The 43,749-nt window shown below is 38.5% G+C and carries 49 protein-coding genes and 2 tRNA genes; 22 read left to right on the forward strand and 29 right to left on the reverse strand.

Translation table 11 applies throughout. The annotated features are described in order from the left end of the window. Positions 1–660: NAD(P)/FAD-dependent oxidoreductase (locus CYO90_RS06650; RefSeq protein ID WP_141090545.1), on the reverse strand; the 660-nt coding region annotated here is incomplete at its 3' end. Beyond that, entirely contained in the window at positions 657–1,958 is a 1,302-nt protein-coding gene (locus CYO90_RS06655; RefSeq protein WP_103578927.1) for an MFS transporter, read from the reverse strand. The genes CYO90_RS06655 and CYO90_RS06650, both read right to left, overlap by 4 nt. Positions 1,959–2,070: 112 nt before the next feature. On the opposite strand from CYO90_RS06655, the gene CYO90_RS06660 reads away from it, so the two are divergent. The 3 genes from CYO90_RS06660 to CYO90_RS06670 are packed head-to-tail and all read left to right on the forward strand — an operon-like array spanning position 2,071 to position 3,381. Then, positions 2,071–2,712 carry a non-canonical purine NTP pyrophosphatase gene (locus CYO90_RS06660; RefSeq protein ID WP_103578928.1) on the forward strand — a complete coding sequence of 214 codons (642 nt, stop codon included), beginning with the start codon at positions 2,071–2,073 and terminating at the stop codon, positions 2,710–2,712. Between the two features lie 9 nt (positions 2,713–2,721). Beyond that, positions 2,722–2,916 (forward strand): hypothetical protein, encoded by a 195-nt coding sequence (locus CYO90_RS06665; protein ID WP_103578929.1) that lies wholly within the window; start codon positions 2,722–2,724, stop codon positions 2,914–2,916. A gap of 36 nt (positions 2,917–2,952) precedes the next feature. Beyond that, on the forward strand, positions 2,953–3,381 hold the full coding sequence (locus CYO90_RS06670) for a hypothetical protein (RefSeq protein WP_141090546.1): 429 nt from the start codon (positions 2,953–2,955) through the stop codon (positions 3,379–3,381). Between the two features lie 10 nt (positions 3,382–3,391). On the opposite strand, the gene CYO90_RS06675 is transcribed toward CYO90_RS06670, so the two are convergent. Next, complete coding sequence (locus CYO90_RS06675) at positions 3,392–4,114, reverse strand: tetratricopeptide repeat protein (RefSeq protein ID WP_103578931.1); 723 nt, start codon at positions 4,112–4,114, stop codon at positions 3,392–3,394. 93 nt (positions 4,115–4,207) lie between these two features. Between CYO90_RS06675 and CYO90_RS06680 the strand changes: the two genes are divergently transcribed. The 4 genes from CYO90_RS06680 to CYO90_RS06700 all read left to right on the forward strand — a co-directional run bounded on the left by CYO90_RS06680 (position 4,208) and on the right by CYO90_RS06700 (position 11,136). Next, positions 4,208–5,419: a saccharopine dehydrogenase family protein gene (locus CYO90_RS06680; RefSeq protein WP_103578932.1), complete on the forward strand. Its 1,212-nt coding sequence runs from the start codon at positions 4,208–4,210 to the stop codon at positions 5,417–5,419. A 641-nt stretch (positions 5,420–6,060) separates the two neighbouring features. Then, positions 6,061–7,227 (forward strand): multidrug effflux MFS transporter, encoded by a 1,167-nt coding sequence (locus CYO90_RS06685; protein WP_103578933.1) that lies wholly within the window; start codon positions 6,061–6,063, stop codon positions 7,225–7,227. A gap of 80 nt (positions 7,228–7,307) precedes the next feature. Further along, a complete protein-coding gene (rmuC, locus tag CYO90_RS06690) occupies positions 7,308–8,852 on the forward strand; it encodes a DNA recombination protein RmuC (RefSeq protein WP_103578934.1) in 1,545 nt (514 codons plus the stop codon). Positions 8,853–9,300: 448 nt separating this feature from the next. Beyond that, the gene (locus CYO90_RS06700) at positions 9,301–11,136 is read left to right on the forward strand and encodes an aryl-sulfate sulfotransferase (RefSeq protein WP_103578935.1); all 1,836 of its coding nucleotides are present in this window, start codon (positions 9,301–9,303) and stop codon (positions 11,134–11,136) included. Positions 11,137–11,196: 60 nt separating this feature from the next. Here CYO90_RS06700 and CYO90_RS06705 read toward each other — a convergent pair whose 3' ends face one another. From CYO90_RS06705 to gatC, 10 genes are all read right to left on the reverse strand, one after another. Next, positions 11,197–11,574 (reverse strand): hypothetical protein, encoded by a 378-nt coding sequence (locus CYO90_RS06705; protein WP_103578936.1) that lies wholly within the window; start codon positions 11,572–11,574, stop codon positions 11,197–11,199. A 127-nt stretch (positions 11,575–11,701) separates the two neighbouring features. Continuing rightward, on the reverse strand, positions 11,702–12,490 hold the full coding sequence (locus tag CYO90_RS06710; protein ID WP_103578937.1) for a shikimate dehydrogenase: 789 nt from the start codon (positions 12,488–12,490) through the stop codon (positions 11,702–11,704). Then, a complete protein-coding gene (locus tag CYO90_RS06715) occupies positions 12,487–13,380 on the reverse strand; it encodes an SPOR domain-containing protein (protein ID WP_103578938.1) in 894 nt (297 codons plus the stop codon). The genes CYO90_RS06710 and CYO90_RS06715 overlap by 4 nt, the downstream gene beginning before the upstream one ends. Positions 13,381–13,389: 9 nt before the next feature. Further along, positions 13,390–13,932, reverse strand: coding sequence for a DUF1882 domain-containing protein (locus CYO90_RS06720; protein WP_103578965.1), 543 nt, complete (start codon positions 13,930–13,932; stop codon positions 13,390–13,392). Continuing rightward, complete coding sequence (locus tag CYO90_RS06725; protein WP_103578939.1) at positions 13,932–15,176, reverse strand: serine hydroxymethyltransferase; 1,245 nt, start codon at positions 15,174–15,176, stop codon at positions 13,932–13,934. The genes CYO90_RS06720 and CYO90_RS06725 overlap by 1 nt, the downstream gene beginning before the upstream one ends. After that, positions 15,173–16,681 (reverse strand): lysine--tRNA ligase, encoded by a 1,509-nt coding sequence (gene lysS, locus CYO90_RS06730; RefSeq protein WP_258030687.1) that lies wholly within the window; start codon positions 16,679–16,681, stop codon positions 15,173–15,175. Before lysS ends, CYO90_RS06725 begins: the two co-directional genes overlap by 4 nt. Before the next feature lie 4 nt (positions 16,682–16,685). Beyond that, entirely contained in the window at positions 16,686–17,153 is a 468-nt protein-coding gene (locus CYO90_RS06735; protein WP_002941362.1) for a Fur family transcriptional regulator, read from the reverse strand. Beyond that, the gene (locus CYO90_RS06740) at positions 17,150–17,767 is read right to left on the reverse strand and encodes a CvpA family protein (protein WP_103578966.1); all 618 of its coding nucleotides are present in this window, start codon (positions 17,765–17,767) and stop codon (positions 17,150–17,152) included. Before CYO90_RS06740 ends, CYO90_RS06735 begins: the two co-directional genes overlap by 4 nt. Further along, on the reverse strand, positions 17,767–18,900 hold the full coding sequence (locus CYO90_RS06745) for a type IV pilus twitching motility protein PilT (RefSeq protein ID WP_103578941.1): 1,134 nt from the start codon (positions 18,898–18,900) through the stop codon (positions 17,767–17,769). Before CYO90_RS06745 ends, CYO90_RS06740 begins: the two co-directional genes overlap by 1 nt. Before the next feature lie 3 nt (positions 18,901–18,903). Further along, positions 18,904–19,191, reverse strand: coding sequence for an Asp-tRNA(Asn)/Glu-tRNA(Gln) amidotransferase subunit GatC (gene gatC / locus CYO90_RS06750; protein WP_021085025.1), 288 nt, complete (start codon positions 19,189–19,191; stop codon positions 18,904–18,906). A gap of 124 nt (positions 19,192–19,315) precedes the next feature. Here gatC and CYO90_RS06755 point away from each other — a divergent pair, with 124 nt between their 5' ends. From CYO90_RS06755 to hisG, 5 genes are read left to right on the forward strand one after another with little or no spacing between them, the layout of a single operon-like run. After that, positions 19,316–19,879 carry a hypothetical protein gene (locus tag CYO90_RS06755; protein WP_021085040.1) on the forward strand — a complete coding sequence of 188 codons (564 nt, stop codon included), beginning with the start codon at positions 19,316–19,318 and terminating at the stop codon, positions 19,877–19,879. Continuing rightward, a complete protein-coding gene (locus tag CYO90_RS06760; protein WP_103578942.1) occupies positions 19,879–20,886 on the forward strand; it encodes an L-seryl-tRNA selenium transferase in 1,008 nt (335 codons plus the stop codon). The genes CYO90_RS06755 and CYO90_RS06760 overlap by 1 nt, the downstream gene beginning before the upstream one ends. Continuing rightward, complete coding sequence (locus tag CYO90_RS06765; protein ID WP_103578943.1) at positions 20,883–21,215, forward strand: hypothetical protein; 333 nt, start codon at positions 20,883–20,885, stop codon at positions 21,213–21,215. The genes CYO90_RS06760 and CYO90_RS06765 overlap by 4 nt, the downstream gene beginning before the upstream one ends. Further along, on the forward strand, positions 21,202–21,831 hold the full coding sequence (locus CYO90_RS06770; RefSeq protein ID WP_103578944.1) for a type III pantothenate kinase: 630 nt from the start codon (positions 21,202–21,204) through the stop codon (positions 21,829–21,831). Before CYO90_RS06765 ends, CYO90_RS06770 begins: the two co-directional genes overlap by 14 nt. Further along, positions 21,828–22,442 carry an ATP phosphoribosyltransferase gene (gene hisG, locus CYO90_RS06775; RefSeq protein ID WP_002941288.1) on the forward strand — a complete coding sequence of 205 codons (615 nt, stop codon included), beginning with the start codon at positions 21,828–21,830 and terminating at the stop codon, positions 22,440–22,442. The genes CYO90_RS06770 and hisG overlap by 4 nt, the downstream gene beginning before the upstream one ends. A 634-nt stretch (positions 22,443–23,076) precedes the next feature. Here the strand turns inward: hisG and CYO90_RS06785 are convergent. The 10 genes from CYO90_RS06785 to tupB form a co-directional block, all read right to left on the reverse strand. Continuing rightward, the gene (locus CYO90_RS06785) at positions 23,077–24,402 is read right to left on the reverse strand and encodes an aminotransferase class V-fold PLP-dependent enzyme (RefSeq protein ID WP_103578946.1); all 1,326 of its coding nucleotides are present in this window, start codon (positions 24,400–24,402) and stop codon (positions 23,077–23,079) included. Positions 24,403–24,489: 87 nt separating this feature from the next. Then, positions 24,490–24,678, reverse strand: coding sequence for a hypothetical protein (locus CYO90_RS06790; RefSeq protein WP_002941192.1), 189 nt, complete (start codon positions 24,676–24,678; stop codon positions 24,490–24,492). Between the two features lie 46 nt (positions 24,679–24,724). Then, the gene (locus CYO90_RS06795; RefSeq protein WP_103578947.1) at positions 24,725–25,447 is read right to left on the reverse strand and encodes a winged helix-turn-helix domain-containing protein; all 723 of its coding nucleotides are present in this window, start codon (positions 25,445–25,447) and stop codon (positions 24,725–24,727) included. Continuing rightward, the gene (gene fdhD, locus CYO90_RS06800) at positions 25,440–26,222 is read right to left on the reverse strand and encodes a formate dehydrogenase accessory sulfurtransferase FdhD (protein WP_103578948.1); all 783 of its coding nucleotides are present in this window, start codon (positions 26,220–26,222) and stop codon (positions 25,440–25,442) included. The genes CYO90_RS06795 and fdhD overlap by 8 nt, the downstream gene beginning before the upstream one ends. A 218-nt stretch (positions 26,223–26,440) precedes the next feature. Then, a complete protein-coding gene (gene fdh3B / locus CYO90_RS06805) occupies positions 26,441–27,082 on the reverse strand; it encodes a formate dehydrogenase FDH3 subunit beta (RefSeq protein ID WP_103578949.1) in 642 nt (213 codons plus the stop codon). A gap of 1 nt (position 27,083) precedes the next feature. Next, complete coding sequence (locus CYO90_RS06810; RefSeq protein ID WP_103578950.1) at positions 27,084–29,909, reverse strand: formate dehydrogenase subunit alpha; 2,826 nt, start codon at positions 29,907–29,909, stop codon at positions 27,084–27,086. 30 nt (positions 29,910–29,939) lie between these two features. Next, the gene (locus CYO90_RS06815; protein ID WP_103578951.1) at positions 29,940–30,113 is read right to left on the reverse strand and encodes a twin-arginine translocation signal domain-containing protein; all 174 of its coding nucleotides are present in this window, start codon (positions 30,111–30,113) and stop codon (positions 29,940–29,942) included. Next, positions 30,103–30,798, reverse strand: a complete 696-nt coding sequence (locus tag CYO90_RS06820) for a TorD/DmsD family molecular chaperone (protein ID WP_103578952.1) — start codon at positions 30,796–30,798, stop codon at positions 30,103–30,105. Before CYO90_RS06820 ends, CYO90_RS06815 begins: the two co-directional genes overlap by 11 nt. 245 nt (positions 30,799–31,043) lie before the next feature. Next, the gene (gene tupC, locus CYO90_RS06825) at positions 31,044–31,997 is read right to left on the reverse strand and encodes a tungstate ABC transporter ATP-binding protein TupC (protein WP_103578953.1); all 954 of its coding nucleotides are present in this window, start codon (positions 31,995–31,997) and stop codon (positions 31,044–31,046) included. A 9-nt stretch (positions 31,998–32,006) separates the two neighbouring features. Next, positions 32,007–32,699: a tungstate ABC transporter permease TupB gene (gene tupB / locus CYO90_RS06830; protein ID WP_103578954.1), complete on the reverse strand. Its 693-nt coding sequence runs from the start codon at positions 32,697–32,699 to the stop codon at positions 32,007–32,009. A gap of 75 nt (positions 32,700–32,774) precedes the next feature. Here tupB and tupA point away from each other — a divergent pair, with 75 nt between their 5' ends. Continuing rightward, positions 32,775–33,593, forward strand: coding sequence for a tungstate ABC transporter substrate-binding protein TupA (gene tupA, locus CYO90_RS06835; RefSeq protein ID WP_002941321.1), 819 nt, complete (start codon positions 32,775–32,777; stop codon positions 33,591–33,593). 189 nt (positions 33,594–33,782) lie between these two features. Here tupA and CYO90_RS06840 read toward each other — a convergent pair whose 3' ends face one another. From CYO90_RS06840 to CYO90_RS06855, 4 genes are read right to left on the reverse strand one after another with little or no spacing between them, the layout of a single operon-like run. Then, positions 33,783–34,235 carry a hypothetical protein gene (locus CYO90_RS06840; RefSeq protein WP_103578955.1) on the reverse strand — a complete coding sequence of 151 codons (453 nt, stop codon included), beginning with the start codon at positions 34,233–34,235 and terminating at the stop codon, positions 33,783–33,785. A gap of 4 nt (positions 34,236–34,239) precedes the next feature. Then, positions 34,240–34,473, reverse strand: a complete 234-nt coding sequence (locus CYO90_RS06845; protein WP_103578956.1) for a histidine kinase — start codon at positions 34,471–34,473, stop codon at positions 34,240–34,242. Beyond that, complete coding sequence (locus CYO90_RS06850; protein ID WP_103578957.1) at positions 34,470–34,721, reverse strand: hypothetical protein; 252 nt, start codon at positions 34,719–34,721, stop codon at positions 34,470–34,472. The genes CYO90_RS06845 and CYO90_RS06850 overlap by 4 nt, the downstream gene beginning before the upstream one ends. Next, positions 34,718–34,969 (reverse strand): cobalt chelatase, encoded by a 252-nt coding sequence (locus tag CYO90_RS06855; RefSeq protein WP_103578958.1) that lies wholly within the window; start codon positions 34,967–34,969, stop codon positions 34,718–34,720. Before CYO90_RS06855 ends, CYO90_RS06850 begins: the two co-directional genes overlap by 4 nt. A gap of 173 nt (positions 34,970–35,142) precedes the next feature. On the opposite strand from CYO90_RS06855, the gene CYO90_RS06860 reads away from it, so the two are divergent. The 9 genes from CYO90_RS06860 (at position 35,143) to CYO90_RS06900 (ending at position 43,488) form a co-directional block, all read left to right on the forward strand. Beyond that, positions 35,143–35,586: a hypothetical protein gene (locus tag CYO90_RS06860; protein ID WP_181000228.1), complete on the forward strand. Its 444-nt coding sequence runs from the start codon at positions 35,143–35,145 to the stop codon at positions 35,584–35,586. A gap of 125 nt (positions 35,587–35,711) precedes the next feature. Continuing rightward, entirely contained in the window at positions 35,712–35,933 is a 222-nt protein-coding gene (locus CYO90_RS06865) for a phosphonate transporter (protein WP_103578959.1), read from the forward strand. A gap of 36 nt (positions 35,934–35,969) precedes the next feature. After that, positions 35,970–36,275 carry a hypothetical protein gene (locus CYO90_RS06870; protein ID WP_035144669.1) on the forward strand — a complete coding sequence of 102 codons (306 nt, stop codon included), beginning with the start codon at positions 35,970–35,972 and terminating at the stop codon, positions 36,273–36,275. 221 nt (positions 36,276–36,496) lie between these two features. Further along, positions 36,497–38,548, forward strand: a complete 2,052-nt coding sequence (locus CYO90_RS06875) for a hypothetical protein (RefSeq protein WP_181000229.1) — start codon at positions 36,497–36,499, stop codon at positions 38,546–38,548. After that, positions 38,545–38,991 (forward strand): hypothetical protein, encoded by a 447-nt coding sequence (locus CYO90_RS06880; protein ID WP_103578960.1) that lies wholly within the window; start codon positions 38,545–38,547, stop codon positions 38,989–38,991. The genes CYO90_RS06875 and CYO90_RS06880 overlap by 4 nt, the downstream gene beginning before the upstream one ends. A gap of 1 nt (position 38,992) precedes the next feature. Beyond that, positions 38,993–40,117 carry a zonular occludens toxin domain-containing protein gene (locus tag CYO90_RS06885; RefSeq protein WP_103578961.1) on the forward strand — a complete coding sequence of 375 codons (1,125 nt, stop codon included), beginning with the start codon at positions 38,993–38,995 and terminating at the stop codon, positions 40,115–40,117. Then, entirely contained in the window at positions 40,065–41,330 is a 1,266-nt protein-coding gene (locus CYO90_RS06890) for a type II secretion system protein GspD (RefSeq protein ID WP_181000230.1), read from the forward strand. Before CYO90_RS06885 ends, CYO90_RS06890 begins: the two co-directional genes overlap by 53 nt. A 50-nt stretch (positions 41,331–41,380) precedes the next feature. Further along, entirely contained in the window at positions 41,381–42,595 is a 1,215-nt protein-coding gene (locus CYO90_RS06895) for a radical SAM protein (protein ID WP_103578963.1), read from the forward strand. 2 nt (positions 42,596–42,597) lie between these two features. Beyond that, the gene (locus CYO90_RS06900) at positions 42,598–43,488 is read left to right on the forward strand and encodes a tyrosine-type recombinase/integrase (RefSeq protein ID WP_103578964.1); all 891 of its coding nucleotides are present in this window, start codon (positions 42,598–42,600) and stop codon (positions 43,486–43,488) included. Positions 43,489–43,555: 67 nt separating this feature from the next. On the opposite strand, the gene CYO90_RS06905 is transcribed toward CYO90_RS06900, so the two are convergent. Both CYO90_RS06905 and CYO90_RS06910 read right to left on the reverse strand, forming a co-directional pair. Next, positions 43,556–43,646 (reverse strand) — tRNA-Ser (locus tag CYO90_RS06905). A gap of 31 nt (positions 43,647–43,677) precedes the next feature. Beyond that, positions 43,678–43,747, reverse strand: a tRNA-Phe gene (locus tag CYO90_RS06910). Positions 43,748–43,749 lie beyond the last annotated feature (2 nt).

The raw sequence follows: 43,749 nt of genomic DNA on the forward strand, positions 1-43,749 counted from the left end.
ATCGCCACTAAATTTATAGCTCTCATTTTTGCCATTTATCACTACATCAGCACTTAGACTAACACCACTAAGCTCTTTAAACCAAAACTCATCTTTTTGCAAGCTAAAGCCAACAAGAGCAGGGGCAGGCATTGAGAGTTCAAGGCCAAATTCGCTAGCTATCTTGTAGCCAACATCGCTTGCGCCAAGGGCTTTGTAGCTTAGTCCGCCACTTGCGATGACTAAATTTTTGGCTATAAATTTCTCATCTTTTGTCAAAATTTCAAAAATTTCATCTACTTTTTTAGCGCCAAGAACCTCTTTGTTATAAAAAATATCTGCATTTTGCCTTTTTAAAAGCACGCTCAAAACGCTCTTTGCACCGCTATCACAGAAAAATTGATTTTGCTTTTGCTCGCTAAATTTAAGCTCACTAAAAAATTTCAAAACCTGATCAAAGCTTAGCACTTTTAAAATTTGCTCTATAAATTTCTGCTCGCCAAGGTAGTTTTTAGCGCTTACAAAGCGGTTTGTGATGTTGCATCTGCCGCCTCCGCTTGCTAAGATCTTTTTGCCAGCACTGCTGTTTTTTTCTAAAATGGCAACCTTTTTGCCCTTTAAATTTGCCCCTAAAAAGAGCCCGCTAGCGCCAGCACCAACGATGATGACGTCGTAGATCAAAACTTCAAGCTCTCTTTTAAAGCCGCCTCGCTTGTTAGGCGGGAGTCAAATTTGATCACTTGATTTTTCTCGTTTTTATAATAATCCACCACGCCTTTTTGGCTATTTAGAAGCTCTAAATTTAAGCTCGCTTCTGGGCTTAGGTAGATATTTTTAAAGATTCTAGGATCGCTCAGGCTAAATAGCAAAACAAGCCAGATCACGCAAAGCACCACGCAGATGATGGCAAGCACTTTAAAACTAAAAACGTGCATGATGTATCCGCCAAACGCGCCCCCAACGAAGCTGCCAAAGTAGCCAAATGAGTTAAAGATGCCAAGAGCGGAGCCTTTTTGTGAGGATTTTACAAATTTTGTCGCGGTTGATTGCATGATTGGCTCGTGAAGGTTAAAACCTATAAAAAATATCGCGATGCCAACTACAAAGATAAATTTCGTAAAGCTAAGGGCAAAAATGGCGTAGGTTAGGGCAAAAAGCAATGTGCCAGCTATCAAGATGACCTTGCTAAGCCCCTTGCCATCGCCCAAAGCGCCAGCTAACCCCATAGCCAAAAAGCCAAGCATAGCGCCAAGCGTATAGACCTTGTAAAGCTCGCTGCTCTCATAGCCATACTCTTTTACCAAAACGATCGGGATAACCAAAAATGCGATGCTTGTGAGCATCTTTTGCATGAAAGAGGTGAAATTTATGATCATGTAGTCTTTTTGCAAAAAAAGCTTGCCAAATGGCACCTTTTGGGCCTTTGCGCTAACTTTTATCTCTTTTGGCACGACGGTGTAGAGCAGCACGACGCAAAGCAAACTAAGCGCAGCGCTTAGATAAAAAAGGCTTGAAAGCCCGTAGTCCTTGGCAAGAAGTGGTCCAAGCACCATAGAAAGCGTAAAACTAAGCCCTATAAAAGCGCCCATTATAGCCATAGCTTTTGAGCGGTTTTCTTCAGCCACAAAGTCGCTTATCATTGCTGTTGCCACAGCTCCCACAGCTCCCACACCTTGTAAAAATCTACCAAAAAGCATCGTGTAAATTTCACTTGCCAGCGCGCAGACGATAGAGCCAGCCACAAATATCAAAAGCCCGATGGTTAGGGCTTTTTTGCGGCCGATCTTATCGGAGAGAGCGCCAAAAGGCACTTGAAATATCATCTGTGAGATCGCATAGACTCCTACTATTAGCCCCACTAAAAATTCATTTGCGCCCTCTAAATTTAGGGCGTAGAGGCTAAGTACTGGCAAGACTATGAAAAGTCCAAAAAATCTGCTAGCTACGATAAAAGATAGTGGCAAAACGCTTTTTAACATAAATTTTCCCTTATTTTTAAAAGGACTAAGTTTATCATTTTAACACTAATTTAAATTTAAAAATTTAATCTATTTTTTTGTAAAATACGCCCAAAAATCAAGGAGTTTTGCGATGAAAATCGTGCTTGCGACATCAAATTTAGACAAAGTAAAAGAGATAAAAGAGTTTTTAAAAGGCTATGAAATTTACGCTTTAAGCGAGGTTGTAAAGCCATTTGAGATCGTTGAAGATGGCAGCACTTTTCAGCAAAATGCGCTCATAAAGTCAAAAGCTGTCTTTGCAAAGCTTAAAGAGCTTGGGCTTGAGGACGAATTTGTCTCACTTAGCGATGATAGCGGCATCAGCGTTGATGCACTTGGTGGCGAGCCAGGGATCTACTCAGCACGCTATTTTGACCTTGATGAAAATGACAAAGTGTGCGGCAAAAACGCAAATGACGCAAATAACAGAGCAAAGCTAATTAGCAAGCTAAAGGCGCTAAATTTAAAGAGCTCACCAGCTCACTACACCGCCTGTATCGCCATTAGCTCGAAATTTGGCGACTATACGACGCATGGCTTTATGTATGGCAAAGCGATAGACGAGGAGCGCGGCACAAACGGTTTTGGCTACGACGCACTCTTTATACCAGATGGCTTTACAAAGACGCTTGGCGAGCTAGATAACGAGACAAAGCTTAAAATTTCTCACCGCTCAAAGGGGCTGGAGCTTGCAAATTTCGCACTAAAAAGTCTAAAGAAAAACTACAAATAAGCTATTTTTATGAAGAAAATTTTACTTTTTATATTTCTTGCTTTTGGCATTTTGGTGGCGAGCGAGTATAGGGCGCTTGAAGATAAAAGCATAGTTTATAAAGATGAAAATGGCAATGGAAAGATCGACTACATCGCACTTTTTAAGGCAACGGACGAGCTATTTATCTATGCAAAAGCATATCCTTTGAAATTTAAAGATTAGCAGCAAAAGAAGGCGGCGTTTAGTGATCTTTTAAAGGTGGAGAGAATTTTTGACTTTATGGAGGAAGAGGGCTTTAGCAAGAGTCTGGGCGGGCAAGAAGGTGAGTATTTTAAAATTTGCCAAGCTAGGATACACGTGATGAAGCACAACTTTGATGCGCAGGGCGAGGCTAAAAAGGCGGATAAAATTTATGGTGAGCTTATAAATTTGATGCCAAATAATGGGGAAATTTATGCTGAATTTGCTGATTTTTTAGCAAATTCTAACCGCTTAGACCTAGCAGAGCAAAACTATGATAAAGCTCTAAATTTAGGTGTAAAAAGGGCAAATTTAGGCCTTGCGCTAGTAAAGCTTGCTAGGATGGATCAAAAAGGCGCGCTGCCACACTTAGAAGAGTATCTAAAAAGCTACGCAGACGATGAGTTTGCCAAGATGCTAGCAAGCTCTATAAAAGAGGCACGCTAAAGGTAGAGCCCTAGTTAAGCTCCTTTAGTCCTTTGCTGGCTCGCTCCAAAAGACCCAGCGCGCGAGGGTTTTGCTCCTTGCCTTTTAAAATTTCAAGTACTTCTTTGCAGTTTTTGGCGGCTTCGTCCTTTTGCTCAAGCTTTGCTAGGTCGTTAGCGACTTCTATTAACAGCTCTGATCGCACAAGCTCGTTGCTACTTAACTCTGGCGTGATATCAAGTAAATTTAACGCTAAAATATGCCTGTCGTAGGCTTTTGCAAAGTCATTTTTCATGTAGTAGGTGCTGCCGATGGACTTTATGCAAAGCAGCTCGTCACGCATCGGCGTATTTGAGTTGGTGTCATAAATTTTTTGAGCTTCATAAAAGCTAGCAAGCGCCTCGTCGTATTTGCCTAGCGCCTTTTTTACTGCGCCTATGTTTTGATAAGAGCGAGCTAGTAGCAGTTTGTCACTAACGTTTGCCGCGAGCTCTAGGGCTTTTTGCGAGAGCTCTAGTGCCTTTTGAGGCTCTTTATTTACTAGGCAGATGCTGGCGCCATTTATGAGTGAAGTGATCGCCTGCTCGGTGTTGCCCTCCTTTAAGCAGACATCAGTCGCTTGCTCGGCTAAATTTATGGCTCTCTCTAAATTTCTATCACTTTTATAAAACTCATTTACGCTCTCTTGCACTAGCTCATCGCAGCTACTTGCAAAGAGGCAAATAGGCGCTAAAAATGGCAAAATTTTCTTCATCTTTTCTCCTTTAAAATTTGGCCCATTTTACCTTTTGAAGCTAGAAATTTATATTAACTTTGCTAAAATCACTAAAATTTTAAGGAGCCAAAAATGTCAAATATCTTAATCATCGGAGCAGGTGGCGTTAGCCAAGTCGCAACCGTAAAATGTGCGATGAACTCGGACGTTTTTACAAATATCACCCTAGCAAGCCGCACAAAAAGCAAGTGCGACGCGATCGCTAAATTGATAAAAGATCGCCTTGGCGTGCAGATAAATACCGCGCAAATCGACGCTGACGACACAGCGGCCGTGGTGGAGCTCATTAAGCAAACAAAGGCTGATCTGCTTCTAAACGTCGCGCTGCCGTATCAAGACCTAACCCTTATGGACGCTTGCATAAAGGCTGGCATACCTTACATCGACACCGCAAACTACGAGCACCCAGACACCGCAAAATTTGAGTATAAGCTTCAGTGGGCGAAGGATGGTGACTTCAAAAACGCTGGCACCATGGCGCTTCTTGGCTCTGGCTTTGACCCAGGCGTGACAAACGTATTTTGCGCCTATGCACAGCAAAATTTATTTGACGAGATCCACGAGATCGACATCCTAGACTGCAACGCTGGAGATCACGGATATCCATTTGCGACAAATTTCAACCCAGAGATAAATTTACGTGAAGTTAGCGCAAATGGGCGTTACTGGGAGGCTGGCAAGTGGATCGAGACAAAGCCTATGCAGATCATGTTTAAGTGGGACTACCCAAAAGTTGGCGTAAAAGACAGCTATCTGCTCTATCACGAGGAGCTAGAGAGCCTAGTAAAAAACATCAAAGGACTAAAGAGAATTCGCTTTTTCATGACCTTTGGACAAAGCTACCTAACCCACATGAAGTGCCTAGAAAACGTCGGCATGCTACGCATCGACGAGGTCGAGCATAACGGCATGAAAATCGTGCCTATCCAGTTTTTAAAGACGCTTCTGCCTGACCCTGCAAGCCTTGGCCCTCGCACAAAAGGTAAAACAAACATCGGCTGCGTGATACGTGGGCTCAAAGACGGCAAAGAGCGCCAAGTCTATATCTACAACGTCTGCGACCACGAGGCTTGCTACGCCGAGACAGGCGCGCAGGCTGTTAGCTACACCACAGGCGTGCCAGCGATGATCGGCTCGCTAATGGTCGCAAAAGGTATCTGGAGCGGAAAAGGCGTCTTTAACATGGAGAATTTTGACGCAAAACCTTTCATGGACGAGCTAAATAAGCAGGGGTTGCCGTGGGAGGTAATAGAAATGAAGCCAGGTGAAAGATACGAAGTTTAAATTTTAGACTTATTAGGATTGTCTTTTTCTACTTATACTTTGTTGAAATTCGATTTTTAATGCTCACGTATCACATATACGCTCCGCTTAAAAATCGAATTTCGCCTCGTCTAAGCGAAAAATCCTGCACCTGAATTTATTAAATTTAACCATTATGTAGATCGTCTTTGCTTCACAATAGCGTGTAGAAGTCTAGCCTTGAAGCGAAATTTACTTCTTCTGTTTAGTTGCGAGTGAAGCGAAGTAGAAAACATTTAAATTCATCTCACGATACTTCATCAAAGACTTTGTGACATTTAAATTTTAATAACACGCTCCGCTTAAAAATCGAATTTCGCCTTGTCTAAGCGAAAAATACTTCGCCTGAGTTCTATTAAATTTTATTTTGCTCGGTCATTACCAGATTGACAGCTCTTGCCTCAAAATTTAAAACCATCTCGTCTAGATAAAAGTCACTTTGCCTAATTTTTGCCTTTAAATTTAAACCTCTTCGCCAAACAAAACCTTGATAATTTACCTCACTTCACCAAAGCAAATTTTCTAAATTTACGCCCAAAGCTAGTTTTGGGCGCTTGTTGCTGCCAATTTATAAATTTATGTTATATTCACGAAATCTTAATCGCAGCTAAAAAGGGGGAATCTTGCAATTAACAAAAACATCTATCTGGTTTTTAGTCATTCTAAGCGGTCTAATGGCCTGCACCTCGCTATCAACGGATGTCTATCTGCCTGCCATGCCTACGATGGAGCGACAGCTTCATGGCGATGCGGAGCTAACGATCACTGGCTTTTTGATCGGTTTTGCCATCGCACAGCTCGTTTGGGGGCCTATTAGCGACAGAATAGGGCGAAAACTTCCGCTATTTATCGGTATGGCGCTCTTTGTCGTTGGCTCCATCGGATGTGCCATGTCACAAAGCATGAGCGAAGTGATAATCTGGCGTATCTTTCAAGCCGCAGGCGCGTGCGTGGGACCTATGCTTAGCCGTGCGATGATCAGCGATGTTTTTGAAAATAGCGAAGCTGCAAAGATGCTTTCAAACTTAGTCATCATCATGGCTGCAGCTCCTATCATAGGGCCGCTACTTGGTGGCGCATTACTAGAGATTGGCACTTGGCACTGGATATTTTGGCTAATGGTAGCTGCAAGTGCTTTTTTGTTTATCCTTATCTTCTTCTTGCCAGAGACGTTGCCACAGCAGAAGCGCTCAAAAGAGCCGATGATAAACTCATTTAAGAGCTATTTTGTGCTTATAAAAGATGCTAAATTTATGAAATACACTCTAAGTGTAACTTTCTTTTACATCGCAGCATACGCCTTTATCACGGGATCGTCATTTGTTTATATAGATTATTTTGGCATACCGAGCAAGTACTATGGCTTTTTGTTTGGCGTAAATATACTTGGTGTGGCGGCGCTTAGTTTTTTAAACAAGAGCTTGGTCAATAAATTTAGCCTAAATTCGCTTCTTATCACCTCAAGCACAGTCGCTTTTGTCGCTGCGGCTTTGCTTTTAGCGCTTACATTTTTTGGTATCGCTGGAGTTTGGGGCGTTATCATACCTATGTTTTTCGTCTTTAGTATGAACGGTATCATCGCCTCTTGCTCAAACGCAGCCGCTCTTAATCAAGTACCTCAAGAGATGAAAGGCAGAGCAAATGCTCTCATTGGCTCACTGCAATATGGAAGCGGTATCGTCTCATCAGCCATGCTAGCACTCTTTGCGACCACGACGCCACTTATCATGTCAGCCATCATCTTTGTCTTTATATTTTTGTGCTGGCTAGCTGCCTATCTAAACAAATAAACTATCAAAAGGGCTTAAATGCCCTTTAAATTTAAAGCTATTTCACCTATAATAAAGCCAAAATTTAAAAGGAAATTTCAGTGCTAACGATAGAAAATTTATATATTTTAGTGGCAGCTCTTGCGCTTGTGTGCGTGATACTAACAGCTTTTTTGATAAGTGCAAATTTGAAAAATGCAAAACAAAGAGAAGCTTTAGAAAATTTACAAGATGAGCTAAAAGATAGCGAGCGGCTAAATATCGAGCAAAGAGCAAAGCTTGAAGCAAGTAGCGACAAGATAGATGAGCTAGCTAAAAATTTAGACGAGTATAAAATTTCGCTCAGACAAAAAGATGAAAAAGAGGACGAGCTAGAGCGCGAGTTAAGGTGCCTAAACGAGGAGCTTGGCAGCCAGACAAAGATGGCTGAGATGGCAAAGTCGCTATCTTTAAATTTACAAAGCGAGCTTGGCGCAAAAGAGGACGAGCTAAGAAGATCAAACGAGAGTGAAAATGAGCTAAAACGCGCTATCGTCGCACTAAAAAGCGAGATCGAAGCCAAAGAGAACATCCTAAGATCGCAAGAAGAGAATTTAAAAAAGGTAAAAAACGAGCTAAATTTAGAGTTTGCAAACCTTGCAAATAAGATATTTGAAGAAAAAAGTGCAAATTTCTCAAAAAACAGCAAAGAGTCGCTTGAGCTCTTGCTAACGCCACTTGGCGAGAAGATAACAAGCTTTGAAAAGAGGGTAAATGACGCCCACAGCGACTCGCAAAAGAGCGCAGGCGAGCTTAGTGCGCAGCTAAAAGAGGTGGTCGAGCTTGGCAAAAATATGTCAAAAGAGGCAAACTCGCTAAGCACGGCACTAAAAGGCAGCAACAAGGTCCTTGGCAACTGGGGCGAGATGCAGCTTGAGCGCACACTGGAGGCTGCTGGGCTAGAAAAAGGCACGCACTACGAAACACAAGAGAGTTTTGACGTTAGCGGCAAGAAGCTCATACCTGACTTTGTCATAAATTTCCCAGACGACAAACAGATGATAATAGACAGCAAGGTCTCACTCCACGCCTATGAAAAAGCAGTCGCGGCGGCTGACCCAGCGCAGAGCAAGCTAGCTCTTGGCGAGCACATCGCCTCAATAAAAAAACACATCGACGAGCTAGCTAAAAAAGACTACTCGTCGCTTGTGAAAAGCCCTGATTTCGTGCTGATGTTTGTGCCAGTTGAGCCGGCATTTTTGGAGGCTTTGAAATTTGATCCAAATTTATTTAACTACGGCTATGAGAAAAAAGTGGTGCTAGTCTCGCACACGACGCTCATGCCGCTACTTCGCGTGGTGGCAAATTTATGGCGCATGGAGCATGGCAACAAAGAGGCAAAAGAGATATTAAAGAGTGCAAATGAAATTTATGAGAAATTTTGCACCGTCGCTGAGAAGCTAAATAGGCTTGGAAACTCGGTGAGATCGGTAAATGATAACTTCAATGAGGTAGTTAAGAGCGTGAGCGGACAAGGTGGGCTTGATAGTAGGCTGGAGAAATTTAAAAAGATCGCTCTAAATCCCAAAGATACGCAGATAAAAGAGCTTGAAGCAAGACCTAGAGAGATATCAATAACTAACATTAATGTAAAAAATTATCAATGATAAAACTTACAGCCACTATTAATTTTGTATTTATATTAATTTTTATTCGAGTACTTATGGCATGAAAATGTGTATGACTGCTTATTTTGATGCCTATGTTTAAAATTTAACTAGACTATCAAAGCTTTTTACTTTCAAAATAGTAGCCAACTTTGGCGTGCAGTATCTAAAGTATTTTGAGCTAAAAGCTAAGATCTTTGACCTTATAAATGGCGAAGATAATGAGGCCCGATACGCTATTTAATAAATTTTAAATATATTTTTAAATTTTAAGCTAGTATTAACTTTAGCGTGAAATTTATGTTATAAAGATTTACTACAATTACACACAAAGCAAATCATTTTTGTTATTCCTTTTGCTGATTTAAGCCTTGGCTAAACCAAGGCTTTTTCTAAATTTTATAAGCTTTATGAGTAGAGTTTATAAAATTTATCCAAAGGAGATGTTATGAAAAAGACTTTGAGTTGTGTTGCACTAGCCTCTGTGCTTTGCTCGAGCGCTTTTGCGATAGGCGGTCCAAGCGGAGCTAAACTTGACTACGCTATCACTGGAGCTATCGGCGAAGTAGTGGTAAATCCATACGACACAGCGCCACTTACAGCAGTCATCAAAAATGGCGGCTACACACTAAGCAACGCTAAGGTCACTATCGTGCCAAAACAAGGTGGTCAAACTATAAGCTACAAAGTGGCTGACAAGCATCTTCGCACACATGGCGGCATCCCAGTTTTTGGCATGTATCCTGACTATCAAAACACCGTTGAGGTCGAGTACGACAAGAGCTACAAGGGCAAGACAGAGCATATAAAAGAGAGCTATAAAATTTACGCTCCAGCTATCTACCTAGAGAGCGCTGGCACGCCAAATCAAAAGGGCGCGCTATTTGACAAGATCGAGGTTACTAAGCCAGCAAGTGCTAAATTTGCAAACCGCCTCTACTATGTAAATAACTTTGTAAATAAAACAGGCAAGGGCACAAAAGTCGTTTGGAACAACCCAGCTGGCGGTGCGATCGAGTGGAACTACAGCCCAAATAACTTCATCCTTGATACAAAAGGCGAGGTTAGATGGTATCTTGAGCCAAGCAAAATTTACGACCTAAAACAGCCATTTCACGCTGGCGTTATGATGGGCTTTAAGCAAAATGACGACGGCGCGATGACTTGGGGTTACGGCCAAAGATACGCAAAATACGACATCATGGGTAGAGAAATTTTCAACCGCGAGCTACCAGCTAGCTACAACGACTTCTCTCACTCGATGGACGTAGCACAAAACGGACACTACTTCTTGCGCGTGGCAAATGCCGACTACAAAAGGGCTGATGGTAAAAACGTAAGAACAGTGCGCGACGTCATCGTTGAGCTTGACCGCGACGGCAACGTAGTTGATGACTTTAGACTATATGAAATTCTCGATCCTTACCGCGACATCGTGCTAAAAACGCTTGATCAAGGCGCAGTTTGCTTAAACATCGACGCTAAAAAAGCAGGCCACACAGCAAGCTCTGATGAGCTTCAGTCTATGGATACGCATGATAAATGGGGCGACATAGTTGGCGCTGGTCCAGGACGCAACTGGGCACACGTAAATAGTGTGGATTACGACCCAAGCGATGATAGCATCATCATCTCAAGCCGCCACCAAGACGCAGTTATCAAGATCGGCCGTGACAAACAAGTAAAATGGATCATGGGCGCTCACAAGGGCTGGAGCGATAAATTTAAAGATAAACTACTTCAGCCAGTTGATAGCAAGGGCAATAAGATCGTCTGCGAAGATGAGTACTCAAAATGCCCAGGATACGAGAGCGACAAAGGTGGCTTTGACTGGCAATGGACGCAGCACACAGCATTTAGGATAGATAGCAAGTCTAAAAAAGGCGAAATTTATCTAAGTGTCTTTGACAACGGCGACACAAGGGGCATGGAGCAACCAGCCATCGCTGGCATGAAGTACTCTCGTGCGGTCGTTTATAAGATCGATGAGAACAAAAAGACCGTTGAGCAGATCTGGGAGTACGGCAAAGAGCGCGGCAAAGAGTGGTATAGCTCAGTTACTAGCCTTACGCAGTATCAAGATGACCTTGATAGCGTGATGGTCTATTCAGCCGTTGCTGGCATGCAGTTTGATATCGCAAAAGGTCGCCCAGTAGGACTTCCTAGCCCGCACATCGATGAGTTTGAGTGGGGTGCAAAAGAGCCTAGCATCGAGATAAAGATGACAAATGCTATGGGCTATCAAGCGTTTCCATTTAGCTTGCAAAAAGCGTTTGAGAAATAAAAATTTTCCTCCTTTGCTTCGGCAAGGGAGGGCTTTTTTAGTTTTGTGTGATTTTAAAATTTATTTGCTATTTTGCTCTTTTAAAATAACCTTTGCATTTTTCTCTCTTTTGCAAAACTCTAAAAAATTTAATCCATTTTTTGTATCGTCATTTAGTCTGGTGCAGCCAAAACCTCTCTCATCATGCGGATAAAGCGCTAAATTTAGGCTTGGAAAGATGAAAAAGCACCACTCGTTTAAGGAGTATGTATAGAGCATGAGTAGTTTAGCCAGATCTTTGATCTCATCAAATCTTAAAGTATCTATCCTAAGGCAGATGGCAGGCAGCAAAATCTCACTATTTAAACCAAGATCAAAGTGCTCATTTGGCTCTTGCAAGATGCCTAGCTTTTTAAATTTATCGTGCAAATGTTTTACTTCAAGCGCTTCATCGCTCAAGTTAGTATCGTCGTAGTTTAAGGCGCTTTAGAGTGGCTAAAGGAGTTAAAATTTATATCGCTAAGCTTTAGAGCTTGGCTTATTAAGCTTGATTAATTTTTTTAAACTATCTGATCTTGCAAGAGCTCTATAAACTAAGAGCCTCTCGCATAGAAATTTCTATCTTTTTCTCATCGAGGCTACTGTTATAAAATAAATTTAACGCTAAAACCGCTTGATGTAGGAGCATATCAGCTCCGTCTTTGCATGCTAAATTTTGGTTTTTAGCCTCTTTTAAAAATGGCGTTTGCTTGCCGTATATCACATCAAATGCAAATTTAGCGCTTTTTAAAATGCCATCTAAAATCTCTTTTGGTGCTGGCAAAAGATCGTCTTTTAGCCCTGCTGAGGTTGAATTTACCACCAGATCAAATTTATGCTCTTTATAATCATCCCAGCTAAAGCACTCATAGTGATCTTTAAATTTATCAAGTCTTGCCTTGCTTCTATTTAGTATGCAAACATCTATGTTTTGTGATTTAAGTGCGTAGGCTAGGGCATTTGCGGTGCCTCCAGCTCCAAGGATGATGGCGCTTTTTGCCTCTTTGAAATTTGCTATCGCTTTTAAAAAGCCAGGTGCGTCAGTGTTGTAGGCATAAATTTTCTCATTTTTTAGCACTAAAGTGTTTGCAGATCCTATTTTTTGGGCTGCCTCTGAGGCGTCATCGGCTAAATTTAGAGCAGATTCTTTATGCGGGAGTGTGACATTTGCGCCGTTTAGTTTTAGGGATTTAAATTTATTGATTAGCTCATTGCCATCTTTTAGCAAGACCCTAGTATATAGGGCATCAAGAGCTAGATCGGCAATGGCTTTGTTGTGTAGTCTTGGAGATACCGAGTGAGCTATCGGATCTCCAAAAACTGCGAAGGTTTTCATTTTGCTCTAAAGACAAAAGCGTCTTTATTGACATCTTTTCTTATGTCATTTACAGCTTTTTGTAGCCCTTTTTCATCAAATGGACCAACTAAAATTTTAGTTAGCTCGCCAGCTTTTATAGTTTTGTAGCTATAACCTTTGGCTGCTATTTTTTTCATATAGTCGGCATTTGGGTTAAATTTACTAGTTGCAAATACTTGAACATAAGAGCCTTTTGCGACGCTCTCAGCCTTTGCTGGAGCTTCAGCTTTTTTCTCTACTTTTTCTGCTTTTGTAGGAGCTTCAGCCTTTTTCTCTACCTTTGTTTCAGGTTTTTTCTCAGCTTTAGTTTCAGCTTTTTTCTCTGTTTTTGTCTCAGTTTTAGCTGGCTTTGCTTCAGGCTTTTTCTCTGCTTTAGTTTCGCTTTTTGTTTCAGCTTTTTTAGCTGGAGCCTCTACCTTTGTCTCAGCTTTTTTAGGTGCTTCAGTTGGATGCTCGACAGCTTTTACTACTTCTTTTGGCTCTTCAGTTTTAGGAGCTGGCTTTGCACCTTCTTTGTCTTTTAGCTTTTTGATCATATCTTCAAAATCATCTTGTTGCTTATTTTCAGGCACGATAGGCACTTGCTCGAAAAGCTGAGTATCGCCTTTTTTAACATCTGAATTTGTATCTTGTGCAGGCACTTGCGTATCGACTGGCTGCTCTGCTGGCACTGGAGGCAGAACTAGTCTTGAGTCAGCTTCGTTTTGAGATTGTACAGAATCATTTGAATTTACTAATTTCATAGCGACTATAATAATCAAAAAAAGTATAACTAAAGCTGCTATAAACATAAGAAGTTTCTTTAGTTTTGCGCCCTTTGCCTCATCATCCTTTTCTAAAAGTATATCTTTTAACTCTTCGTTTTCCATTATTTCTCCTTACATATATTTTGACCAGCTAGCACCACGCTCTTTTTGATAGAGCTTATATGGCAAAGTTAGGATGTTAAACTCTCTTGGCATATCTTGATTAGGAAACATTCTCCACTCTTTGGCTAGCTTTTGTGAGAGCTTTGCGCTTAGCATATTTGCAAGCGTGCAAGCTTCATTTAGCGTAGTGTGACCCTTATGCACATAAAGGTGCAAATGTCCCGGCGTCTTGGTCTCGTAGGCTGTAAAATTTATAAAGCCTTCTTCTCTTAAAAGAAGCTGAGCTCTATGCCAAAACCTATCTGGAGTTCTGCCGTTGTAGTCAAAAACTATATTTTCGACCTTATCACTTGCATTAATCAGCGAGTGGGCGATTATAGCTTTGCCCTCCTCATGCTCTTTCATGACACTATAAGTTAGTGGTTCGTTGATCTTTTCAAATTTATCAAAGAAAATTTTGCCCTTGTACTCTATCTTATTGACGATCGTGTCACGCTTGATGTAGTAGTGGGTCGTTATTATCTTTATAAGAGATGTATCAATACTTTGCATCAATATGTCGCTTTATCGTAGATTATAAATTTATGAGCAAGATCGACTAGTTCGGCTTTTGTCTTCTCTTGTAAAGAGGTGTTGTTGATATCGCTTAGAACGTCAGCGATCTTGTTTGCTATTAGCTCAAACTCAGCCTCTTTCATACCACGAGCTGTAAGGGCTGGGCTGCCTACACGTATGCCGCTTGTGATAAACGGACTTCTTGTCTCACCTGGGACTGTGTTTTTATTTACAGTTATGCCAGCATTTCCAAGAGCGATGTCCGCGTCCTTTCCGCTAAATTCGCGGTTTAAAAAGCTCATTAGGATTAGGTGGTTGTCAGTGCCGCCACTTACTAGATCAAAGCCTCTGCTTATTAGCACTTCGCCAAGTTTTTTAGCGTTTGCTTTTACTTGTTTGGCGTAAATTTTCCACTCAGGGCTAAGGTTGTGCTTAAAGCCAACTGCCTTTGCAGCGATGACATGAACTAGTGGGCCGCCCTGGATGCCTGGGAATATAGAAGAGTTTATCTTTTTAGCGTACTCTTCGTTGTTTGTCATGATGATGCCGCCTCTTGGGCCTCTTAGAGTTTTATGCGTAGTTGAGCTTACGACGTCGCAGTGTGGGAAAGGATTTTGATGCTCACCGGCTACTACAAGACCAGCGATGTGGGCAACGTCTGCAAAGAGTATCGCGCCAACAGCGTCAGCTATCTCTCTAAATTTCTTAAACTCGATCTCTCTTGTATATGCGCTTGCGCCACAAACGATCATTTTTGGTTTTACTATCTTTGCGATATCCATAACTCTATCGTAGTTTATGCGACCATCAAGCTCGACGCCGTAGAAAAAGCTCTCATACATCTTGCCAGAGCTACTTACCTTTGCGCCGTGAGTTAGGTGTCCGCCGTGGCTTAGATCCATGCCTAAAATTTTATCGCCTGGATTAAGCAAAGCACCATAAACGCCTTGGTTTGCCTGAGAGCCTGAGTTTGGTTGAACGTTTGCAAATTCGCATCCAAAAAGCTCTTTGCATCTATCGATCGCGATTTGCTCGATCTCATCGACAAATTCGCAGCCACCATAATATCTCTTGCCAGGGTAGCCTTCAGCGTATTTGTTTGTTAGGATTGAGCCCATCACCTCCATAACATCTGGATAAGTGAAATTTTCACTAGCGATCATCTCAAGGTGATCACACTGGCGTTTTAGCTCTAAATTTACTAGGTCAAAAATTTCTTTATCGTAGCTTTGCAAACTCATTTTTCATTCTCCTTTGTCTCAGTTTTTAGTGGTCTCATCGCCGGGAAGAGAACAACGTCGCGGATTGATTTTTTATCTGTTAGAAGCATCACAAGCCTATCTATGCCTATGCCTTCGCCTGCAACTGGCGGCATGCCGTATCCTAGGGCTTTTACATAGTCTTCATCCATCTCGTGAGCCTCGTCATCGCCTGCGTTTTTAGCGTCGATTTGCGCTTTAAAGCGGTTGTATTGATCGATTGGATCATTTAGCTCGTTAAAGCCATTTGCTAGCTCACGACCAGCGATAAATAGCTCAAATCTCTCTGCCACATCAGGATTTGTATCGCTTCTTCTTGAAAGTGGGCTTATAGAGATCGGATAGTCGATGACGAAAGTTGGGTGGATGAGCTTGCTCTCCACGTAGTTGTCAAAGAGTTCAGCCTGCAAGTGGCCAAGGTCGAGCTTTTCGTTTGCTTCAAAGCCATCAGCTCTTAGTTTTGCTAAAATTTTAGCCTTATCGCTTACGATATCTTCAGCAAGTCCGCCTATCTCAACTAAGGCTTTTTTATAGCTTATGCGTTTAAATGGCTTGCTAAAATCAATCTCCATACCATCAAAATTTATCACTTTCTCCATGCCAATTTTTTCTAAAATGACATTAAATAAATCCTCTGTGATGCCCATTAGATCGTGGTAGTTGTGATATGCCCAGTAAAACTCAATACTTGTAAATTCAGGGTTGTGAGTCAGATCCATACCCTCGTTTCTGAAGTTTCTATTCATCTCATAAACAGCTTCAAAACCGCCAACTACAAGGCGTTTTAGATATAGCTCAGGAGCGATCCTTAGGTATCTCTCAACTCCAAGAGCGTTGTGAAATGTCACAAATGGTTTTGCATTTGCGCCACCAGCTATTGGGTGAAGCATCGGAGTTTCAACCTCTAAAAAGCCCTTTTCTTCAAAAAATCTTCTAATCGTGCTTATAATCACCGAGCGCTTTTTAAAATCAGCCCTAACTTCAGGGTTCATTATCATATCAAGGTATCTTTGGCGATATCTTGTCTCAACATCAACTAGCCCGTGGTACTTCTCTGGAAGCGGACTAATTGATTTTGTAGCTAAGCTAAGCTCATTTACGTGCATTGAAAATTCGCCAGTTTTTGTTATAAAAGCGTAGCCTCTAACATATACGATGTCGCCTATTTCTACATATTTTTTAACGATTTTAAACCACTCTGGATCAAGCGTCTTGTTGCTAAAGTAAATTTGTAAATTTCCATTTTCGTCTTCGATGTTTGCAAAGACCGCTTTACCAGCGTCACGGATCAGCTTTATCCTACCTGCAAGGCCTACTAGCTGCCCCTCTGCTTTTTTCTCTTCTGTATCTTTTATATAGTTAAATTTAAGTCTAAATTTAGAGATATTCATATCTCTTCTAAGAAAATGTGGATATGGATTTATGCCTAAATTTCTAAGCTCATCTATGCTTTCTAATCTTTGAATTTCGTGTTGGTTGTCAAATATCACCTTACTTTCCCTTTATATTATTTTTTGAACATTTTTCGCAAATTCCATAAAGCTGCATCATGTGACCAGTTAGTTTAAAGCCATGCTCTTTTGCGATGCTTATTTGCCTTTTTTCTATCATAGGATCTTCAAATTCTATGATAAGGCCGCACTTTCTGCATATCATGTGGTCGTGGTGTGGCTTTGTGGCAAGCTCAAATTTCTTGCCTTGAGAGCCAAAGCTGATAGATGTTACCATCTCTGATTCTTCTAGTAAATTTAGCGTCCTATAAACAGTTGCGATGCCGATATTTAGCTCAGGATAGGTCTCTTTTATAAAAAGATATAGCCTCTCTGGCGTAAAGTGTTCATCGTTGTTATAAAGCGTTTTTAGTAAAATTTCACGCTGTTTTGTATATTTTAAACCGTTGTCGCGAAGAACTCTTTTAAATTTCTCAAGCAAAGCATCATATTCTAAATTTTCTATCATTTTTCTTCCCCTTTAGTGACGTTTGTGTCGGTGTTTGTGCTTGCATTTGCATCCATTGAAATAAATGCATCACTCTTGTTTGTATCCTTTGGTCTTACTACCATCTCATCTAGCTCATTTTTGATGTTTTTCACATCGATATTTGTTATCCATCTACCAGTTTCAAGCAGGAGCGGATAGACTTTGCTGTTTGTGAAGTATGGCTCGATCATTTTATTTAGCGAAGTGCCTGACATTACGGCAACGACTGCTGAAAATGTGAGGAAAATTTTGCCACTTCCCATGACAAATCCACCAAGTCTATCTAAAAAGCCAAGTCCACTTACTGAAACTATCTTTGATAAAAATTTGCCAACTAGCAGACAAACTAGCCAAAAAACTAGCCAAAGTCCGATGAATGCGACAAATTGTAAAAATGAAGGATTTTCAAATTTATAGATATTTTTGCTTATTAGGCCCTCAGCTACATCTGAAAATCTACTAGCGACAACTAGACCACCGATAAGTCCGATAAGTCCAAAAGTCTCTTTTATAAGCCCGTTTATTATGCCTTTTACACCAAGTATCAGGACAAGGGCGATGACGATAATGTCAAACCAAGTTACTAAATCCATCATACAGTTCCTATTAAATTTTGAAGTTCTTGCTGGCTAGTCGAGTAGGCTAGCGCATTTTCTTTTGTGATCAAGCCCTCTTTTAGCGCTTTCATCAAGGCTTGAGTCTGCGTGCTCATGCCAGTTTGTTGCTGATTTAGCTGCATTTGAGAGTAAATTTGATGCACTTTGTTTTCGCGTATCAAGTTTGATATCGCCATATTATTTATCAAAATTTCATGCACAGCACACCTTCCGCCGCCTATTTTTGGTATCAGACTTTGTGAGATGACGGCAGTTAGCGAAACGCTAAGCATATTTCTTACTTGAAGCTGCTCGCTTCCATCGAAGCTATCAACGATCCTATTTATAGTTTGTATGGCTGAGTTTGTGTGAAGAGTGCCAAAGACTAGGTGCCCAGTCTCAGCTGCTGTAATAGCCGTAGAGATCGTCTCTCTATCCCTCATCTCGCCCACAAGTATGATATCTGGGTCTTCACGAAGTGCAAATTTTAGCGCCTTTGAGTAAGAGTGTGTGTCGGTGCCTATGTTTCTATGTGAAAATAGGGCTTTTTTGTTGTTATGTACAAACTCGACTGGGTCCTCAACGGTGATGATGTGCTTTCTATAATTTAAATTTATCTCATTAAGCATCGCTGCAAGCGTCGTTGATTTACCGCTACCTGTTGGTCCAGTAACTAGGATAAGACCCTTTTCTCGTTTGATGATATATTTAAAAATTTGTGGTGCATTTAGATCATCAAGCGAAGGGATGTCGATAGGTATGATACGAAAAGCTGCGGCTAGATCGCCATTCATCGTGTAGTAGTAGTTGCCACGAAAGCGGCCGATATTTGGAAGCTCTATGGCAAAGTCAAGCTCTTTATTGTTTTCAAGTTCGCTCTTTTGGGCATCTGTGATCAGAGCGTAGCATAAATTTTCTATATCTTTGCCACTTAGCACGCCAAATTCAAGCGGCCTTAAAGTGCCATCTATCCTTATCTGAGGTTCAGACCTTGAGACTAGGTGGAGGTCACTGGCTTTATTGAAAACAACGGTTTTTAGAAGCATTTGGATGTCACCAGAGAGATTACTCTCTGATGCTTTGGCTTGAGCGTCCGAGCTTTGCGCTCTTAGTTGTTCGATTAGATCCATATTTTACTCTATGATCTTTGGCACGGCAAAGAAGTGTCCCTCGCGTGAAGGGGCGTGCTTTAAAATTTCATCGACAACGTCACTTAAATGTGGCTCATCTTCTCTTAATGGAGTGCCACCTTTTATAGAGCTAACTACGGCCTCATCGCTACTTAGATCAAGCTCATTTAAAACATCGACAAAAGATACGATTTCACTTAATTGCTTCTTGATCTCTTCTCTTTTTTCATCATTAATTTGTAATGCGGAGAGTTTTTCTAGTTTATTTAAGAGAGTGTCGTCTATTTGCATTATTAAGCAACCTTTTAATTGATTTTGAGGCATTATATCACATTCAAGCTTTAATTTTGGGCTACTTTTAATTTAATTATGCTAAAATCTGCGAATTAAAATTTTTCAAAAGCAAGGAAAAACGTTGGCTATAAAAGAAGACTTAACCGAGATAAAAAAAGAGATCGACGCCCAGGAGCAGTTTCTTGAGAGTATGATCAAGGGAGAGCGTTTTTTTAGGAAATATAAAACTTTGTTGATCGTGCTATGCGTGGCAGCTATCGTCGCACTCATCGGATTTTACGCTAGTAAAGTTTTAAACGACAACAGAGTTGAGGAGGCAAATTTAGCCTATTCAAAGCTTATTTTAAATCCAAATGACGCAAGCGCTTTAAATGTTTTAAAGGAGAAAGAGCCAAGCTTATATGCGCTTTTCTCACTTGGGCAAATGCTTGATAAAAACGATACAAAAGGCATTAGCGAGCTTGCAAATTTAAAAGTAAATCCGATCGTAAAAGATATCATCCTTTCACAAACCGGCGATGCTAATACTCAAATTTTAAGCGAATATAACGCACTTTTAAAAGGTTTTGAGCTTTTAAAACAAAATAAAATCAAAGAGGCAAATGTGGAATTTGACAAGATCGCGCTTGACTCACAACTACAAACTTTAGTTAAAAATTTAAAACACTATCAGGGAATAAAATAATGAAAAAACTTACACTATTCTTGGCTTTTGCCTTGGCTCTAGTTCTAAGCGGATGCGGCACAAAAAGACAATATTTTGAGCCTGCGCAAACTTCTGGCGAGATATCTTTATCAAAAGATCTTCCTTCTTACATCAAATCAGCGAATGCAAATGGCGCAACGCTGGATAATGGCAACATCATCACGAAAAATGGGCTAAATAAAAGCGTTACCTTGCCTGAAAATTTCAACTTCTTAAACGAAAACAACGGCTTTGTTATCTCAGCTAGCATAAATGGCGACCTAAACGTGACTGATCCTAGCGGCCACAGCGTTTATAGCGGTAAATTCCCAACTGCGATCGTAGCAGCCTCACTTGATCAAAACCAGCTTGCAGCTATCAGCGCATCAAACCACATCTATCTAATCGATATCAACACAGCTACGATACTAATGGAGTATAGCTCATCTGACATCGCAGCGGTTGATTCAAGAGTTGTGGCACCTTACTTCATGAGCTCGCTCATCGTCTATCCAGCGCTTGATGGTAAAATTTACATCGTTCAAAAAGATACTGGTAGAATTTTACGCGACGTTGTCGTAAGCTCTGAAAATTTCTTTAATAACATCATATTTTTAGGCGTTGAGGGCGATAACCTAATCGCAGCAACAGCTAAAAAACTAATCGTCATCAACCCAAGCCAGACAGTATATTATGACGGTGAGATCAAAGACGTGCTAGTTCATAACGATGAAATTTACATCTTTAAAAAAGATGGCACGATCGTAAGAACAGACCTCATGTTAAAAGAGCAAAATAAGGTAAATTTCAAATTTGCTATATTCTCAGCGGCTACTATCATCAACAATAAGCTCTATGTCATCGAAAAAACAGGCTATGTTATAAAGACAAATTTAGACCTTAGTGGAGCTGAAATTTATGAATTTAGCGATGAGATAAAAGATAAAAGTTTTATGGGCAATGGCGCATTTTACTACGATAACGAGTATGTCAATCTAGGGCAATGAACCAAAAAATTTGGGAGCTTTTTGAAGCTAAAAAGATCTTGCTAAGAGATCTAAAAAGGCTTGACCTTAGCGAATTTACCAAGAAACGCTCGCTTGAGGCGTTTTTTGGTGTCGATACAAAAAATTTCTACGAGATCGTTTTTTTAAGAAGTGCAAAGAGCAGGCTTTTGGTCAAAGAAGCCAGTGAGATAAATGAAATTTGCACTAAATTTGAAGAGAAATTTCAAACCAAGATCAAAAAACGTGTGATCTTTTACAACTCTCAAATTTGCTCAAAATCCCTAAACTACTTCAAAGAAGAAGGCTGGAGCTGTTATGATTTTGTGTGATATCGGCAACACCAACGCCTCTTTTTTGCAAAATGGCAAGATCACACATATAAAAGTTAGTGAATTTAAAAACTACAAGCCAGACGAAAAGGTCTATTTTATCTGTGTAAATGAAGAAATTTTGCGCATGATAGATAATGACGAAATGTTTGTAAATTTAGAGCCTTACTTTGAGATAGACACGATCTATCAAGGTCTTGGTGTAGATAGAAAAGCAGGTTGCTATATGATAAATGATGGCGTTATAGTAGATGCTGGAAGTGCCATAACCGTTGATATAATGGTAAACTCACTTCATCTTGGCGGCTATATCTTGCCAGGCATCGCAACTATGTTAAATGCTTATAAAAGCATCTCGCCACGCCTTGATGTGACACTAAATTCACAAATTGACATCGATGCGTTGCCTCAAAAGACGAGCGACGCTGTTAGTTATGGCATCATAAAGCCCATTATCACGCTTATTTCAAAGCTAGCAGGTAGCAAAAAAGTCTATTTTACTGGCGGAGATGGCGACTTTTTGTCTAAATTTTTTAAAAATGCCATTTGCGACAAAATGCTGATCTTTCGCGCCATGCAAAAAATAATCGATGAGAAAAAGGAAATTTTAAAATGATAACAGTAGCCTTGCCAAAGGGCAGGATCGCAGAAGATACACTTGAAATTTTTAGAAAAATTTTTGGTTCGAGCTTTATGTTTGAGGATAGAAAGCTCATCCTTGAAGAGGGAAATTTTAGATTTTTAATGGTTCGCAACCAAGACATACCAACATACGTCACTGAAGGAGCTGCAGATATCGGTGTGGTCGGCCTTGACGTACTTGAAGAGCATAAGCCAAATGTAGTAAGGCTGCTTGATCTACAAATAGGCAAGTGCAAGGTCTGCATCGGCATAAAAAACGAAGATGAGCTTGATTTTTCAAGGTCTGAGCTAAAGATCGCTACTAAGATGCCAAATATCACTAGAAATTACTTTGCCAAGCTTGCTGTTGGCGTCAAGATCATCAAGCTCTATGGCTCGATCGAGCTAGCACCACTTGTTGGGCTAAGCGATGCGATCGTCGATGTGGTCGAAACTGGCTCGACCATGAAGCAAAATGGGCTAAAGGTAGCTGGCGACATCATGCAAAGCTCAGCCTATCTAATCGCAAATAAAAATAGTTTTATCATTAAAAAAGATGAAATTTTGGAGCTTTATCAAAAGATAAAAGATGAAATTTCAAAATAAAATTTGAAATCTTGGCTTCTAAATTTAAAAAATTGTTAAATTTATCAACTTTAAAGCTAGTAAATTTAAGTGCATAGGATATTAAATTTACACGGCTTACTTTGTCTAATTTTTTTAAAAAAACTTTGCTATTAAAATTTGGGCAAATCAAAAGTTGTAACCGCCACTAAAGTTACAAGTTAAATTTGAAGATATTTGTTTCGGTGTGTGTTTTTGGGTTGGGCTTGTGCATAGCTATGGTAGGTTTTAGTTTTATAATCAAATTTTATTTTGGAGTGATGAAATTTGATGTAGATGAGGCAGGTTCAAATTTAAAAAACTAATTTTACAGAAGTTACTTAAAGCAAAGCATTTAAATTTCAAAACCTATTTTTAAAAAACTTGCTATTAAAATTTGGGCAAATCAAAAGTTGTAACCGCCACTAAAGTTACAAGTTAAATTTGAATATTTTTATTGAGTGGGCAGGCAAGCTTTGTTGTTGAGCTTATGTCCTACTATGATAAATTTTAAATTTTATTTCAGACTGACTAAATTTTATATAGATAGGCTGGTTTAAATTTAAAAAAAACAGAGTTAATTTTGCAGAAGCTGTTTAAGGCAAAGCATTTAAATTTCAAAGCCTAATAAATTAGCCTAAATTTTACCGCCAAACATCTCATACATCGCCTTCTCTTCGCCCCAAAGCTCTCGGTGCTTTTTGATAGATGATTTGATAGCGTTTATGAGATAGAGCACGTCCTCTTTTGTGTGCGTGTAGTGCATGCTCACCCTTACAAAACCTGGCTTTTTCTCTAAGATCTTATTCTCTTTAAGCCCCAGTAGATCAAAAGCATAAGGCCCAGCGCACATCACACCAGCGCGGCTTTGTATGCCGTGGTTGTTGCTAAGAGTTGCGGCAAAGTCATAAGGTGAAATGTCTCGCACATTAAATGAAAAAATAGGCAGTTTTTCTGCACTTTTAGGGCCATAAATAGTGATATCTTCGATGCTGCTAAGCTCTTTTTCAAAAAAATCTGCCAGCTCCTCTTCGCGTGCTTTGATATTTTCTACTCCGACACTTGCTTGCAAGTTGTAAGCTAGACTTGCTCGTACCAGCCCCAAGATAGATGGCGTGCCAGCCTCTTCAAGCTGCTCGACATTTTTTATAAAAAGGTGTTTTGATGGCGTTGCAAGAGCGATAGTGCCGCCACCTGCAAAGCTTGGTATGTCGCTTGTATAAAGTTCTTTTTTGATCGCCAAAAGACCGCAACTCCCAACTCCTCCAAGTAGCTTGTGAGGCGAGAAAAAGGCCGTGTCAAAGTAGGCGGAGTCTAAAATTTCATGCGAGCTGGTTGCCGCGCAGTCAAATGCCACTACTCCGCCAAATTTCTTAACGAGCGAGTAAATTCTCTTGTAGTCGGTTTTCACGCCTGTGACGTTTGAGGCGGCACTAAAGCAGGCGATGATCTTTCTTTTTGCGTTTAGTTTTAGTGTCCTCTCAAGCATCACGTAGTCTATCTCGCCGTTTTCATCAAGCAAGGTGCGCTCGCAGTCGCAAAGCCCCTCGCGAAAGCTGATTTCGTTTGAGTGGTGCTCATAGGGCCCAACCAGCACGAGTGGTAAATTTACGCTTCTTAAATTTGCTTCGCCGATCAAGGCTCTTGTTGCTGGCGGCAGATAAATTCCCATTATCTCTTGAAATTTCTTTATCGCAGCCGTTGCGCCTTGGCCTGTTGCTATTAGATAAAAGCTATCATCAAGCCCCAAAAGCTCTTTTAGCTCGGCTCTTGCGTTTTCGTAGCGTTTTTGCGTTAGCACGGCGCTTGAGCTGCTGTCTGAGTGAGTGTTTGCGTAGGTTTTTAAAAAGTTTGAAATTTCATCTTCGATAGGCGCATAGGCAAGTCCTGAGGCCGTGTAGTCAAAATAGTAAATTCCATCTTTTAAAATGATATTTTTTCTTACTTCATCTATAGTTGGCACGATTTTCCTTTTGGTTAAAAGCGCGATTATAATGAAATTTTGTATAAAGTGAGGTTACAAGCGGGCAGGGCGCCCACTCGCGTGTGTTTATTTGTTTAAGAAGTTTTTCTCTAACCACTCGTTAGCTTTTGCTTCACTCTCAAATCTTTGGCTCTTAGCAACTTGGTTTGCACCCTCGTAGAAACGGATACGAATGCCGTCTTGAACGCTATCGATCTTGATTCTAGTGATCTTATCCTTGTTTAGATAAGTCCTGTCGTTTAGTTTTACATACATGTTTTTCTCCTTTTAAAAATTTGGTTTATTTTTTATCGTTTTTCTTCTAGTCTTGTTTTAAAAATAGCTCTTTAAAGCGCTTATTTGCATAGTCCTCGATGTCGTTTTGAAGCTGTTTATAGGCGTTTATGAGCTCGTGTGCTCTATCATTTAGCGTAGTGCCAGCGCTATCTCCGCCGCCTTGCTTGGTTGTAAAGAGATCTTCTTTTAAATTTTTTTGCAAAATTTGCAGATGCGACCAGCATTTTTTATAGTTCATGCCTAAAATTTCAGCTGCCTTTGATATCGAGCCAACCTCGGCTATAACGTCTAAAACCTCGGTTTTGCCCTTGCCAAATATAAGCTCGCCCTCGTCGTTTTCTATCCAAGTCTTTGTCTTTACTCTCATCTTTTTGCCTTTCTTTTCCTTAAAACAGCCTAGCTGACAGTACTTCACATCAAAGCCGTAGTCTCTAAGCGTCGAGCGCATGGTCTTTAGTCCGCCATTAGCTGCCGCCATCTCCCTTGCATCTTTGCAAAAAACTCTACCCTTTTCGTCGCTCACTTCTTTTAGTTTTAGTGACAATGTAAATTTACCGCGGTCTTTATCCAAGCCACCAAACTGCCCAAGCTCGCAGTTATCTATCTTGATGCCAAGTCTAGTTGCCTCGTCGCTCACTTTGCCGACTTCTATGCCAAGTTTATTTGCGATCTTAAAAGCCGTTCCGCAGTCAAGTTTGCCGCTTTTATTTAGCGTTTGTTTTATTAGCTCTTCTAAATTTTTACTCATCAATTCTCTCTTCGCCGCTATAAACGTTGATATTTTCGCCCCTTGCAAAGCCGCAAAGCGTGAGCTCAAATTTACGAGCGATCACCACGCCAAGGCTAGTCGGCGCTGTCCTTGAGATAAGCGCTGGGATGCCGTGCATAACGGCCTTTGCGACCATCTCCGAACTAAGCCTGCCACTCACCATCAAAAATGAATTTGCTAAGTTAGCTCCGTTTAAAACGGCCTTGCCAACGGCTTTATCGATCGTGTTGTGCTGAGCGATATCCTCGCCTATGTAAAATTTATCTTCGCTCACAAAGAGCTTTGCCGTATGCACGCAGCCAGTCATCTCATAAAGCTCGCACTGCGTGTAAAACTCCTTCATTTGGGCAAGGATCATATCTTTGTTAAATTTAGCCCCGCTTTTTACGGCTCTTGCCGCCATCGCCTGTGGGTCAATATTTGCTGTTGAGCTTCTGCCACAGCCACTTATTATGACCTTCTCTTCGTCAAACTGCTCTAGGCGTTTTTCGTTCACTTTGGCGCTTACATAGACGCTTAGCTCGTCGCTTGAGAGCCTAACTTCAGCTATGTCTTCTGGCTTTGTGATGACGTTTTCGCTGATCAAATAGCCCACAGCAAGCGCCTTTTGATCCGTTGGCGTTGCCATAACGGCACCAAATTTTTTGTCATTTATGTAAATTTCAAGCTTGATCTCACGCACCAAAATATCATCAACCTGTGCTTTTTGCTCGCCTTTATATTTGATGATCTGCGTTTTATAAATCGGTTTCATCTTGCTCCTTGAAGTTTTCACAAATGATAGCCCAAAAAGCTAAATTTAATTTGGATTGTAGTAAAAACTTGCTTAAACAAAGCAAAAAGCTTAAACGCATTTTGATACGAAATAAACGCTATTATAATTAAAATTTGATATGCAAGATAGGCATATTTCTTAAAGTATAAAATTAGAGGAAATAACAAATTTTATAGGTGCAAAAAGCACCTATAAAATTACGCTTTTAGTTTTAGTCTGTCACCAGCGTAGTAAGCGATCTTCCAAACAGTAGTTTGCTTTAGGTCTTTTTCGCCATAACCTCTTGCAGTAACTCTGTCATTGTAGATTTTTTCGATCACATCTGACTCGCCAACTAACAAAGCCTTTGTAGAGCACATCGCAGCACAAACTGGCACTTTGCCCTCAGAAATTCTATCTTGTCCATATACTTCGCGCTCTTCTTCGCTATTAGTTGGTAGCGGACCGCCTGCGCACATAGTGCATTTATCCATTACGCCTCTTGCTCCAAACGCACCATCTTTAGGGAATTGTGGTGCGCCAAATGGGCAAGCATACAAGCAGTATCCGCAGCCTATGCAGATATCTTTATCGTGAAGCACGATGCCATCAGCTCTGATGTAGAAACAATCAACTGGGCAAACAAGCGAACAAGGCGCGTCTTCACAGTGCATACATGCGATTGATGTTGAAATTTCTTTGCCAGGTATGCCTTCATTTAGTGTTATAACACGGCGTCTTCTAACGCCGATAGGCAACTCATGAGCTTCATCACACGCCACCGCGCAACCGTTGCAATCAATGCATCTATCTGTGTCGCAGTAAAATTTAAGTCTATTGTTATCGTTAAATGCGCTCATATTATGCCCTTTCTATGCGGCAAAGACCGCCTTTTGTTTCTGGAATTTGAGTGACTATGTCATATCCGTAGTTTGTTACGGTATTTGCGCTCTCGCCAACTGCAAAAGGTCTTGTTCCCTCAGGGAAATTTCCAGTCATATCAACACCTTGCATATATCCAGCCCAGTGGAATGGCAAGAAGATCATATCAGGCTTGACCGATGGCACGATTCTTGCGCGAACCTTGATCTTAGTGCCCTCAGGTGAATGAACCCAAACAAAGTCCCAATTTTTAATGCCATGTTTGGCTGCTAGCTCTGGGTGGATGTCGGCAAACATCTCAGGCGTAATACGTGATAGATATTTACTAGCACGTGTCTCCATACCAGCACCGCTGAAGTTTACAAGGCGTCCCGTAGTCAAATTTATCGGGAATTCTTTTGAGAAGTCCTTACTTTGCTGCAAGCTTTCAAATTTAGTATCAACGCGGTATTGTTTTGCTTTATCTTTAAAGCTTGGATATTTCTTGGCTAGATCTGGTCTTGGTGAGTGGATCGGCTCTCTATGCTTAGGGATCTGATCGGCAAATGTCCAAACTATCGCTCTAGCACGTGCATTGCCGTATGGAGCTATGCCTTTTTGCATACATTTTTCAGCGATTATGCCACTGCCATCAGTAGCCCATGTAGCGCCCATTTTTTCGCGCTCTTCGTCTGTAAGTTTTATGCCAAGAACCTCTTCGATATTTTTCTTTGTTATCTCAGGATATCCGCCATTTATCGCACCTTGCGCTGGAGCAGAGCCCTCGGCTGCTAGCTGATTAACACCGTTATGCTCTAAACCAAAGCGGTTTCTAAATCCCATACCACCTTGCATTACTGGCTTGCTTATATCATATAAATTTGGACTGCCTGGGTGCTTTTCCGTCCAGCAAGGCCATGGCAAGCCGTAATACTCACCAGCTACGTCAGTGCCCTCTTTGCCCATAAGTGTTTTTTCATCAAATTTATCCCAGTTCTCTTGGTGGCGTTTTAGGCGCTCAGGTGTCCAGCCTGTAAGTCCGATACTTTTTACGATATTTGCTATCTCGCGGGTAGCAGCTTCTGGCCACTCTATCTTGCCATCAGCGTCCCTTATGGTGCGAGTTAGCTCATCATAGAAGCCTATGCGTTTAGCTAGTTCAAATAAAACTTCATGATCTGGCATGCTCTCATAAAGTGGCTTACATACTTGGCTTCTCCATTGACCACTTCTGTTTGTAGCTACGACTGTGCCGCTAGTTTCGTATTGAGTTGCTGCTGGGAGAAGATAAACGCCATCTTTTTTATTAGTGATAACGCCAGCATCATTTACAAATGGATCCATAAGCACTAAAAGCTCAAGTCCGTCAAGACCTTCTTGAACCTTTGCTTGTTGCGCAGTAGATGTTATGCCGTTACCTATAACTACAAGAGCTTTTAGGCTATCGCCTGCGTTTTCAATAGCGTCGTTGCCATCTTTGCCATCAAGCACACCAGCCCACCAGCGAGCTAGAGTAAATCCAGGCTTCATCATCCACTCTGGTTTTACGAAATTTCCTTGTAGCCACTCGTAATCCACTTTCCACATTTTGGCAAAATATTTCCATGTAGCTTCGTTTTTAGCGTAGTATCCAGGCAAGCTATCAGGTGCGTTTGCCATGTCGCTAGCGCCCTGAACGTTGTCGTGGCCTCTTAGGATGTTACATCCGCCACCACTTACGCCCATGTTGCCAAGAACTAGTTGCAAGATCGGAGCTATACGAGTATTTGAGCTGCCTATTGTGTGCTGAGTTAGACCCATCGCCCAAACGACTGAGCCAGGGCGGTTTTTAGCATAAATTTCTGTGATCTCTTTTAGAGTCGCAGCGCTCACTCCAGTCACATCTTCAACGACTTCTGGTGTCCATTTTGCAGCCTCTTTACGGATCTCATCGATGCCGTATGTGCGCTCATCTATAAATTTTTTATCTTCCCAACCGTTTTCAAATATCAAATTTATCATGCCATACATAAATGGTATGTCTGTGCCTGGGCGAATTTGTGCGAAATAATCAGCCTTTGCCGCAGTTCTTGTGTATCTTGGATCGACCACTATCAGCTTTGCGCCATTATTCTCTTTTGCTTTTAAAAAGTGTCTAAAGCCAACTGGGTGATTTACTGCTGGATTTGCACCGATTATAAAGATAGACTTCGCGTTTTGGATATCTCCAAGGTGATTTGTCATAGCTCCATAACCCCACGTATTCGCCACACCGGCGACTGTTGCGCTATGTCAAATTCTTGCTTGGTGATCTAGGTTGTTCGTCCCAAACATCGCAGAGAATTTACTGATGTAGTAGCTCTGCTCATTGCTATCTTTTGCTGATCCTAAGAACATTACTTGCTCTGGATTTTTCTCGCGGTAAGCTTTTAGCTTTGCGCCGATCTCGTCAAGTGCTTGCGTCATAGAGATGCGTTGCCACTTGTCACCAACTTTTTTCATCGGATATTTTACACGGCAGTGTGAGCGCACCATATCGATAACGTCTGCACCTTTACAGCAGTGACCGCCAGCACTTACTGGGTGATCTTGCGCTACTTCTTGACGTACCCATGCACCATTTTCTACCTCTGCTAGTACTCCGCATCCTACAGAGCAAACTGTGCAGACAGTTTTTACTATTTTTGAGTCTGGAAATGGGTTTGCCATCTCTTTTGCTGTTGCTTCTCTTGTGACATTGCTTGCTGCAAAGCCGGCCGCGCCACAAGTACTTGCTAATGCAGCCATTTTTAAAAACGATCTACGGCCGATGTTGTTTGGCGTAGTGTTTAATCTAGCTTCAGACATTTTCATCCTTTCTTAAATTTCTATCAAATTTTATTTTGCTTGTTTGTAGTAAAGTTCCCAGTTTTTGCTTCTTTTATAAAGCACTTCGGTCTTTTTACTCTTTCCTGATTTTAAATTTTCATTAGCATTTGCTGCTACCGCACCACTTGCTGCCACAGCGCCAACTAGGCCGATTTTTTTTAGAAATTCGCGTCTATTTTGCATATGTACCATCCGTTCTTAGTTTTCTTATCCTATTTTTTTCTCTTCTTATGCTTTCAGATCTTGAAAGACCATCGCTCTTTTTGTGGTCTATCTTGACTGGTTTTGGTGAGTTTAGTGCCACGCGCTCAAACGCGATAAATTCGTTTAGCAAAACGGCCACGTCCTTGTAAATTTCACTATTTTTATGCTCATATAAATTCTCTATAAACTCATCAATGTTTGGATTTATAATATTTTTAAAAAGCTCCTCTTCGCACTCGTCAAATTTACCGATAAACTCGTTCATAAGTGTAAAGACAAAGCCTACATTATCTTCATTCTCTTTAAATTTACTCTCATCTCTTCTGATGTTTGTCTTAGCCAAAATTTTACGCACATCAGCACAAGCATGACCCACCTCATATCCCTCATCATAAAAAGAGAGTGAGTTTCGAAGTGGACTTGGCGGAGTGTGAAAAATGTCATCAAATTCCGTGATCAAATTCTCTGGACTTTTTTCATTAAATTTACTTTTTATCTTTGCAACAGCATGCGAGACTTCATCGTTTAGGCTATATTCTTCTATGAGATCAAGCATTTTACTAAGACCATCAAGTCTCTTTTCATCTTCACTAAATACGAAGAATTTAGAGAAAGTAGCGTAGTAAAGTTTTCTGCCAGCTGCAAATTCCTCTTTTGTGCTCACCTTTTTCCTTAAATAGTTTTTTAACGATACTGAAACTATACAATTAATTGCCTTATTAATGTGGCTTAAAATAAAATAAATTAGAAAAGTTAAAAAAAGCTTAAATATGCCTTAATTGCATATTTAAAAACGCCATTTTTAGGGAGTTATGTAAGATATGATTTTTTGGCAGGATTATTAAAATTTAGCTCTTTTTTGATATCCATTTTTATTTTTGGACTAAATTTAAAGAGTGGGAGTAAATTTTACTCCAAAGCTAGCATCGAGCCCTCTTCAAATTCTAAAAATACCCTCTCTCCGATCTTTGTAATTTCATCATCATGGCTAAAAATTTTGATCAAAAAGTCGCCAACTTTGACCTTCAAAAGCTTTTCATCGCCCATATAAAGCGAGGCCGAGTGTAAAACCCCTGAAATTTGACCCTCATCATCTGTTTTAGAAATTTTTATCTTGCTTGGGTTGATCGTTATCTTGCTTTTGCCTTTAAAATTTGAAGCTAAATTTAGCCGTGCGCCACCACCAAAGCTTAGCACGCCACCTTCTATCTCAAAGATATTTTTGTATTCAAACTCGCATACCCTGCCTTTGTGTAAAAACACGCACTCGTTTGCTAGCATGCTAAGCCACTTCTCGTCGTGACTTGCGATGACAAAGCCGCAGCCATATCTCTCGTGCATCAAATTTATAGCCTTGCTAAAGAGCTTTGAAGTGCCGATATCAACGCTATTTGTCGGCTCATCAAGCAGATAAAATGGCACCCTTAAAGAAAGTGCAAGTGCAAATGCGATGCGCTGCGTCTGACCAGAGCTTAGCTCAAAGTGGCGCTTGTCTAAAAATTTCTCATCAAGTCCCACAAGAGCGAGTGCTTCGCTGGTTCGCTCCTCAAATTCGCTTAGTAAATTTCTACTTTTTAAGATGACTTTGAAATTTTCTCTAACGCTTCTTTTTAAAAGGGCAGGCTCAGGCAGCAAAACGCAAATTTTACGCAGCATTTCAAGGCTTGGCCTATTTTCTCCCCAAAGTGAAATTTCCCCACTATCTGGGCTTTGCAGGCGCGAGAGTAATCTTATTAGCGTGCTTTTGCCACTGCCATTACTGCCCATTAGAGCAGTTATCTTTTTGGTATTTATATCAAGGCTTGGGATATTTAGGATCTCGCTTTTGCCGTAGCTTAGGTGTAAATTTCTTATCTTTATCAAAATTTGCTCCTATTTGTCTAGTTTTTTGAGCGCAAAGATCGCTAAATTTACTAAAAATGCGATGAATATCAAAACCATGGCAAGCGCTATACCCATGGCAAATTCGCCCTTGTTCGTCTCAAGCGAAACGGCTGTGGTGATCGTTCTAGTAAAGTACTTGATGTTGCCGCCTATCATCATCGCAACGCCCACTTCAGCCACGATCCTGCCGTAAGCAGTGGCGATAACTACCATGAGGGCGTAACGCAGCTCGTAAAGCACACAGCAAACTAGCTTTGCCGGCGCAAGGCGTAAATTTAGGATAGTTAGATAGTGCTTTTTCTCCATATTTTCAACCACGCTTGCGGTAAGCGAGATGATGATAGGAAGGGCAAGCACAAACTGACCCAGCATGACCGCTTTTAGTGTAAAGAGTAAATTTAAGCTGCCAAGCGGGCCGTTTCTAGTGATAAATGCGTATAAAATAAGACCGATCGCAACTGTTGGCATGGCAAGAGCCGTGTCACTTAGAAGGCGTAAAATTTTTCGGCCCCTAAAGTCATAAAAGCCAAGCATGAAACCAAGTGGAAAGCCAACAACAACGGCAAGAAGTATCGACACGCTTGATGTGTAAAGAGTAGCCTTGATGGCTGAATATGTTTCAAGATTGCCGTTTAAAAGTAGATTAAAGGCTTCTGTAAAGCCATTAAGTAAAAAATCCAATTATTCTTTCCTAGCATATTTCTTAAGATTATTTTAAATGTGCTATAATATCACAATTTTTTTTAAAGGAGAAAAATGAAAAAGATTATCTTAGGCTCACTAGCAGCCGCAGTTTTGGCGTTTGGCGCTGACAATGAACTAATCATGGCGACTACAACAAGCACAGATAACACTGGCTTGCTTGATGCGATCTATCCAGCTTATAAAGCAAAAACAGGTGTTGATATAAAATGGACAGCTGTTGGCACAGGTGCTGCACTAAAGCTTGGTGAAGACTGCAATGCTGACATACTTTTCGTTCACTCACCAAAAGTTGAGAAAGAATTTGTAGAAAAAGGTTTTGGCTTAAAAAGAAATGCCGTAATGTACAATGACTTCGTCGTTATCGCTGATAAATCAATCGCTGATAAATTTAAAGGTAAAGATATAAAACAAAGCTTTGAGCTTATCAAAAAAGATGGTATCAAATTCTTCTCACGTGGCGACAAATCAGGCACAGATAATAAAGAAAAAGGCATCTGGAAAAAGATCGCTGGCGAAGTTCCTGAAAAAGATAGCTGGTATATGCAAACAGGTCAAGGCATGCTAGCTACGATAAATGCTGCTGCTGAGCAAAAAGGCGTTACATTTACTGACCGCGGTACTTACATTAAATATGAAGCAAACCAAAAAGGTCATCCTGAGATGGTCATCATCAACGAGGGCGACAACGACCTTAAAAACTTCTACTCTCTAATCGCAGTAAATCCAAAACACTGCCCTAAAACTGATATCGAAAATGCAGAGAAATTTATAAAATGGGCGACAAGCGAAGAGGGTCAGAAATTTATAGGCGACTTCAAACTTCTTGATAAGCCACTTTTCACTCCAGACGCAAACACACGCAAAAACTAATTCAAAGGGCGAGCAATCGCCCATCTTTTTATAAATTTTCATATTTTTTAAATTTATTTTTAATCACTTAAGCTAAAAACCAAATTCAAAATAAGAAATATAGCCAAAACACTGAAATTTATGAGGGATGGTTGGAAAGGAAAACATTGTATTGGTGGCGGACAGAGAGGGATTTGAATACTATACATTTTATTTCATATCTATTTTTATTAATTCTTTTACGTTATTTACTATTGTTCCTTTTGTTTTACACATTTTTATTTGGTGGTTTTTGTTTAGTTCTGCTTTAAAGCATTTATTTCCTATGTATTCTTTTAAAATTATTTCATCTCCGCCGTATATGGTTATTTCTTTTTTGTTGTATATGCTTATTTCCCCTTTTTCGTTGTCGTATTTCCAAAACATTTCTCTTGGTTGATTATCAAGTAAAATTTCGTGATTTTTTTTAAAACTTATATCCCAGCTACTGCCTGCTGTTAGTATAAAATCTATAAAGTATCTCTCCGTTTGTATGTTCCAGTCGCCTACTAAATTTAAATCTTTTATGTATTTGTTTTGGTTTTTGTTTTTCTCTACGTGTATTTCTATTGGATCAGCAATTAAAAAAATGCAAAGCAATAATAAAGTTTTTAGTATTCTCACTCTATTAACCTATTTCTTTTTTTAGTATTCTTGCTCTTATGTCTGATAAATAAAATTGTTGTTCCATTTCACTTAACTTATCAAATAGCTCTATTAGCTCTTTATGCGTTGGATTTATTTCACTTTCTTTTTGAAAATAAAATTCTAGTATTTTGTATAAGTTTGGGTTATTTTTTTTCCAGTTATAGATAGTGCTTATATCTTTTCCGATAAATTTGGCTACTTCTCTTTTGTTCATTTATCTATTTCTTTTTTTAAAATTCTTGTTTTTATATCTAGGATATAGTATTGAATTTCTTGTTCTGATAGTTTTTCAAAGAGCTGTATTAATTTTTTATATGCATCATTTACATATAGGCTTTCTTTGTTTTCTTTTAAATTTAGTCCATTTTCTATAACTTCAAAAAGCTCTTTTCTATTTTTACGCCAGTTATATATTGTTTTTTCAGCTATTTTTAGCTTTTTTGCGATTTCTGCATTTGTCATTTGTATGTTTCTGTTTGTTTTATTTCTTTTTCTAATACTTTTACTTTTAAGCTAGATAAAAAATATTCTTGTTCTATCTCTGATAATTTTTCAAAATATTTTTTTAATTCATCCGTTTTTGAATTATTTTCTTGTTTATCTTTAATATTTTCTATAATGAAATTATATAGTTTTGGTCTTGATTTTTCCCAGTTATAGAGTGTTCTTAGTTCTATGTCTAGTAAATTTGCTATCTCTTTTTTTTCCATATTCTTTGAAATTCTTTCATTTTTAATTTTTATTTAAGTTACATTATGAAATAATTTCATTGTTCGTATGAAATGATTTCATATTTCCGATTTTATCGAAGGTATGTAAATTTTGCCCTTAATATGGCTTTAAACTATTTTGAACCTAATGAACTGCCCGCAACAGAGTAGAGATGTTTAGGGGCTTGTTTGTTACAACCTTAATACGTTGTAAAACTGTTGGGGGTGGTGTAGCTCTGCCCCTAAAATACTTAGCTACAAAACAAATATTTTTTAAGGAGCTACACATGTACACTTATCTTTTAGGTTTTTGTGACGAAGTTCGTCCGATTTCTCGCATCGACAAGAAAACTGGTGAAGTTGCATCGTCTATCGACGTAACTATCACTTTTGAAAGTCGTGATCAACATGGCTATCTTGTCAAATCAACCGAAACTATCAATTATGACTTTTCTCTTAAGCCAAAATTTGATTCTGTAAAAGGCAAATATATCGCTGTTCCATATCGCTTTTTAAATACTCGCAATGGTGCATATATGTTCCCTGATGAGAGTTTGAGTTTTCAAGTTTTCAATGAAAATCCTTTTTTGAAAGAAACATCAAAGTCGTCTAAATAATTAAAAGCGGGGGCTATGCCTTAATGTGAGTAGCAAACCACTCTCCCGCCTTTCTCAATTTCTACAAAGTTTATTCTTTAAATTTTGTAGAGATTGTTCTCTAAAATTTCAAAAAGGAGTTAGATATGGAAAAAGTTAAAAATTTTCTAGAATCTACTAAGGTTAAAGTTGCTGCTGTTGGCTCTACATTGCTTTCAGCTCCTGTTCTTTTCGCTGGTGATGCTCCAGTAGTTCCAACTACGCCGTTAAAAGCTGACTATGCTTTATTTGACTACGTATTTGCTGGCGTTATCGCTGTTGCTTTCATCTTTATGATTGCTAGCAGAGTTAAGTCTTTCATCAAGTAGTTTTAGGGGCTTCTTGCCCCTTTAAAGGTTAAAATAATGAAAGAAAATGCTATATACGTTCCTAACCTAAATATCTGCGTTAAAGATTTCTACATAAAAGATAAAAAAGTATTTTTTGTAAATTTTGATGATAGTGTTTTTACTTCTTATTATTCTCTTTATAATTTACAAACAAACTATATATTTAACACTGAAACTAATATTTGCTACATTCAAAAAAATGATTTAATTCCAAACCTAGGTATATATGAACATCAATTTAATTTTTTAATGGGTCTTTCTGCGATACTTATAGCATTTTCTTTTCTTATTGGGTTAATTATAGTCGGAGCTACACGATGATTGAAGTATTTAACAATGATGTATTTAATTATTTTTTAAATCTCTTTTCTCTCTTTTTTGTGCCTATATTTATATACGTTATAGCTCTCTCTTTTGTCAAGTAGGTTTTAATTTTTTCGACGTGCTGGATATTAAATTTTTAACTTCTTTTTTTCCGTAGGACAAAAAAGAAGCGACAACCGCAGGGCGTCAGGTATTAAATTTTAAAAAGGGTTAAATTCATGAAAAAAATAAAATCATTTTTTCTTTTGTTCTCTATATTTTTTTCTTTTTCATTTGCTTACGCCGATTGCCATTCTTTATCAAATTTTACTCAAGCAATTTCTTTTATTTATGAAAAGAGTGGATATAAAGTTTTTAAAATTTATGATTCTCTTTATTATGTTGTTGATTCAGAGATTGTTCAAAGTTCTACTCTTACTTGTGGTGTCGTTTCTGGTGGCGAGCATTTTCTCGTTGCTAATAATGTTTTTAATATAACTGGTTCTGCTACTTATCACCCTAGTAAAGAAAAATCTATTCCTGCTAATACTATTTCTTATTCTAGGTATTATCCTTATAATTGTTCTGCTGATCAAGTTTTAAATTTAAAAACTAAAAAGTGCCAAACTTGTCCAAAAGATCATTTTTTAAATCAAGAAACTGGAGAATGTGAGCGAGAATTAAAACGCCCTGATTGGTGTCCTAAGCCTATGATCTATAATGAAAGAAAGGTAGAGCTTCTTTTAAGGGATAAAATTGTTGAAGAGTGTTTGCCTGATCCTAATATATCTGAAAGTGATTGCAAAAAAAGAAATATGAAATTTCATGGTTGCGATGATAGTGTTAGTGGCTACGAACTCGCAACTTGTATGAGTATTCCTAGTGGTTGTTATGCCCCTGAAACTATTGAGCGATTTAAGGCTGAAAAACAGCTTGAAAATGATCTTTTCATTATGGGCGGTTTTATGATCCCATTGCCTATTAATGCTATTAAAAATGGTCTTAGCTCTTTGGGTTCTTTTTTTAAGGGTCTTTTTTCTAGTGGTGCTAAGCCTGCTAATTTAAATTTATTAGAATATCGCCCCCAAATAGTTGATGTTAAGGCTACTGTTTCAGGTCCTGAGCCAGTCTTTAATCTTAATCCAGTTGATGATAATGCTATTGTTTTTAACAGCGTTTTTAAAGAAACTGGCAAGCTCGATGCCACTGCTTCAGCTTCATCAAATATAGTTAAGTCACCCCAAGCAACTGCCGATGTTTCTCCAAATTTAAGAAAATTTGATTTGCCAAAAGATGCTTCAGTTTCTAAAATTGAAAACAATACAATTGTTACTGCAAAGCTTAAGGATATGTCTAAACCTATCCCCACAAAAGATATAACTGTTCCTAATGAAGTTAAAAACATAAGCCTTGATTATGATTTAAATACTATGTTTAAAGCTTCTGATAAACCTACCCCAAATTTGCCCATGACAATTAAGCAAACTAGCAATGCAGGCAATAAAGCAACTTACAAAGGTAATATTGTTACCCCTGATAAAAGTGTTATTGATGTTGAAGTTGTTGAAACTACTACATCTACTGGCTCTAAGGTTCAAGATGTAACTTATTCTTATATTTATAAGACCCCAAGCGGTAGTAATAAGTTTTCTACTGGTTACGTTAATACTATTACTTCTGATAATAAAGTTACTAATTCTATTCCAAAAGATAGCACATCAACAAATTCATCTGGTAGTTCGTCTAATTCAGGTAGTGGCGGTTCATCATCAACAACTATTCCTAGCCAGCCTACCCAGTCTATTGATTTAAGCTCTTTAGAGCAGGCTTTAAATAGAAATAGTGCCAAGCTTGATACTATAAACGATACTTTAACTTCTATCAAAAATCAACAGCTAGAGCAATGGAATTATGAGCCTAATGTTAATACTGCTACTTCTTTTTCTGCACTGCAAAGCGAGCTTGCTAAATTTGATGTGTCCGTTAATGACGCCTTTAATTTTTTGAACAACTTTAAGAGCGATATTGATAATTTAATGAATAACTTTAACGAGTCGCTTGACGTTTTTAATAAAGGTATTGATGCTCCTGATATCCCTAAAGGAACTTGTCCTTTTACTATTAGTGGCCCAACTCCTGGTAGCGGTAAAAATAATTTATTTAATATCGATCCTTGTCGTATTGTTACTCCTTATAGGTCTATTCTTACTTTGTTTTTTACGATCTGGTTTAGCTTTGAGATCATTATGTTTTCTTTGAAATATCTCTTTAGGGTAGGCGGTGATTCATGAAATGGTTAATCGGTGCGGTCGGTGGTTTTATTGTAAATTTTATTGAATTCTTAGTAAAGAAAATTGGTATAAGAAATACTATTTTAGCCTTTGTTGTGCCTATTTATGCTTCTTTTGTGGCTTTTCTTATTGCTTTTGCTGGATATGCCATTTTATTTATTATGAAAATTTGGAATTTACTTAGGGAGTATATCCCTAAAATGTTTGATTATGGCTCTAGTGTTGGTGGATCTTTTGGCGGTTTGCCTAATCAAACTGTTCTAAATTCTGCTATGGAGTTTTTACATCAAAGCGGTTTAGCTTCTGCTTTTTCAACTGCAATGACCTTGTTTATATCTATTCTTAGCTTGTTCTTTGCTCTCCAGCTTTATAGGGTTATCTTGTATGTTAGGGCTAATATGACAAAGATCATAACCGATCTATTAACTTTAATGAGTAGATAGCATGCTTAGTTTAATTATTGGTCCGCCACGATCTGGAAAAACTTATAAAGCAGTTCATCTAATAAATGATGAATACGAATTGCACTTAAAAGGCGAATCAAAGTATAGGTTTATCTATACTAATATCAATGGCTTAAAATTTGATCATTTCGATGGCTTTGTAAAGCAATATGATAAAAATGATTTTCTTACTGCCGTTAGTCAAGAATATACCCTTAGTTCTCAATATGAAAATGGCTTTTTAGAGAATGTAGATAATTATGATGAATATGCCTTGAAAAATGGAATTTACGAAAATTATCATCATTGCTTGATAGTTCTTGATGAAGCTTACAACACCTTTACTAAAACCTTTAATGAAAGCTTGGGTAGGTTTTTAAGCTATCACGGACATTTTGGGATAGATATTATCTTTCTTTTTCAGTCTAAACGTCAGACAAATAGAGAGTATTTAGTTCATACTGAATTAATGTATATGGCTCAACCTAGTGGCAAAAGGCTCTTTAGTAGTCTTTTTAAATATAAAGTCTATAGCACTTCATCTAATTTTAATTACAATCTTATTCGTTCTGAAAATCTAAAATTTAATCAAAAAGTCTCAGATTTATATAGTAGTGGTTCAAAAGAAATTTATAAAAGCTATGCAACTAAAAAGATTTTATTTTTAATAATTTTCATTATAGCTTCTTATGCTATATATAAATTCTTAGAGCCTAAACATGAGCCAGCTCAATCAACTAAACAAGAAACAAGGTTTGTTGATTTAAATACTTCTGATTCTAAAGAGCTTAAAACAATTTCAGATAGTGTAGATAGTTCAGATATAAACACCACTATTTTTAATAATAATAGAATCTATCTAAGGGTAACTTGCTTTCCAAGCGGTTGTAAATTTAGAAATTACTCCATTGATTTATCTTTAGATAGCTTCTTAGAACTCCTTTCTTTCTCAAACTGCCATATATTCTTACAAGATAAGAAGTCAGGCAACTACATTGATTACTTTGTTTCTTGCCATGCAGATTTTGAAAGGGTTTTAAAAAGCTTAGAAAATTCATCACAAGGGTTTGCAAATGAAAAATCTCCAAAGACTGATTCTAGTCCTATGCTTCCTACTCTCAAGTAGTTTATCTGCCTTAGAATATCGAAATATTACTTTTAATGATTTCTTGGGCGAGATTAGTTCTATAACTGGTAAAAATATTGTTATTAGTGGCAATGTTGATACTAACTTTGATGTATTTTTGCCTACGCTTGATCTAAGCAATACTGATACTTTTTCTAAGTTGCTTAAAGATATTTTAAATGTTAATGGTCTTGATTATTTAATACAAGATAGCGTTCTTTTAATATATAATCCAACTGTTGAAGAGAAGCCAGTTTTAAAAGACTACATAATAAAATTTAAGCATATTTCCAAAGAAGATGTTGTATCCGCCCTATCTTTATTTAATGAAAATATAAAATACACTGTTTATAGTGATAGGGTATTGCTTCTTACTACTGAAAGCCAGTATAAGATTATTGATAATCTTATTAATGGGCTTGATACTAGCTATCAATTACGACAGCTTAGCTTTACTATTATTAGCACAGATAACACAAAGCTTAAAGAAATTGGACCACGTATAGAATCTATCTTAAGTCCTTTAGATCATTTCTACTTTAAAATTATTACAAACGTTCTTACGGTCGATAGCACCAAAGTTAATAAAGATTCTGTCACCAGTCTTATAAATTTACTTAAAGAAAAGGGCGTTTCTGATCTGATCTATAATCCTAGAGTTACTGTTATTGATAATAAAGATAGCGTAATTGAGAGCGTTATAAAAACGCCTATTCAAAAATCATCAATCGATATTCAAAATAGTCAAAGCATTACTACCAACCAAGTTGAATATCAAGATGTTGGTTTAAAGCTTTATATTTCAAGTGTCTTGATTACTAATGATAGTGTTAGTTTTACTTTGGATCTATATATTGAAAATTTGCTTGATGATACATTAACTCCTAGAATTTCAAGTAGGCATCTAAAAACAAATGTTTATCTTACTGATACAAATTCATTTCTTATTGGCGGTATTAATAGCAAAGAAACAATTAAATCAACAAAGACTATTCCATTTATTGAAAATATTCCTATTCTTGGCGATATAACGACGTATAAAAGCGAAAAGACTAGCGATTATAGCTTTAGTATATTTATCACTATGCTACCATCCGAGAAAGATATTTTTTCAGAGTTTTATTATGATCCAGCAGATAAGCACCTTGCTCTTGAGCGCTACTTGACGAGCGCAGCGCGCAACGCAAAAGGGGCCCCACGAAGTGGGGAATAAGCGTGCGCTCTTGGCTATATATAATATAAGTGTGTACAAAGGTGTAAAAAATGTATGGAATTACCGAAACCGATAAAATCTTTTTAAAAACTAAGCTAGAAAATCAAAAGAAATTTCTTGATAGCAATTTCTTTATGATAAATGGCGAGTATGTTCCTTACTCAAATTTTTATTTTTCTAGCTGGCATAACTCAAACAGATACATTGCTGAACTTAATAACCGAGTAGCTAGCCTTAATGAATATGCTTTAAAACAAGATTTAAAGCCTATTTTTGCTGTTCTTACTTTACCTAGTGAATATCATCAACAAAAGCTTATAACTCTTAAGAGTGGCAGAAAAAAGCTTGTTTATAATAAAAAGTATATCGATGATGATAAGCATAGCGTTAGCGCAGGTGCTATCAAACTTCAAGCTTTGGTTAGAAAAATTATTGGTTCTAGATGTTTTAGGGGTATTGCTTCAGATAAAAGATGCTATATAACTACCAAAGAACCGCATTTAGACGGAACTTGTCATTTAAATTTGCTTGTTTTTGTTCCTAAAGAAAATTTGGATAAGTGCGTTTCTGCTATCAAAGATCGTTTTTTAGATACTCATAGCAGGGTTGAAACCGATATTAAAAACGCTACTTCGTATGTTATGAAATATATTTTTAAAACTCTTGATGATCTTCGCCAAAATCCTGAATTGGATAATTTAACCGATATTAGCTACTGGTATTTAAAGCATAAAATTAGGCGTTTTACTATGTCACAAACGTTTGTAAGTCTTGAAATTTATAGAAAGTTAAACGGCAGTATTGATCTAATATCTCTTACTAAAAACTATAATAAAGGCTTGGTTACTGTTGTCGTTGATCCTTACACTAGGAAGCCTTTAAAAATATTTGATGAATTTGGCGAGCTTTGGCAAAAGACTAGAATAATTAAAGATAGCAATACTATTAAACGATATGAAGATGCTAGCGATGAGATAAAGAGTTTTGGCAACTCCTTAAAACAAAGGCAAATTTTAAAAATTTGCGATGAGTTTTTTAAAAGCTATGAGAAACCTAAGCCGGTAAGCAGAATGAAAGATTATGAGTTAGTTAATTATTACCAAAGCTTGGGTAGTGATGTAAATGTTCAGCATTTAGCTTATGTTGAAAATTTAATGCTTGATAGAGAATTAGACAATTTTACACACTATCACCAAAGGCACGATCTTAATGCTCCCGATATTGATAGTTTTGTAGATCGATTTTTGGTTTGCAATGAGTTTTAACTATGCAAAACGTTAAGTTTAAATACTATGCCGATTTATATCTTAAGCTCGGTAAGTCTGAATGGAAGTTATCGACGTATTGCAAGAATAAGGGCATTGTAAAAAATAGGCTAAATGTTTTCTTTGATTTAGATATTTACGAAATAAAGCCTAGTGTTATTCGCTTGTGGCTTAACTCTATTCAAGACGTTTCTAATAAAAGCAAAAAACACTATTTGAATTCTCTATCTATGATCTTAAAGCTTGCTTTAGAAGATGAAATTATTGATAAAAATCCCATTATTCATATTAAAAGCATAGTTCATAAAACACCAAGAATAGAGCCTTTTACTAGCCAGCAGGTAAATGATATTTTAAGATTATCTACTAGATATAACGATAGATTTCAGATTTTTTTATATATTGGTTTCTTTACTGGCATGCGGACTGGCGAGATATTATCTTTAAAAATGAAAGATGTTGATTTAGAAAATAGGGTTATAAATATAAATTCAACTCGTTCTAGGTTTGGCGAGAATATACCAAAAACTATTTATTCGATTAGATCAATACCTATTTTAGATAATTTATATACAAGATTAAAAACTTATATTGAAAAATATTCAGGCAATATTTATCTTTTGCAAACGCAATATAATGATCCTTATCGAGATACTGGTGTTTTTACTTCTGACTTTTGGAAGCCTATTTTAGACGAGTTAAATTTACCATATAGGCGACTTTATAACATGCGACATACTTATGCTACTTCTATGCTTTATGGCAACTATGTTACTCCAGTAGAATTATCAAAATTATTAGGTCACTCCACGCCTAAGATGATTTATGATGTCTATGTTAATTATCTTAATTCAAACTTAAAAGATTTTAAACGAGATATTTCAATTTATTGATTTGGGTCGGCATAGGGATTTTTTTATTTTATAAATTTGTTATTAAATGCCGTATTTTTGGGGTTGGTGGCGGACAGAGAGGGATTTGAACCCTCGAGCCCCGATTAAGAGCTGCACCCTTAGCAGGGGTGTGGTTTCAGCCGCTCACCCATCTGTCCGTGCCCATGAAAAAAGTTTATGAAAAAGAAATGGTGGTTAGAGGCAGAATCGAACTGCCGACACGCAGATTTTCAGTCTGCTGCTCTACCGACTGAGCTATCC

This window comes from Campylobacter concisus, from assembly GCF_002913745.1.
Lineage (GTDB): Bacteria > Campylobacterota > Campylobacteria > Campylobacterales > Campylobacteraceae > Campylobacter_A > Campylobacter_A concisus_R.

Excerpts from the sequence above, each read along its gene's own strand:
- CYO90_RS06765 (WP_103578943.1), top strand. The coding sequence starts at position 20,883 with ATGAACCAAAAAATTTGGGAGCTTTTTGAAGCTAAAAAGATCTTGCTA.
- CYO90_RS06900 (WP_103578964.1), top strand. The coding sequence starts at position 42,598 with ATGCAAAACGTTAAGTTTAAATACTATGCCGATTTATATCTTAAGCTC.
- gatC (WP_021085025.1), bottom strand. The coding sequence starts at position 19,191 with ATGCAAATAGACGACACTCTCTTAAATAAACTAGAAAAACTCTCCGCA.
- CYO90_RS06715 (WP_103578938.1), bottom strand. The coding sequence starts at position 13,380 with ATGGAAAACGAAGAGTTAAAAGATATACTTTTAGAAAAGGATGATGAG.
- CYO90_RS06735 (WP_002941362.1), bottom strand. The coding sequence starts at position 17,153 with ATGATAGAAAATTTAGAATATGATGCTTTGCTTGAGAAATTTAAAAGA.
- CYO90_RS06710 (WP_103578937.1), bottom strand. The coding sequence starts at position 12,490 with ATGAAAACCTTCGCAGTTTTTGGAGATCCGATAGCTCACTCGGTATCT.
- CYO90_RS06865 (WP_103578959.1), top strand. The coding sequence starts at position 35,712 with ATGGAAAAAGTTAAAAATTTTCTAGAATCTACTAAGGTTAAAGTTGCT.
- CYO90_RS06855 (WP_103578958.1), bottom strand. The coding sequence starts at position 34,969 with ATGGAAAAAAAAGAGATAGCAAATTTACTAGACATAGAACTAAGAACA.
- tupA (WP_002941321.1), top strand. The coding sequence starts at position 32,775 with ATGAAAAAGATTATCTTAGGCTCACTAGCAGCCGCAGTTTTGGCGTTT.
- CYO90_RS06790 (WP_002941192.1), bottom strand. The coding sequence starts at position 24,678 with ATGTATGTAAAACTAAACGACAGGACTTATCTAAACAAGGATAAGATC.
- CYO90_RS06815 (WP_103578951.1), bottom strand. The coding sequence starts at position 30,113 with ATGCAAAATAGACGCGAATTTCTAAAAAAAATCGGCCTAGTTGGCGCT.
- CYO90_RS06665 (WP_103578929.1), top strand. The coding sequence starts at position 2,722 with ATGAAGAAAATTTTACTTTTTATATTTCTTGCTTTTGGCATTTTGGTG.
- hisG (WP_002941288.1), top strand. The coding sequence starts at position 21,828 with ATGATAACAGTAGCCTTGCCAAAGGGCAGGATCGCAGAAGATACACTT.
- fdh3B (WP_103578949.1), bottom strand. The coding sequence starts at position 27,082 with ATGAGCGCATTTAACGATAACAATAGACTTAAATTTTACTGCGACACA.
- CYO90_RS06860 (WP_181000228.1), top strand. The coding sequence starts at position 35,143 with ATGTTTAGGGGCTTGTTTGTTACAACCTTAATACGTTGTAAAACTGTT.
- CYO90_RS06880 (WP_103578960.1), top strand. The coding sequence starts at position 38,545 with ATGAAATGGTTAATCGGTGCGGTCGGTGGTTTTATTGTAAATTTTATT.
- CYO90_RS06655 (WP_103578927.1), bottom strand. The coding sequence starts at position 1,958 with ATGTTAAAAAGCGTTTTGCCACTATCTTTTATCGTAGCTAGCAGATTT.
- CYO90_RS06895 (WP_103578963.1), top strand. The coding sequence starts at position 41,381 with ATGTATGGAATTACCGAAACCGATAAAATCTTTTTAAAAACTAAGCTA.
- CYO90_RS06745 (WP_103578941.1), bottom strand. The coding sequence starts at position 18,900 with ATGGATCTAATCGAACAACTAAGAGCGCAAAGCTCGGACGCTCAAGCC.
- CYO90_RS06885 (WP_103578961.1), top strand. The coding sequence starts at position 38,993 with ATGCTTAGTTTAATTATTGGTCCGCCACGATCTGGAAAAACTTATAAA.
- CYO90_RS06875 (WP_181000229.1), top strand. The coding sequence starts at position 36,497 with ATGAAAAAAATAAAATCATTTTTTCTTTTGTTCTCTATATTTTTTTCT.
- CYO90_RS06680 (WP_103578932.1), top strand. The coding sequence starts at position 4,208 with ATGTCAAATATCTTAATCATCGGAGCAGGTGGCGTTAGCCAAGTCGCA.
- CYO90_RS06850 (WP_103578957.1), bottom strand. The coding sequence starts at position 34,721 with ATGACAAATGCAGAAATCGCAAAAAAGCTAAAAATAGCTGAAAAAACA.
- CYO90_RS06845 (WP_103578956.1), bottom strand. The coding sequence starts at position 34,473 with ATGAACAAAAGAGAAGTAGCCAAATTTATCGGAAAAGATATAAGCACT.
- CYO90_RS06770 (WP_103578944.1), top strand. The coding sequence starts at position 21,202 with ATGATTTTGTGTGATATCGGCAACACCAACGCCTCTTTTTTGCAAAAT.
- CYO90_RS06795 (WP_103578947.1), bottom strand. The coding sequence starts at position 25,447 with ATGAGTAAAAATTTAGAAGAGCTAATAAAACAAACGCTAAATAAAAGC.
- CYO90_RS06890 (WP_181000230.1), top strand. The coding sequence starts at position 40,065 with ATGAAAAATCTCCAAAGACTGATTCTAGTCCTATGCTTCCTACTCTCA.
- CYO90_RS06760 (WP_103578942.1), top strand. The coding sequence starts at position 19,879 with ATGAAAAAACTTACACTATTCTTGGCTTTTGCCTTGGCTCTAGTTCTA.
- CYO90_RS06700 (WP_103578935.1), top strand. The coding sequence starts at position 9,301 with ATGAAAAAGACTTTGAGTTGTGTTGCACTAGCCTCTGTGCTTTGCTCG.
- CYO90_RS06660 (WP_103578928.1), top strand. The coding sequence starts at position 2,071 with ATGAAAATCGTGCTTGCGACATCAAATTTAGACAAAGTAAAAGAGATA.
- CYO90_RS06675 (WP_103578931.1), bottom strand. The coding sequence starts at position 4,114 with ATGAAGAAAATTTTGCCATTTTTAGCGCCTATTTGCCTCTTTGCAAGT.
- CYO90_RS06720 (WP_103578965.1), bottom strand. The coding sequence starts at position 13,932 with ATGCAAAGTATTGATACATCTCTTATAAAGATAATAACGACCCACTAC.
- CYO90_RS06725 (WP_103578939.1), bottom strand. The coding sequence starts at position 15,176 with ATGAGTTTGCAAAGCTACGATAAAGAAATTTTTGACCTAGTAAATTTA.
- CYO90_RS06740 (WP_103578966.1), bottom strand. The coding sequence starts at position 17,767 with ATGGATTTAGTAACTTGGTTTGACATTATCGTCATCGCCCTTGTCCTG.
- fdhD (WP_103578948.1), bottom strand. The coding sequence starts at position 26,222 with ATGAAACCGATTTATAAAACGCAGATCATCAAATATAAAGGCGAGCAA.
- CYO90_RS06870 (WP_035144669.1), top strand. The coding sequence starts at position 35,970 with ATGAAAGAAAATGCTATATACGTTCCTAACCTAAATATCTGCGTTAAA.